Raw genomic sequence first — 57671 nt, forward strand, 5'->3', positions numbered from 1 at the left:
CTCAATCGTGATCTTCATCGGATTGCTGGTGGTGCTGAAGCGCACGCGCATCGGCCTGATCGTACAGGCGGCGTTGACTCATCCGCATATGGTCGGCCATCTCGGGCACAATGTCGGTCGCATCTTCATGCTGGTGTTCGGCGTCGGCACCGCGCTCGCCGCCGTCGCCGGCGTGATCGCAGGCCCGGCGCTGGTCACGCAATCCAACATGGCCGGGCTGCTCGGGCCGATCCTGTTCGTCGTCGTGGTCGTCGGCGGCCTCGGCTCGCTGCCTGGTGCCTTCATCGCATCATTGCTGATCGGCCTCGTGCAGACTTTTGCTGTGTCGATGAACGGCTCGCTGGCCGGCGCCTTCGGCCCGCTCAGCCCAGACTATGCCGCCACCTGGCTGTCCGACATCTGGAACGTCACCGTCGCCCAGATCGCACCGATCATGCCCTATCTGCTGCTGGTGCTGATCCTGATCTTCCGCCCGATGGGCCTGCTGGGAACACGTGACACATGAGCGACGCCACCGCCAAAATTCCGGCAACTATCGCGCCGCCCCGCCCCGCCGCCTCCGACCGGCTGAAATTCTACGGCATCTGGATCGCTGCCGCGTTGGCGCTGCTGGTGCTGCCGAAACTGTTTTCGTCGGGCGGATCGCTGACCACCTTCAGCCTGATCGGCATTTCGATCATCTTCTCGCTGTCCTACAATATCCTGCTCGGCCAGACCGGCATGCTGTCGTTCGGCCATGCGGTCTATTACGGCCTCGGCGGTTTTCTGGCGATCCACGCCATCAACATCATCGCCAGGAACAAGTTCGCGATCCCGCTGCCGCTGGTGCCTTTGGTCGGCGGCGCGGCTGGCCTCATCTTCGCCATGCTGCTCGGCTGGGTGTCGACGCGGCGCTCCGGTACGGCCTTTGCGATGATCTCGCTCGGCGTCGCAGAACTCGTGGCGTCGTCGGCGCTGATCCTGCGCACCTTCTTCGGCGGTGAAGCCGGCGTCTCCGCCAATCGCACCAAAGTCCTGCGCCTGTTCGACTGGAGCTTCGGCCCGCAGATCCAGATCTACTATCTCGTCGCGGCCTGGACGCTGATTGCCGTCATCGCGATGTATGCCCTCACCCGCACGCCGCTGGGGCGCATGTGCAACGCCGTGCGGGACAATCCCGAACGCGTGCAGTTCGTCGGCTACGATCCGCACATCATCCGCTATATCGCCTTCTGCTTCTCCGGCCTGTTCGCCGGCATAGCGGGGGCGCTAGCCGCGATCAATTTCGAGATCGCCAATTCGGCCTATCTCGGCGCCGTGCAATCGGGCACCGTGTTGTTCGCCACCTATATCGGCGGCGTCGGCTTCTTTATCGGCCCGATCGTCGGCGCGATCTTCGTCACGCTGCTGTCGCTCGGCCTCTCCGATCTCACGCAGGTCTGGCAGCTCTATTTCGGCCTGATCTTCATCGCCGTGGTGATGTTCGCGCCCGGCGGCATCACCGGACTGCTGATGATGCACCGACCGCTGCTGAAAGGCGGCACGCTCAGCCGCGTGCTGCCAAGCTATCTCGTCGCCTTCGTACCGACGCTGGCGATGATCACCGGCCTCATGCTTGGGATCGAGACGATCGTGCATTTCACCGTCAATCCCGGCGAGGATTCCCACATCAAGGCGTTCGGCATCCCGTTCGACGCGGCGAACCCGGCGATCTGGGCCGTTGCGGCTGTATTGCTAATCGGCGGCTTCCTGATTGCGCGCAAGACATGGGAGCGCGTCGCCAGCAGTTGGGACGACGCCCTCACCGCCGCGCGCGAGAAGGGAGTGGCCGCATGAGCACCGCCATCGAACTGCGCGGCGTCGAAAAGACCTTCGGCATTACGTCCGTGATCCGCAACGTCAACCTGACGGTCGCGCAAGGCGAACGCCACGCGCTGATCGGCCCCAACGGCGCCGGCAAGTCGACGCTGTTCAATCTGATATCAGGCTATATGAAGCCATCAGTCGGCAGCATCCTGCTGCGCGATCAGGTGATCTCCGGCCTGCCACCGTTTCAGATCAACCGCCGCGGGCTGTCGCGCAGCTTCCAGGTCACCAACGTCTTCGCCAAGATGAGCGTGTGGGAGAACCTGCGCTGCGCCGTGCTGTGGGCCACCGGCCACCGCTACGCATTCTGGAAGAATGTCGACAACCTGCCCGAGGTGCGCGACCGCACCGCGCAGATCCTGCAGGATATCAACCTCGTATCGCGCCGCGACGTCCCCGCGGGTCTCTTGACCTATGCCGAACAGCGCGCGCTCGAAATCGGCATCACCATTGCGGGCGGCGCCGATGTCATCCTGCTGGATGAGCCTACCGCCGGCATGAGTCACGCCGAGACCGAGCGTGCCGTGGCACTGATCCGACGGCTGACCGAGGGGCGCACGCTGCTGATCGTCGAGCACGACATGAGCGTAGTGTTCGGCCTCGCCGACCGCATCTCGGTTCTGGTCTACGGCCAGATCATCGCCTCGGGCACGCCGGAGGAAATCCGCGGCAATCCCAAGGTCAAGGAAGCCTATCTCGGCGAGGAAGTGGCGTGATGCTCCAAGTTCAGGACCTGCACGCCTATTACGGCAAGAGCCACATTCTGCAGGGCGTCGACCTACATATCGATGCCGGCGAAGTAGTCTCGCTGCTCGGCCGCAACGGCGTCGGGCGTTCGACCACCGTGAAGGCCATCATGGGCGAAGTGCCGCCACACGGCACAATCACCTTCAAGGGCACCAATATCGCCGGCCTGCCGAGCTTCAGGATCGCACATCTCGGCCTCGGTTATGTGCCGGAGCATCGCGACATCTTCCCGGGCCTCACGGTGCGGCAGAACCTGATGCTGGGCATCAAGGACCCGCGTCATCCCGGCAAGTGGAAGCTCGATGACATGCTCGGCATGTTCCCTAACCTTGCCGCCCGCGCGGACACCGCCGCCGGCGTGCTGTCCGGCGGCGAGAAGCAGATGCTGACGATCTGCCGGACGCTGATGGGCGATCCTGAACTCGTGATGATCGACGAGCCCACCGAGGGCCTTGCGCCGATCATCGTCCAGCAGGTCGGCGATCTCATCGCCGAGATCGCGCGCCGCGGCGTGGCGATCCTGCTGGTCGAGCAGAAGCTCTCGATCGCGCTGCGCATCTCGCACCGGGTCTATGTGATGGGCCACGGCCGTATCGTGTTCGAAGGCACCCCCGCCGAACTCAAGGCCAATGACGCCGTGCGCAGGGAATGGCTGGAGGTCTGAGCGCTCTTCCTTACCTCTCCCCGCTTGCGGGGAGAGGTCGATGTCCGCGTGCGAAGCATGCGGGCGTCGGGTGAGGGGGAATCTCCACATGCTTCGAGCCCGCTGAGAGTCCCCCTCACCCGACCGCGCTTCGCGCGGCCACCCTCTCCCCGCAAGCGGGGAGAGGAAACGCGCCACCGCTGCGTCCTAGCAACGGCCTAATCGCCGTAGCTGCCCAGTCTTTCAAGATCGACCACTGTCACGCCGCCATATTCGAGCCGCAGCAGACCCTCCTTCTCCAGCGTCTGCAGACACTGGTTGGCCTTCTGCCGCGAAATGCCGGTGATGGCGCCAAGCTCTTCCTGGGTGATGTCCAGATGCCTGGTCGCGTCGCGATAGAGGATCGGGTTGAACAGCGAGGCAATGCAGCGCGCGAGACGCCCGGTGGCATCGAGCCTGCGGCCATATTCCGTCAGTGCGATGAACTGACCGAGCCGTTCGTTCAACAGCGAGACCAGGAAGCGGTTGAAGCCGACACTGTTCTCGAACAGCCACATAAATGCCGGGCGCTCCATGAATGCCAGCTTGGAGTCGCGTAGCGGCACAATGTCGTATCGTCGCGGCTCGTTCTTCAGCACGCTGCCCTCGCCGAACCATGCGCCGGCCGTGAGGCCGGTGATGCTGACCTCCTTGCCACTGCGCGAGATCGTGCCGATCTTCGCCAGGCCGCTAACAACGCCGGTCCAGTATTCGAACTGGTCGCCGCGCATGCAGACGAATTCATTCGCCTTGAACGACTTCTCGACGATGCCCGCGCGCGCGACCTCGATCTCCTTCTCGTTCAGGTCCCGCGCCCAGGCCGCGATGCGCTTGAGATGATCTGCAGCAATCATAGGGTCCGCTTCACTTCGAATGTTGCAGCGCAAAAGAACGCTCGCGCGACAAATTGGCAGGCAGATTGTCCGCCGCGAGACATTTCAGGATACCGATTTGACGTAGGGAAGACCACCGCGAAAGGTCATTAGTAGAATGGCTTAGCGTAACCGGGCGATATAGGCTCGGGACCATCCGAGGAACGTGGATAAAGAGCGCGACAAGCGCCGTATCTGGGAGGATTTGAGTGGCGGTTGCTCTGGACGTGCGCGGGGTGTCACTGCGCTTTGGTGGCGTTCGCGCGCTCACCGATGTGAGCTTCGCTGTCAATGACGGCGAGCTGTTCTCGATCATCGGGCCGAACGGCGCCGGCAAGACCTCCATCGTCAACTGCATCTCTGGCCGCTATCGCCCAACCGAAGGCCAGCTGTTCTATCACGGCAAGGATATCACAAGCCTCAACCCGAATGCCCGTCCGGGTCTCGGCATCGGCCGCACCTTTCAGAACCTCGCGCTGTTTCATCATATGAGCGTGCTCGACAACATCATGGTCGGGCGCCATCACCTCCTGAAGAACAACTTCCTCACCGGCTCGCTGTACTGGCTGACCGGCGCGCGCAAGGAAGAGCTTGAGCATCGCCGCAAGGTCGAGGAGATCATTGACTTCCTCGATTTGCAGAGCGTGCGCAAGGCGACCGCCGGCACGCTGCCCTATGGTCTGCGCAAACGCGTCGAACTCGCCCGCGCGATGGCGCTGGAGCCGAATCTCATCCTCCTCGACGAGCCGATGGCCGGCATGAACTTCGAGGAGAAGGAGGACATGGCGCGTTATATCGTCGATCTCAACGAAGAATACGGGATGACGGTGATGATGATCGAACACGACATGGGCGTCGTGATGGACATCTCCCATCGCGTGATGGTGCTGGATTTTGGCCGCAAGATCGCCGAGGGCGATCCGGCTGCCGTGCTCGCCGACCCGCACGTCAAGCGCGCCTATCTCGGAGAAGAAGACGAAGCCCTCGTCGATCCCGACGACACGCCTGTCGCTGCGGAGAGCGCCGCATGATGGACTATGCCGGACGCGTCAAACAGGCAGATACCTATCCGAAGCTGCTGCGCCTCAATGCCAAAGAACATGGCAGCGAGATCGCGCTGCGCGAGAAGGATTTCGGCCTGTGGCGGGAGTTCACCTGGAACGATTACCATGCCCGGGTGAAGGATTTCACGCTCGGCATGGTCGAGCTCGGCATCGCCCGTGGTGATGTCATCGGCATTATCGGCGACAACCGGCCGGACTGGGTCGCTGCCGAGATCGCCGCGCATGCCGTCGGTGGCATGAGCCTCGGTCTCTATCGCGACGTGCTCGATGAGGAAGCCGCCTATCTCCTGAACTATGGCGAAGCGAAGATCGTATTCGCCGAGGATGAAGAACAAGTCGACAAGCTGCTCACCCTCGCCGACCGCGTCCCCGCCTTGAAGCACATCGTCTACAGCGACCCGCGCGGGATGCGGAAATATGACGACCCGCGCCTGTTGGAGGCCGACAGGCTCGCCCAGATGGGCCGCGACCGCGCCACACGCGAACCCAGGCTCTACGATCAACTGGTCGATGCGACGCAGGGCGAGGACGTCGCGATCCTCTGTACCACGTCGGGCACCACGTCGAATCCCAAGCTGGCGATGCTCGCGGCAGGCCGCGTGCTCGGCCACTGCGCAGTGTATCTGTCGTTCGATCCGAAGGGACCGGATGACGAATATGTTTCGGTGCTGCCGCTGCCCTGGATCATGGAACAGGTCTATGCGCTCGGCAAAGGCCTCCTGAGCCGGATGAAGGTCAACTTCGTCGAGCAGGCCGATACCATGATGAACGACTTCCGCGAGATCGCACCGACCTTCGTGCTGTTCGCGCCGCGGGTCTGGGAAGGCATCGCGGCCGATGTGCGTGCCCGGGTGATGGATTCGTCGCCATTGAAGCAGAGCCTGTATGAGATCGGCATGAAGTCGGGCCTTTCCGCACTCGCGCAAGGCAAGCGCTCGGCCGTTGCCGATACGCTGCTGTTCCGTGCCCTGCGTGATCGTCTCGGCTTCACACGGCTGCGCTCGGCCGCCACCGGCGGCGCGGCACTGGGCCCCGATACATTCAAATTCTTCCGCGCCATGGGTGTGCCGCTGCGCACGCTCTATGGCCAGACCGAAACACTCGGCGCCTTCACCCTGCATCCGCCGGACGCCGTCGATCCCGACACCACCGGCATTGCCATGGGCAGCGGCATCGAAATCGAAGTCCGCGATCCCGATGTGCAGGGCGTTGGCGAGATCGTGGTGAGGCACCCCAATATGTTCCTCGGCTATTACAAATCGCCCGAGGCCTCCGCCGCCGACCTGCGCGACGGCTGGATGCATTCCGGCGACGCCGGCTACTTCAACGGCAACAAGCAACTCGTCGTCATCGACCGCATCAAGGATCTGGCGCAGACCGCGCGCGGTGAACGCTTCTCGCCGCAATATATCGAGAACAAGTTGAAATTCTCGCCCTATATCGCCGAGACGGTGGTGCTCGGCGACAACCGCGATGCGCTCGCGGCGATGATCTGCATCCGCTTCTCGATCATCTCGAAATGGGCCGAGAAGAACCGCATCTCGTTTACGACCTATACGGACCTGTCGTCGCGCCCGGAGGTCTATGAGATGATCCGCAAGGAAGTCGAGACGGTCAATGCCACGCTGCCGCCCGCGCAGCGCATCGCCAAATTCCTGCTGCTCTACAAGGAGCTCGACGCCGACGACGGCGAGTTGACCCGCACCCGCAAAGTCCGCCGCAGCGTCATCAACGAGAAATACGCCGATATCATCGACGGCATCTATGGCGGCGCGCGGGATATCCCCGTCGACACAACGATCCGCTTCCAGGACGGCACGTCGCAACGCATCCGGACGCGATTGGTCGTGGTGGACATGGCGCGGGATGGCGCGCGCATGGAGGCGGCGGAATGAGACCGACAGCATGAACACGCAGTTCCTCCTCCAGCTTCTCGTCAACGGCCTCGTGGTGGGCACGCTGTATGGCGTGGTCGCGATGTCGTTCGTGCTGATCTACAAAGCCACCCAGGTCGTCAATTTCGCACAAGGCGAATTACTGCTGATCGGCGCCTGGGTGTGCTGGACACTGCTGACCAAATATCAGGTACCGTTCTGGCTCGGCATGCCGATGACACTGGTGTTCATGTTCGCCTTCGGCATCCTCGTGCAGGTCGTGATCCTGCGGCCGCTGATCGGCGAGCCGATCATCTCGGTGATCATGGTGACCATCGCGCTGTCCGCCGTGTTCCAGGCGGCGCTGAAGTGGATCTATGGCGTCAACCCGCAGCCGTTCCCGCGCGTCTTCACCAGCCAGTCGGTGACGATAGGTAGCCTACAGATCCAGACCGTCTATGTGATGAGCCTGGTTGTCTCCGTCGCGATGATGATCGGCATGGCGTGGTTCTTCAAAGTGTCGAAGTGGGGCCTCGCGATGCGCGCCACCGCGTTCAATCAGCAGGTGGCGCAATCGCTGGGCATTTCCGTCAAAACCGTATTCGCGATGGCCTGGGCAATCTCGGCCATGGTCTCCGCGGTCGCCGGCGTCGTCGTCGCCGTCGTCAACGGCGTGTCATCCGGCCTGTCGATCTACGGCATCAAGGTGTTTCCGGCGGTCATCCTCGGCGGCCTCGACTCCATTGGCGGCGCGGTGGTCGGCGGCATCATCATCGGGCTTCTGGAGAACTTCGCGCAGTTCATCGACAGCGAATATCTGCACTGGGGCAATCTCTATGAAGTGGCGCCGTTCTACGTCCTCATCATCATTCTCATGATCAAGCCTTACGGCCTGTTCGGCACCAAAGACATCGAGCGGGTGTAACCATCATGGCCAGTCCCTCCCTCATCCCGGCCGGCGACTTCCGCACCAGCTATGCGGTCGACACCACAATCTTTCCGACCACCACCAGCCGCAACGCGGCGATCCTCGGCGTGGTGCTGATCAGCTTCGCGCCGCAACTGCTCAGCGAATACTGGCTCAGCCAGCTGATCACGATCGGCATCTACGGCATCGCGGCGCTGGGGCTCAACATCCTGGTCGGCTTTACCGGCCAGATCTCCATCGGCCACGCCGCCTTCTTCCTGTTCGGCGCTTTCACCTCGGCCTATATCTCCAACTACTATCCAATCCCGGTGTTTTTCTCGATTCCCATCGCCGGCGCGGTAACGGCCATCGTGGGACTCATTTTCGGCCTGCCGGCAGCTCGGCTGAAAGGGCTTTACCTCGTTATCGCCACGCTGGCCGCGCAATACATTCTGCTCGACTTCTTCTCCCGCGCCGACTGGTTCAGCGGCGGCTCGGTGCCGGCGACGGCCAAAGCGTTCTCGATCTTCGACTATACGCTGCGCGGCGACCGGCAGTATTTCTATGTGGTGCTGGCCTATGTGGTGGCGAGCTATCTGCTGGTTACCAACCTGATGCGCTCGCGCGACGGCCGCGCGCTGGTGGCTGTGCGTGATCACTATCTCTCGGCCGAAATCATGGGCATCAATCTCACCAAATATCGCACGCTGTCCTTCGGTCTCGCGGCGTTCTTCGCCGGCATCGCCGGCGCGCTGTACGCGCATAACCAGCTCGTGGTCTCCAACGAGGGTTTCGGCATCGAGCGCTCGATCCTGTTCCTGGCAATGGTCATCATCGGCGGTACCGGCTCGATCATGGGAACGCTGATGGGCACAGCCTTCGTGGTGCTGGTGCCGGAAGCGATGGAATGGATCAGCATGGAGCTGAAGGGCGGCGTCATCGACAAGGCGCTGGCGCTCAACAACAACCTGACCTTCCTGCGCGAGATCGCCATCGGCGTCATCATCATCGCCTTCCTGGTTTTCGAACCCGATGGGCTCGCGCATCGCTGGCGACAGATCAAGACCTACTGGAAACTCTACCCGTTCTCGCATTGAGAACGGGACAGACTGGACGACACGACAAATTATAAAAACCAACGGGAGAATGCTCATGACGATGAAATCATTTCTAACGTCCGCATCCATTGCCCTGCTGATCGCGGGCGCCTCCGCCGCTGCGCAGGCGCAGATCGCCGTCGGCCACCTCGCCGATTATTCCGGCGGCACCTCCGACGTCGGCACGCCCTATGGCCAGGGCGTGGTCGACACCTATGCCTGGATCAACAAGAACGGCGGCATAGGCGGCAAGCAAGTCAATCTCGATAGCAATGACTATGGCTATCAGGTGCCGCGCGCGATCGCGCTGTACAAGAAGTGGTCCGGCGCCGACAAGGTCGCGGCGATCATGGGCTGGGGCACGGCAGATACCGAAGCACTCACCGGCTTCCTCGCGCAGGACAAGATCCCGGATATCTCGGGCTCCTACTCGGCGGCACTGACCGACCCGACCGGTGCCGGCGGCAAGGCCAAGCCCGCGCCCTATAATTTCTTCTATGGCCCGTCCTATTCGGATGCACTGCGTGCTGAGCTGACCTGGGCAGCGGAAGACTGGAAGTCCAAGGGCAAGTCGGGCAAGCCGAAATATGTCCATATGGGCGCCAACCATCCCTACCCCAACGCGCCGAAGGCCGCGGGTGAAGCGCTAGCCGCCGAACTCGGCTTTGAAGTGCTACCGCCGCTGGTCTTCGCACTCACGCCCGGCGACTACTCTGCACAGTGCCTCAGCCTGAAGAGCGCCGGCGCCAACTACGCTTATCTCGGCAACACCGCGGCTTCGAACATCTCGGTGATGAAAGCCTGCAAAGCAGCCGGCGTCGACGTGCAGTTCATGAGCAATGTATGGGGCATGGACGAGAACGCCGCAAAGGCTGCAGGCGACGCTGCCGACGGGGTGATCTTCCCGCTGCGCACGGCAGTGAGCTGGGGCGGCAACGCGCCGGGCATGAAGACGGTGCAGGAGATTTCCAAGATCTCCGACCCGTCGGGCAAGATCTATCGCCCGGTGCACTACATCGCTGCCGTCTGCACCTCGCTTTACATGAAGGAAGCGCTCGACTGGGCCGCGAAGAACGGCGGCGCCACCGGCGAGAACGTCGCCAAGGGCTTCTACCAGAAGAAGGACTGGGTGCCGGCCGGCATGGAAGGCGTCTGCAATCCCTCGACCTGGACCGACAAGGATCACCGCCCGACCACCAAGGTCGATCTGTATCGCTCGAAGGTTTCCGGCGCGACCGATGGTGATCTGAACGACCTGATGGCCAAGGGCACGATCAAGCTCGAGAAAGTGAAGACCGTTGAGCTGCCGCGCAAGCCGGAATGGCATGGCTGGTAGTCCTCCCTTCTCCCCGCCCGGCGAAGCGGAGCTTCGCTAGGCGGGGAGAAGGTGGCGCGGACGTAGTCCGCGTCGGATGAGGGGGAGCCTCCGCGGGCTCGGAGCAAGTGGAGAGTCCCCCTCACCCGCCCCGGCTTCGCTGCGCTACGCCGGGTCGACCTCTCCCCGCAGGCGGGGAGAGGTTAGCACCAGCCGATCTCAGGAGCGTCATTGATGCAGACAGCTATCGACACCAGCGCGCAAGTTTCAACAGCGCTCACCCCCGCCCCCCTGCTCGACATCCGCAACATCGAGGTCGTCTATGACGACGTGATCCTCGTGCTGCGCGGCTTGAGTATGGAGGTGCCGAAGGGCGCGATCGTCGCGCTGCTCGGTGCCAACGGTGCCGGCAAGTCGACCACATTGAAGGCGATCTCCGGTCTGTTGAAAACCGAAGACGGCGAAGTCACGCGCGGCGAGATCCTGTTCGATGGCGCGCGCATCGACGGCATCGATCCCGACAAGATCGTCCGCCGCGGCATCTTCCAGGTGATGGAAGGCCGCCGCATCGTGTCCGACATGACCTCGCTGGAAAACCTCCGCCTCGGCGCCTTCACCCGGCGCGACAACGAGGTCGCCTCCGATATCGACATGGTGTTCGATTATTTCCCGCGCCTGAAGGAGCGCACCGGCCTCGCCGGCTATCTCTCCGGCGGCGAGCAGCAGATGCTGGCGATCGGGCGAGCGCTGATGGCGCGGCCGAAGATGATCCTGATGGACGAACCCTCCATGGGCCTGTCGCCACTGCTTGTGAAAGAGGTGTTCGCCATCATCAAGAAGATCAACCGTGATCTCGGCGTCACCATTTTGCTGGTGGAGCAAAATGCCCGCGCGGCGCTATCGGTCGCGAGCCACGGCTACATCATGGAACAGGGCAAGGTGGTGCTCGACGGCACCGCTGACGAACTCCGCGATAATGAGGACGTGAAGGAGTTTTATCTCGGCGGCGCCGGCGACCAGCGCAAGAGTTTCAAGAACCTGAAGAGCTTCAAGCGACGCAAGCGATGGCTTTAGTTGCTCACGGTCCCGCAGGTCGCGATGCCGGTCTTGCGCGCAAGGATCGCACGAATGCGGCGCGACACCAGCAACAGGATGACGAGCACAATGACCAGGGGCATGGCAATCAGCACACGGTTGAGCGGCACTGGACCATCATCGAGCAACAACGCCCGTCCGGACGCACCGAGATACACGTAAAACACGATCTGCGGCAGCGTGAACAGGAAAGTGACCAGGGCGAACGGGAGCAGTCCGATATTTGTCAAACCGAACAGATAATTTTGCACCGAATTGGGCAATGGTCCGCCGAACCGCATCAGTGCGACGATCCGCCAGCCCTCGTCATCGACGGCCTGGGCAACGAGGCGCCAGGCCGCATGTTTCTCGGTCTGCCGCTCCACCCAGCCGCGCAGAACGGAGCGCGCCAGCATGAAGGCCAGAGCGGATGCAGCCGCGGCGACTGGAAGAATGACGACGAGAGAGCGCAAACCGAATGCAGCACCGGCGCCGAGCACGACGAATGTTCGCGGGACCGGCAAAAACGAAGAGGCAACCACCAATGCGGCGAGCACAACGGCAGCAGGAAGATCAAGTTGGCCGAAGCTTTCGAGCCATTGGACGATACGTTCTGACGACATGATTTCCCACTAGCACGGCGCCACAGGCTACCGGAATAACCGCGACGACACCAAACCACCAGGACACACCCAGATGCGCCACTTCGACACACTCGAAAATTGCGATCCGTCGCAGCGCCAGGCCAATCTGTTTTCGCGCCTACCGGATGTGCTGCGCCACGCGATGCAGGCGCCCGCCTATGCGGAGCATCTCAAGGGCATCGATCCCGCTGCGATCGTCAGCCGCGCCGCGCTGGCGCAATTGCCGGTGCTGCGCAAATCCGACCTGCCGGCCCTGCACAAGGCCAGCCCACCGTTCGGCGGCTTCGTGTCAGGCGCGACCGGCTCGTTCGGCCGGTTGTTCACCTCGCCGGGGCCCATTTTCGAGCCGGAGTCGAAACAGGCCGATCCCTGGCGCGGCGCGCGGGCGCTCTATGCCGCGGGTTTCCGCGCGGGCGACGTGGTGCTGAATACTTTCAGCTATCACCTGACCCCCGGCGGCTTCATCTTCGACGGCGCCGCGCGGGCGCTGGGCTGCGCCGTTATCCCCGCCGGTCCCGGCAATGTCGAGCAGCAGCTGGAATTGATCGAGGCCTATCGTCCATCAGCCTATAGCGGCACGCCGGATTTCCTGAAGATCCTGCTCGATGCCGGGAAAGCCGCCCAGCGCGACATGTCATCCATCAAGCGCGCCATGGTGTCCGGCGCGGCCTTCCCACCCTCGCTGCAGGCCGAGATCGCATCGCGCGGTGTCGAGGCCTATCAGGCCTTCGCCACGGCCGACCTGGGCTTCATCGCCTATGAGAGCACCGCCCGCGATGGCCTGATCGTCAATGAGGACCTGATCCTGGAAATCGTGACCCCCGGGACCGGCGCGCCTGTGGCCGAGGGCGATGTCGGCGAGATCGTGGTGACGTCGCTGGATCCACACCACCCGTGGATCCGGCTGGCGCTGGGCGACCTGACGGCCGCCCTGCCCGGCCCCAGCGCCTGCGGCCGGAGCAATATGCGCATCCGGGGCTGGATGGGCCGCGCCGACCAGGCCACCAAGGTCAAGGGCATGTTCGTGCGACCCGAACAGGTCGCCGAAATCGGCAAGCGGCACCCGGAACTCGGCCGGCTACGGCTGGTCGTGTCCCGAGACGGCGAGAATGACGCCATGGTGCTGAAAGCCGAAGTGGCGGCCCAGGACAAGCCCGGCCTGCAGGAAGCCGTTACAGCCACGCTCAGGGCCGTCAGCAAGCTCGGTGGGGCCGTGGAGCTGGTGGCGCCGGCCTCGCTGCCTAATGACGGCAAGATCATTGCGGACGAGCGCGGGAACTGACCGGGCGGGACTGCCGCGGCGCATCATAAAAAGCCGGACTTCCCCGGGCGATCCTGCTATGCAGCCGCCCAGATCGAGGATGCCTGCTGCCGTGAGACTGATTTTACCACAAATTGTCGAGACCTGGCTGTCGCGCCCCACGGTGTCGAAGATCATCAGCTTCGGCGTGATTGGCCTCGGCAACACCCTCATCGATCTCGCCATCTTCACCCTCGCCTATCAGGTGCTGAAGCTGCCGCTGGTGCCCGCCAATGTCATAGCGTGGCTGGTGGCCGTATCGTGCTCCTACGTGATGAACACCATGATCACGTTCCGCGCCGAATCCGGCCGCGTGCTGCGACGAAAGGATTATCTCAGCTTCGTCGCCTCGGGTGTATTAGGCGTGATCGCAACCACCACCACGCTGGTGGCGCTGTCGCACTTCATGCCGGTCTATGCCGCCAAGCTTCTGGCCATTTTGGTCAGCTTCATCGTGAACTTCACGATGTCGCATTTCGTGGTGTTCCGGACCAAGCCGACGGATCCGAACGAAGCCATCCGCTAGATCGCACAGGCAGTCAGGCGCCGAGCACCCGTTCGGCTTCGGCAACCGCGCATAGAATATGATAGAAGGATGACGCCGGGATCGCATCCACCAGCGAGCGTCCCTCACCGTCGAACTGATCGTACCAGCCGCCTTTGACGGGATGCTGCAGATAATATTTGTCGAGCCGCATCAGCGCCGCCCGTGCCTCGTCGGCTGCGCCCTCGACGCCTGATTCCGCCTGCGCGACGAAGGCCTTGATGATCTCGGTCTGCGGCCAGCAGCGCCGTGTTGCCTTGACGATATTGCCCTGGGCGTCGCCTTCGTCCACCAGACAGCCGGTGGCGTCACGATAGCGCAGCGCGGATTCGAGCAACGCGGCACGCTGCTTGCCGGTCGGGCAGCCGGTGATGCGCTCGAAGCCCTTGAGCAGCCAGACCCATTCGGCCTGATGGCCTGGCTCGACGCTGACCGGCTCGATCCGCGACCAGTCCTGTTCGAAATATTCGCCGAGCACACCCTTCTTTGCATCGAACAGATTCGACGAGAACAGACCGAACAGATCGCCGGCCCGCGCCTGGAATGCCTGATCATGGGTCGCGTCAAAGGCGGTGATGAAGGCCTCCAGCAGATGCATCTGCGGATTCTGCCGACGCGGCATCGAAGCCGGCACGCCCTCGAGATAACCGCCATCTGGCGAGCGCAGTTGCGTATCGATGAACTGCATCAATTCGTCGATCTCGGCGCGCACCTCTGCATCGCGATCCAGCTGATAAACCGTCGCCAGTGCCAGCAGGACGAAAGCGTGGTCATAGGTGTCACGCAGCGGGTTCAGCACCGAACCATCGGGCGCGAGAATATGCACGAAGCCCGGCTTGCCATCCGGCGCCTTCGCCTTGGCCAGCATGTAATCGAGACCCTTGCGGGCAATCTCGGCCCCCTGCGGATACCATCCGAGCTGCGCCGCCTTGGCGAAACAGTAGATCTGGCGAGCCTGAACGCGGACACGGCGAGGGGCGGATGTGTCGGGCGTGCCATCGGCAGCAAGACGTTCGATGAAGCCACCGGCTTGTGCATCCCAACCTTCCAACGACCAGAGCGGCAGTGCATCAGCGACCATCCGGGATTTGAGTACGCCGACAATATTGCCTGTGTTGGCGTTCGGATTCGTCATGCCTGCATGCTCGCTCATTTCAACCCTTGCGATTGTAAACTGCCATCGAAGGTACTCCTATCACCTTCATGAGGCTTTTGCTTGGCGGATGTTCCCATACTTGCCCGAACGAACCAAACCGTTGTAGCTGTCCAAGGCGGGGCGCACAGTATTTGCGTCCATCAGCAACCACCCGAATCCCGTTCTCTCTCTCTTCATGAGCTTGCGCGCTCAAAGGACATCTCACCAACGTGGCATTAGAGCGGACGATCAAAGTCGGAATTGAAATGAGGGTCATGGCCGGTCCGATGACCGGGATCGGCAATTATTCGTTTCATTTGATTCAAGCGTTGTTGAAAGATGAGCCGCGCCTGCACTTTTCGGGATTCGGCCTCACGTCATGGCTATCGCTCGACGCCGGTGAACTGGACCGCCTCAGCGCTTCGAAAGAAGCCGCGCGCGCAAGCAAGCCTGCCGCCAAAGGCATCGGCCGGTTGCGAAATCTTGCCGTCGAGAAACTTCGTCAATCGAAGCTGGCGCCGGCAATCTATCGCGCGCAATTCGTGCGAACCGTGAAGCGACAGTCGTTCGATCTCTTCCACGCCTTCAATTTTCTTCCATTCGCAGATCCAGGCGTCGTCACTCTTCCCGTCGTCTACGATCTCTCCTTCGTTCGCTATCCGCATACGCATCCACGGGAGCGCTTGCGGCGGCTTGAACGGCTGCCTCAGTTTCTCGAGGATGCACCACTCGTGCAGACGATCTCGGAATTCAGCAGGGACGAAATCACCAGCGTCTTCGGCTGTCCGAAGGACAAGATCATCGTCGCCCCCCCCGCCGCTAGCGATATCTTTCGACCGCTCGGTCCTGAGATCGTGCAGTCGCAGCTCGCGCAAATGGGAATCACCGGGGATTATTTCCTTGCCGTCGGCACACTTGAACCGCGCAAGAATTTGCGCACTCTGATCCAGGCTTTCGGCCGGCTTTCAAAGACGGAGCGCGCGGCGGCGCCCCTGCTGATCGTCGGTGGCGGTGGATGGGGCGCGCTGGAGCTTCCGCCAGAAACCGAGGCACTTCGATCAGAGGGAAGTCTCCGATTTCTGGGGACGGTGTCCAACGCCGAGCTCAGGACCCTGTACGAAGGCGCACTCGCACTGATGTTTCCATCGATCTATGAGGGCTTCGGCATGCCCGTGGTGGAAGCCATGGCCTGCGGAACCAGGGTTGTGCACAGCTCGGGAACGTCCATGGACGAGATTTCCGACGGATTGGCCATCAAGGTGGGAGCGCTCGACATCGACGCGTGGACTGCCGCATTCCGCGCCCTGACCGATTCGTCCGAAGCAACTTTGGATGGTTCCACGGCGTTGCGCGCGCGCGCAGCTCACTTTGACTGGCATCGCAGTGCCGCCCGGATCAAAGACGCCTATACGACACTCGTGAACACCTAGCGTATCGCCACGATCCGCGATTGGCCGCCCCGACGATCCATGCACAGGGCTAAACCATATGGACTCGGTAACAGAGATCATTATAACGGCCCGCGTGTCAGGGTCGTGCGGGCACCCCTTTGCCTTGATCCGGAAGCAGATTTCGCCGTAGCTCCATTACATTCATCTATCGGTCACAAGCCCGATTTGGATGTTTTTCCCATCGACGTCAACCCAATCGCCTCGCTCAACCGTTCCCTGCCTGCGAGGTGAGTTTTCATGAGATCAAAATGAACTCCGTGAACCAGCCTCCGCGCATTTCGATTATCGGTCTCGGCAAGCTCGGGTCGCCGATGGCAGCCGTGATGGCAGCCAAGGGCTTCGACGTCATCGGGCTCGATCTAAACGACAAGCTGGTCAACGCGGTCAATCAGGGCCAGGCAGCGGTCGATGAGCCGCAGCTTCAGGAGTACATGGACAAGGCGCGTTCACGGCTTCGGGCAACCCATTCGTGGGACGAAGTCGTCCAGGGCTCCGACGTCACATTCATCATCGTTCCGACTCCCAGCGGCAACGACAAGCTGTTCTCGAACAAGTTTGTGCTGTCGGCTGTGCGCTCGATCGGTGAAGCGCTTCGCAGCAAGAAAGAGCGCCACGTCGTGGTCGTGACGTCCACCGTGATGCCCGGCTCGACCGGCGGCGAAATCCAGAAGGAACTCGAAGACGCGTCCGGTCGTGTCGTCGGTCCGCAGCTCGGTCTCGCTTACAATCCCGAATTCATCGCCCTCGGCACCGTGGTGCGCGACATGCTGCGCCCGGACTTCATCCTGATCGGCGAATCCGACACCACCACCGGTGAAATGCTCGAACGCCTCTACAAGCAGTCCTGCGACAACGACCCGATCATCCGCCGCATGAGCTTTGTGAATGCCGAATTGACGAAGATTTCGGTCAACACCTATGTGACGACCAAGATCTCCTACGCCAACATGCTCGCAGAGATGTGCGACAAGCTTCCGGGCGCCGACGTCGATGTCGTCTCCACGGCTGTCGGCTCCGACACCCGCGTCGGATCGAAGTATATCAAGGGCGCCATCGGTTACGGCGGCCCCTGCTTCCCCCGCGACAACAAGGCGTTTGCGGCGCTCGGCCGCATGATCGGCGCCCGCTGCGATCTCGCCGAAGCAACCGACAAGATCAACGATCACCAGATCGAGCGCCTGATCGGTGCGGTTCAGGCCCACGCCGAACCGCCGAGCCGCGTCGCCGTGCTCGGTCTGTCGTACAAGCCCGATACGCCCGTGGTCGAGGAAAGCCAGGGTGTCGCGCTCGCAGCCCAGTTGAGCGCAGCCGGTTATGTGGTGACGGTCTACGATCCGCTGGCCATGCAGGCCGCCGAAGTCGTTCTTGTCGACCAGGTCCTGTTCGCGAATGATCTGGCCGACGCCGTCGCCGCCGACGTCATCGTGATCACGACCCCATGGCCGCAGTTCAAGGGCCGCAACCTGTTCGATCTGGGCGCCAAGCCAAAGGTGATCATCGATCCATGGCGCGTGGTGAGTGCCGAGGACGTGCCGGCTGGCACGACGCTGGCCCGCATGGGCTACGGCAGCCGCTAACAAAAAGGGCCGGCCCGGACATTGTCCCGGCCGGCCCGTTCATTTGATGAGCGAACGCTTCGTCGCGAGGTACCGCCTAACAGCTTGTCGCCTCGCTCGGCACATCGATCTACGAACTTTTCGGGCTCGCATCGCCTATACGGGAAACCTTGATCGATTGAACGACGCCGCCGGCACCGCCAAGCGCCTGCAGGCGGATTTCGACCGGCACGCTGGCGTCTGTCTCGTTCGGATGAAGTTCGAACGCCACGCGGCTGTTGCCCTGCGCTCCATTACCACCGATCTCGCCGGTGGCACGCACTGCGTCGTCGGAGACCACCTCGGCGCGCAGGAACGGCCGGTCGCCCTTGCCCTTGAACTGGATCACTGCCTCATAATGCCCTGGCTTCAGGGCACGCGATCCACTGTTGGCGATCGGCCCGCTCTCGCCTGAACCGACAGACAGCGCTCCGCTCGCAGTCCAACGACCGAAGAGACGGCGCATCTTAGTGCTCCCCTGCGGCGAAACACCGACAACCGAAGCGCCCAGCAGCCAGTCGACATCTGCGGCAGGATAATCCATCCAGGGTGAATCCTGTACGGAATCGCCCAGCCGCCGAATTCGCAGATACTTGATCCGGCCACGATGCCCCAACGCATGGATGAAGAATTCGACGGGGATCTCGCCATCGGGCGACTCGTCGACATGCACCTCGAATTCACGCCGGATTTCGCCGGCGCGCGCGTCTTGCCCGGTGATGAAATCGGCGCACCGGACGCGACCCTTCGAATGCACGCCGAAAAACAGCCAAGGCTGATCGGCCGGCGCTGCCGTCTCGAGACCAATCAACATCTCATAGCGTCCCGCCATGAGCAATGCCTGGGGACCGGTGGCAACCGACGACCGAGGGCCGGCAAGCAGCATGCGTGCGGTGCTGAGCAGGTTACGTGCGGCGTAAGCGACGTCCCGCTTGTCGGATTTGCGCGCACCAGCCGCGGCGATCAGGAAGCGGGCAGCGTCGGGCAGCAGATCCTTCGCTCCGCCGGCAACGGTAACGCTCAGATCCTTTCGCCAGCGGCCCACCGGACCGAGGCGGAAAGCGGACAGCCAGTCCGAACCGCCACCCAACGACCGAACATCCGAAAACGAGAAACTCTCGACGCGCTCGCAAGTCAAGGACAAGACGGTCAATCCAATGGCCCGCGACGCGACGACTCTGGTCTGCAGCAGGCTTGCCGACTGGCCAAGCAGCATCTTGTCGGCTTCCAGCTCGAAGGAGACCTTGCCTGCGGCAACATCCGCGAACCGAATGGGCACATAACCGAAGTTGTATTCGCTGCCGATGAGCTCGATCACACCTGCCGGCGCATGCGACGGCGCATAGGCAGGCAACTGCCCCGACAGCTTGAATTCAATCCGGTACACCCCCTTGGAGAGATGCTGGTATGGGCCAAAGCAGATCATGCCGGTTGCGTCTGGCCGCGCACGAATGACTGTTCCTTCCCGCTCCGCAGCGTCCGTCGGGCGAAGCAGCGCGGTCCAGTCCTGCGGTCCCACGATCGGAGGCAGCACGAAGCCGTGACGCATTCTGGTCGCGAATGGCGTCAGGCCGGCGGCCACGTTCGCCGCGACCAGAGATTCATAGGGCGTATGAATGGCGTTCAGCGATACCACGCGCCGGGGGGCTTTCCCGCTCGCCATGCTGGCGCGCTCTGCTTCCACCGTCTCAAGGAACAGATAGGTCAGCATGTTCTTTTGCGTCGACGTGAGCTGTGCGCCGATCTTCGGCGCACCGAAATCGATCACGAACGCACCGGCGCGCGCGAACAGATCCACCTGACTCACCGCAATAACGTTAGGAATGTCGTTCAGATTGCTGCCGCGGGCCAGTGTTTCATCGACCAGGATCGGCTGGACGAAGCCCTGCTTCGCCCAGACTTGGGCGAACATTTCGAGCGTCTCGCGCCGGATTCCCATCCATCCGATCACCATCGTCTGCACATTGGCGGTGATGAAGATATCTAGCAGGAATGAGAGGATATGCTTCGGATCGTAGTCGACGAAGCCATACGACTCCGATGAGTACTTGACGATCGGCGGCTTCTCCAACGGCGCTCCGATGGCGGAGCGCAGCGCTGCGACGTAACCGGACGAGAAACCGCCGGACAGCCTGACCTCTTCGATATCCTCACCATTGCAGCCCCAGATGTCGGACTGCTCGGGAACGCCCGGCTCCTCAACATTGTCGATGAAGCGCCGCCAGTCATTTTGCGTGCGCGAATGGCTGTGCATCGGCGTGATCTGCCGGGTGTGGTCGCAGTGATAGCCGTAGACAAGTTCCCCGAGATCGCCCACCGTGCCGTGCACGAGATAGAGACGCTTGGCGATGTTGGAGTCGACGTGCCAGCCGAGGAGCATCTCCTCATGGAAGCCGTCGTAGCGGAACAGATCGGAGCGCTCCATCAACTGAAAGTCGCCGGGACCATCGTAAAGGATTGTCTTTGCACCGAGGACGATTTCGTTGAGGTGCAGCGTCGTGCCCCAGTCCTTGATCATCTCGATCGCGCCATGAGAGTTCTGGCGGTCGAGCCCCTCCCACAGCGTCTCGGGAATCTCCAGGCGTGGCGCGTGATAGAAACCATAGGGTAGATCGCGCGATATGTCGGACAGCGACCACTGTCCGGTCTGCGGCACGAAAATCATGTCGGTATTGGTCGACAGGATCCAGCGGTTCGCCGGGTTTGAACGGCGGACGGCGACATTGCGTGAGATCGGCTCCAGCGCGACGAGACGCGTCTTGCTGCGAAACCGTTCATGGATGCCCGGCCGGACACGCAGGATGCGCAGCCGCTTGCGCGCCAATGGCGTTAGCGTGTCCTGAATGGCTTCGGGGAAAGTCGGGAAGTCGTCGGGCGTATTGTAGTCGACGAACAGGATCTCATCGTCATCATCCGTCAACAACTCGGCCATGCAATTGAAACTAAGCGCCGCGCGCTTGTGCAGGTTGTATCCGTAGCTGTCATTGCGGCCGTAAAGAACGATGGAAATCATGAAAGCACAACTTTCCTGAGACAGGTACGGTGCCGCCGAACTGGCGGCGAAAATATGTTGCTGTCGAATAATCCAGTTGTACTTCAGGAAGCAAGTCGTCTGACCGGCAATCCAAGGAACATCGTCTTATTCTGTCGATGACCACCGCATTTCCAGTGCCCCGCAGGACAGTCCGGCATACAAATCTTCCACCTCGGTAACGTGGACTATAATCTCCGCGAAATACACATGGAAATGCTGGTTTCCGCTGAAACCGGGAACTCAGGACGGTGCCAAATAAACAGGCCGTTCAATGAGATAGCTTTCCAACTCAACCTCCACCGCGCGCCGCGAACGACAGTGAACTGAGGCGCTTTTGTGGTTGGCAATCCAGCGCTGATCGACTAGCTTCCGCCGAAATTTCGTCCCTGACAGACACCCCAATTCATAGGTTCCCATGAGCAACTACAAGCTGGAAAAGAATGATCCCGTGCTGATCACGGGAGCCGGTGGTTTCATTGGTGGCCATCTCGTGTCGGACCTGCTTGGCCGTGGCTTCACGCGCATTCGCGCTGTGGATCGCAAGCCGCTGAAGGACTGGTACCAGCATTTCCCGGAGGTCGAGAGCCTCGTCCTCGACGTAAGCCTGCTCGACGATTGCCGGAAGGCGACCAAGGATATGGTCAACGTCTTCAATCTCGCTGCCGACATGGGCGGCATGGGCTTCATCGAGAACAACAAAGCGCTCTGCATGCTTTCGGTGCTGACGTCGACGCACATGCTGATGGCAGCACGCGATGCCGATGTGAAGCGCTTGTTCTATTCATCATCCGCTTGCGTCTACGCCGCCGGCAAACAAACCGATGCAAACGTCACCGCGCTCAAGGAAGCTGATGCCTATCCGGCCATGCCGGAAGACGGCTACGGCTGGGAGAAACTGTTCTCCGAGCGCATGGCGCACCATTTCATGGAAGACTTCGGCATCCAGAGCCGTGTCGCGCGCTACCACAACGTCTACGGCCCCTGGGGCACCTATGATGGCGGCCGCGAAAAGGCCCCGGCCGCGATCTGCCGTAAGGTCATTCAGGCCCAGTTGTCTGGCTCCAACGAAATCGAGATCTGGGGCGACGGCGAGCAGACCCGCAGCTTCATGTATATTGATGATTGCGTTCAGGGCACCAAAGCGATCCTCGAAAGCGAAATCCTGTATCCGATCAATCTCGGTTCCAGCGAGCTCGTCTCGATCAACCAGCTGGTCTCGACGGTCGAGACCATTTCCGGCGTCAAGCTGAAGCGGAAGTACAAGCTCGACGCGCCGAAGGGTGTCCGCGGGCGCAATAGCGACAACACGCTTATCGTGTCCGAGCTCAACTGGGAGCCATCGGTCAAGCTGATCGACGGCATGGCGAAGACCTATGCCTGGATTTACGACCAGATGGCAGGCAGCGCCAACTCCAAGCAGCGCAATCTGACCTTCGTCAGCTAAATCGCATCGGGCGAATGATCTTCTCGCCTTGCTTTGGCACCAACATGAGCGTCGACCGTGACATTCGGCCGGCGCTTTGTTTTGAATATGTATTTACATCGCCGCGCCGTCGAACTTTGCTGCGCGACGCACGGGATGAGCAATAGCGCCACCTGAATATCGCTTATCAATAATAAGGGGCCGTGGTAGGGGTCGATCATGGAAATGCTTGGTCACCGCGGCGCGTTCGCTGCATTCATCGCAAAGTCTCTCAAGGACGAAGATTTCGTACTGGTCGACGTCGGATGCGGCGGCGGCATCGACGGAACATGGCGCGTGTTTGGTGACCACCTCGCTGCCGTCGGCTTCGATCCGAACATCGACGAGGTTGAGCGCCTTCAGCGCGCCGAGACCTCGAAGAAGATCAACTACAAGGCTGCATTTGTGGGCGTGCCGGCAGAAAATCCGATCAGCATTCGCCGCGGCGGCCGACTGCCCAATTCGCGCAATCCATGGAACCGGTTTGCGGTGAACCGGACCATGAGCATCATGGCCGAGCAGATCAAGAACTTCTCCCCCACCGAAAAGGTCGAGATTAATGCCTGGCCACAGGCAAAACTGACGGAGCCGGACAGGCTATTCCTGCCGGACTATCTCGATCAGATCGGCTTCGGTTCAGTTGACTTCATCAAGATCGATATCGATAGCGACGACTACGACGTTCTGCAGTCGCTCGAGGAAAGCTTGAGCAACCGGCGTATTCTGGGACTTTGCGCAGAAGTGAATTTCTACGGATCGGATGATCCGACCGAGCACACATTCCACAATACCGATCGCTTCATGCGCAAGAACGGCTTCGATCTGTTCGGTCTCACGACGCGATCCTATTCGGCGGCTGCGCTTCCGCACCGCTATGAGCTCCGCATGCCCGCACAGAGCATCGCCGGCCGGCCCTATCAGGGCGACGCGCTCTATCTTCGCGACGTCGGCAGTGAGGAGTGGAGCAAGTCCGCGCCGTCTTTCGGACCGGAAAAACTGTTGAAGCTCGCAGCCCTGTTTTCACTGTTCGGCCTGCCCGATTGTGCGGCGCAGGTTCTAGTCACCTATCGCATCCGGCTGCAGCCCCTGATCAATGTCGATGCCGGCCTCGATCTTCTTGTGGCGGAAACCGATCTCGGCGCGTCCACCGGCATGAGTTACAAGGAGCTCATGGCGGCCTTCGAAGCCAATCGTGATATTTTCTACCCCGGGAACTCGTCGAACGCGCCTGCAGCCGGCATGGTGCAAAGCGTGGCGCCTGCACACCCCCCTGCTCCCGCCATGACAAGGCTGCATCCGCGCCGCATTGCACGCGCGCTATTGTCGCGTATCGCGCCCCGTAACTGACAGAGGCCGCGGGCCATCGGGTCGGGCACGGACGACAGAACCGGCTTCCGCGCCTCAGGCCCGCGCCCGCTTCAACCGACCGGCTCTGTGGCCGATCTGCGCTAACGTCCCAGGTTCTGCAAAAGGGTCGGCGACAAATAGAGTCGACCAAGACTACAAATCGGTCCCAGCGAGTTTAAAGAGGCGTATTGATCATGGACAAAGCAATTACACACGTGCCTGGCCATGAGCCGATCGAAATGGTGGCCTATTACGAGAGCTTCACCGATTACTATCCGTACTGCGAATTGCAGACCAAGCGCTGGTTCGTCGAAACGGCACAGCCGGATTGGACGATTTTCGATATCGGCGCCAATGTCGGGTACTATTCGATCCTGATGTCACGGCTCTGTCCGCAGGGACAGATCCACTCCTTCGAGCCGACCTCCACCATTGAGCTTCTGAAGAAGAACGTTGCCCATCACGGCCGCACCAATATCACGCCGCATCAGATTGCCCTCGGAGCACGCTCGGGACGACACGAAGACGGCATCTTCCGCATCTGGGGCAAGGATGCGGAGAAGCAGGAATACGACTTCCTGACCCTCGACGATGCCGTCAAGCGGCTGAACGTCAAGCGCCTCGACTGCATCAAGATCGACGTCGACAGCTTCGACTTCGAAGTGTTGCGCGGCGCCGAGAACACGCTGCGCAAATTCAATCCGTGGGTCGTTGTCGAGCTCAACCATGCGCTCGACAAGCGCGGCCAGAGTGCGAATGAGGCCCTGGAATGGCTGGTCTCGCAGGGCTTCCGCAATGCGCTCGTGCTCGACCACGAAAACTTCGTACTGCGCCGCGCCGATGCGCCCGCGCCCGCCACCGGCGGCCTGTCGCTCAGCTTCGAACAGCGACCGATTTTCATTGAGAGCCAGTTCAAGAAGGATCGGCCCCTTCCCGAATTCTTCAAGCCCGCGCCCCAGTCGCACAACGATGGTAAGGTCAGTGGCAAGCTCGGCACGGCCGAAGGCGTGACACTCGACCTGATCGCGCCGCGCTGGTCGTATGGGCTGTCATTCGTCCGCAGCACCGGCTATGCCGACCTGAAGGAGCCGATTGTCGTCGAAGTCGAACTGGAGGTGAAGACCGGTTCGCTCGGCATCGGCTGCGTTGGCGAGGACTACTCGACCTATGCCGGCGTTGAAGTAGCGGTCAAGGCCTCTGGCGGCACGCAGAAGATCTCGCTTGCTGTGCCCAAGCCTGAGCTCCTTCATGCCATCGTCTTCCGCAATGTCGATGAATTCGAGACGTCTGCAACGGCCCGCATCATTGATATCCGCGCTTTTACAGGAAACACCGTCGTGACGAGCTCGACCGCTTTCGCGCTGCGCAACGATATCAGCACGCTCACCCAGGGCGATCTCAAACGCATGGTTTCGATACCGGCCGAACCTGCGGCCGCCGATCTAACGATCGATATCGTACCCTCGGAGACGCTAGGCTCCTATCTGGGCTATGCAGAGAACTTCATCACGCCTTTCAAGACCTATTACCGTCCGCTGTCGTCGTTCAAGATGGAAATCGACGACGCGCCGATCCTGAAATATCTGTACAGAAACGCCCAGCCCAAGCGTCATCTGGAATTCGGAACGTGGCAGGGCTTCGGTGCTACGCTCTGCGCCGATGCCTGCGACGCCGAGATCTGGACCCTCAATCTTCCGGAAGGCGAACGCAGCCAGAGCGGAGAGATGGTCTATTCGTCTGGCCAGGATGCATCCGATTCCGGCGACATGATCGGCTGGATGTACCGCGCCGCCGGACATGGCGCGCGGGTGCATCAGATCCTCGCAGACAGTCAGCAGTGGGATACGTCAGGTTTCGAAGCCGGTTTCTTCGACAGCGTGCTGGTCGACGGCGGTCACACTCCCGACGTGGTCAAGAACGATACGGAGAAATCGCTCCCACTGCTCCGGTCCGGTGGCATGATGCTGTGGCACGATTTCTGTCCAGATCAGGACACCGTGGAGGCACTTTCGGCCAGCCGCGGGGTTGTGACGGGCGTCACCGAAAATCTGGCCGCCTGGGCACCTCATTTCAGCAAACTTTTCTGGATTCGCCCGAGCTTCCTGCTCATCGGCATCAAGGCTTGATGTGAGGCCCTCGTCCACGGCACGAGGGGTGATTGGTTGCACTAATTTAAATTCGTTGGGCCGGGGGGCTTGAATGTCTTTTTCGATTGCTATGCGGCGACCGAACCGCGCTGAACTGATCGAACATCTGCTCCCGCTCGCAATCTGCTTTGGATTCGCTCTCCTGATCGTGTCGACCGCTTCGACACTGATTCTGCAGGCCGGCTTCCTCGATCCCTATGTCTATGCCGGTTACGTCAACGACTACTTCGGAACCTATCACCGATACGGTCACACCTACTATTCGTCGCGTATCGCCTATATTCTTCTCGATCGTGCATTCCTGCTTGTGTTCGGCCAGACCAATGGGCTGTTTCTGTGCCGTCTGCTGGTGCTCACCTCGGCAGCCTATGCGGCCTTTCGGATAGCGCAGCGCTATTTCGGCTTCGCCACGGCGGTCCTCACAATATCCTGGCTCTGCTTCATTCCATGGCTGCTTCGCTCGATTTCGTGGACGCACTATGATGGATTCGCGACGGTCTACTTTCTGGTGGCACTCGCATTCATTCTCGTTCCTCAACGCCATCGCGTTCCGGCCTATGTCATCGCGGGCTTTTCGCTCGCTCTCGCCGTCAACTGCAACCTGCATCTCCTGATGATCGCTGGTCTCTTCGTCCCCAGTTGGTTCTGGATGAATCGAAAGATCGGCGTTCTTCCGGCAATCCGCCTGACGCTTGCGATCATCTTCGGCTTCATCGCCGGCTATGCCATGCTCCAGGTGCTGTTTTCGCTTGCGACCGGCACTTCGCGCGTCTTCATTGAAGCCGCCGCGTTCAATTCTGCACGCACCCTTCTCGGCGGGCAGATGTCGAACTGGTTCCATTCGCTGAGCAACATCATTGCGATCGGCAACCTGATCTTCCTGCTGCCGATTTTCTTCTGCGTCGCCGTCATCCTTGCCACGGCGCTGAATAGGTCTGCGCTCCAGCAGGAGCAGCGTGACTTCTGCATCGGCGCGGCGCTGTACATTACGCTTCTCACCACCGCCGTGTTCGGCCTGCATTTCATGGGCCATGGCTGGCTGTCGTTGTTCTATTACGTGGTCTACCTGCTTCCCGGCTGTCTCCTGGCTCTGATTGCCATCGCCGGAATAGCCTCAACCCGTACGCCGACCATTTTCCGGGTCATCTGCATCGGCACCGCCGTCGGGCTCGCGGGACTCTGGTTTGCGCGGCAGGCCATGCCCCCCACGATCCCCAACGACATACGGATCTGGATTGCCCTGGCTGCCATCACAGTGGTGCTCGCCCTGCTCCGTCCACGGATCACCTCGGCGCCAGCCCTGCTCGCGGGCCTGATCGTGTCCACCACCCTCATGTTCTATTGGCAGCCCCGGGTCATAATCCAGTACGCGTCCTGGCCCGGCCTCAAAGAGAACGCAGAGCTTGAAAAGGACGTCTATGCGGGCGCGGTATTTCTGCAGAAATTCGTGCGAACGCACGTGCCGACGCCTACGGCAATCGGATTCTGGTACAGCAACGCGCCAGAGAACGTCAATTTGAACTCGATGCAATCGATGTTTCTCTGGGGTTACAGCCGCGTTCAGGGCTTTACCGGTCCGGGCATGCCGGTGATCGACGACGCCGTCAGGCAATCCGTGCATCAGAAGCCGTTCATCGGCGTTATCGCGCGTAACGACAAGGAGCTCGACGAGGCCTTCGCAGCACTGAAGAGCATACCCGCGAACTTCACCGAGATCGCGCGCGCGTACTACACGGCGCCCGTCGAGTCCTACGTGATCGCCATCGTCGAGCTTGCTCCCGTCGCGTCGCCCATAGGCGCCCGGATCGGGGAACTCGCCCTCTATCCCATCATGCCTCAGAATGGCGGCGCGATCGGAATCGCTTCCAACGGCATCGCCTTGACAATGCCCGCATGCCAGTGGTGCTACGGAGCAACCGCTTTGTTGTCCCCGGAGCACATCGAAGGGCTGCAGCACATCATCATGCGGGTGACCCTGACGGTCAGCGAAGGCCAGATCGGAATTGCAACCGCAACCTCCGACAACATCAGCGCGCTGCAAAATCCTGTATCGGTCGGCGTCCGCGCGATCGATCAGACCGTCGATATCAGGCTTCCGATTCCGGCCAAAAATCCGACCCTTGTTTTCAGAAACGAGTCACCCAACGGCATCAGCCGGGCGACAGTTCGGTCGATCGAATACTACAAGGAAAACTAGGCCCAGAACGCCGGATCAGGGCCCGACCGCACCCTGTTCCTTGGATGGAAAGACAAAATACTTCAGCAGAAAGAAAATCGGAATCGCAATCACCACCCCTAGAACGGCCTGAACCAGAAAGTGACTGAATCCCAAATAGGTCGTCACCCACTCCAGCAGAACGAGATTCAGGGCCAACGCGAATATGTAGACGCCCATATAGCGCACGAACTGCCAGTTCAGGTGATCGCGATCCCGGAAGACAAATGCCTTGTTGAACCAGAACGCATAGACCATTCCGAAAACAAAGACGATCACCACAGCGGTCTTGGGCCCTACCCCAGCCAGCGCGAGCAGAACATAGAGCAAATAGTAAACTGCGTTGCTCTTCAGCCCGACGATCACGAACCGGACGGCTTGCAGGCGCGCCCCGTCGTCAGCAACAAACGCCTTGAAGGCGCGGGAGAGCGCACTCTCGCCGGGACCAAGGTCGCTCATTTGCTCTGCGGCTTGCGCGCGATTGCAATGAGGCTGGTGCCGGCAGGAAGCGAATATCCGCTGGAGATCGCGCCAATCTCGAAACCGGACAGCGAGCCGATCAGACGGGAGACGAGCCCCTCCTTGTGATGGGTGACCGCCTGATCAGCCGAAGTTACTTTCCTCCGGCCAAATCTGCTCGGCAGAGTGCGCAATAGTAATAGTGGCAAAACCAGCAGTAGAAAGAACCCGCTCACCTGAACAATCTGAAAGCCGGAAACTTCAAGCACTGAAGCCAGCCCCGACCGTGTATAACGCCTGTAGTGACCGGCATATTCGTCGTCAGCAGACCATAGCGCCGGTTGCGCTGGAACTGAAATATAAACAAACCCACCGGGCTCCAGAGCGCGTAGACAGGCAATCAGGAACTCCTTGTCATTGGGTACGTGCTCAATCACATCGAAGAGTCCAATTGCTGGCAAGCTATCAGCAGCAAAGAGATCATCAGAAAACGCACTATTGACGACCGTTAGCCCGCGTTCAGCGGCAATCGCGGCTCCATCCACGCCTGGCTCCACAACCACGGTGGAGACGCCGGCCTGCTGGAGCCCAAGCGACACAAAGCCATTGCCGCCACCAATTTCTAAAAGAGGTCCCGTCTTCGAGAAGCGCTTCACAACCGCCGAAATGATCCTGTTTCGGTGACTGAACCAAAAAGATGAGCTCTCGACATTGGCAAGCGCCGTATGAGCGCCGCCCGGATATGAAACTGGCGCCACATCCGATGCGCACCAGAAGTTTGGGCGCACCTCTGTCAGGCCTGATGCGGTCCTACGCAGAAATGCATTGAGGTCATTGTCCATCTTCATAAATTCCCAGCCGCGCCATTCTCGAGCTCAAGAACAATGTCGGCATCCGCGACACGAACGACATAACCGGCAGAATTTTCAGACAAGATCGTACCCGGCTCAACTAAGGATGGCTCCAGAATTTGCGTGAGCCGACGGACCCGACGCCCCCCCAGCAAAGCCAAAGGCCAATCTCGCAACGCGTTAACATGCCGTCGGATCTGATCAGCGCTTTCGTTGGTATCTATTTGGAATGCCGCCTCATCCAATCGAGGGTAAGATGTCGCAAACCGGGAATCCTGTTCTTTGAATACCAGCGTTTCACTTCGAAATTGATTCACGATGTCCACCGACATCTTTCCGGCCACGTGAGCTAACCTATGGCGTAAAAGGGTCTGGGTCTCGTTCGGACCGACATCAATCGATGCTTGCATGCAGATCGGCCCATCATCGACCCCTTCGGTTAATGCATGAGCAGATACTCCAGCCGATTTGTCGCCGTTTCGAAGTGACCAGAAGAACGGATTAGCCCCTCTGTTATGCGGAAGTAATGAAGGGTGAAGATTGATCGCCGTTTTGAAATTCTGCAACACATTGCGACGTATAATCCGATGATAGGTCGCAACTAATAGTAACCCATCGCTACACGAGGCGAACGACTGATCATCCGGTGAGCACGTATTCCAAGGCACGTCGCTTGAAGATGCAAGATCACCAATGAAGGGAATAGGCTCGTAGGGATACGCGCCTTTTTCTTCTCGGGTGATCAGCAGGTCCGGTCGAATTCCGCGATCCAACAGGGTCCGCAAAACAACATTTCCTAAGCCAGTCAATGCGAACAGAACGAATTTCACGCTTTCTCCGCCTCCAACTTTCTGCGGTCATCTAGACTTCAGAACTACCTTAGATTCCCCGCCGCAATTCAGGAGAAGATCAAGAGCTGAGAGATGAGAAATAAACTCTCCATGAAGCTGCGGATAGATGGGATGGGTATATCCGTGCCACCTCACCTCAATACCATGATCGGAGAACAGCCCTACATCAAGATAGTCACGTGCTGCATCGCCAGTTAGATATTTGGTCGCACCAACGAGCTCACACAATTTCAGCAGCCTTTCGTTCTTATCTCCGGCGATTCCAAGCTCGGACGAACGAAGCATGCGGGTCTCAATTCGGAACGCCTGTAACAACATGTCTGTCATCGCCAAATTGAGATCCACGAGGGATTCCCATTTTCGATCGATGACTTCCGTCAGTTTTGGCAGCCAGTCCTTGAGATACGGTGCCGATGCATACATTTGCTTGATCGTCGCCAAATGCTTGCGTTGCCAGTTCTGCTGGGGGTCAATTCTCACCTCGTTTATCAACTGGCCGAACTTTCCTGAGTGAAGAACCGGAACGGTAAGCCAAACGGGCCCATTGAGAGCCTTGACGCGATTCCTATTCCGCCAACCATGCTTATCGAACGGCACGTCATCATAGTGAACGAAATAGTCAGCTTGTGTGACCTGATCAAAATATCCGAGCCATGGCAAATATCCCGGTTGAAGAACTGCAAGGGTGGTCACAGCAGTGACCATGCTATGGAGCCATGGCACCAGAACATGCCATCAGTTTTCTTCATCATCGTCACCACCTCTGCGTTAGCGCGTTAACTCACTGATCACATAGAGCGGACGACGCTTCGTCTCCTCAAATATCCGCCCGATATAAATGCCGATAATTCCGAGTGCGATGTTGGTTATCCCCCCGATGAACAACACTGCCGTAAACACGCTGGGCCAACCCGGAAGAGGTTTTTCGGGATACATCACCTTCTCGAAGAGAATCGCCGAGCCCATGACGAGGCTTAAAAGCGCTAACAAAAAACCCAACGAAATCGACAAGTAGAGCAGTCTGGTCGAGAACCCGATGATGAGCTTGAGAGCCCAGAACACTCGCCTTTTGATGTTGTAGTTGGTTGATCCAGCTTGGCGGGTTCCGTGTTGCGCAAGAATGCTGGTCTCGGGAAAGCCAAGCCACGACAACATGCCACCATAGAATCGCGAAGATTCAGGCAGTGATCGAAAGGCGATGACTACCTTTCGGGAAATAATCGAAAAGTTTCCATATAGCCGGTTGTACTCTTGTCCCGACAAAAGATTCAGAACCTTGTAGAAAAAGAGAGCGCCTCCTCGATACAGCAGCGACTCTGGTCGCAACTGCCGTCTTACAAATACGACATCAAAACCTTCGAGCGCCTTTGCATATAGCTCGGGAATTACTTCCGGCCGATCCTGCAGATCGGAATCCATTACAATAACCCAATCGCCCTCAGCCTTATCAATTCCGGCGGAGATAGCCACGTGCTGGCCGAAATTGCGGGCGAACCGCAATCCGAGAACGCGAGGCTCATTCGAGCTTGCTGAGCGTATGGCCTCCCACGTCTCCCGTTTACTCCCATCATCGACGAGTATGATTTCGTAGTCGTCGGTGATATCGGCGACCGCTAGCGCAACTCTGCTGGTTAGCGCTGCAACGGTGCTCAGAGGCTCGTTATAGACCGGGGCTACAATAGATAGATGAGGCATTACCGCTCCAACACCTGCACAATTCGAGCCGATCGGCGTTTAAATCAAGGAAATTCCGCTCGCGAAGCGAGTTCGCTCACCTCAATGCATCATGATCTCGCCGGACGAGGTCTTGATCGGGATCTCACGCATCCACTTCTGCTTCTCCCACCAGGACACGTTGTTCCGGAACCAGTCGATGGTGCGGGCGAGGCCCGTGTCCCAGTCGACCGCGGGCTGCCAGCCAAACTGCTTGGCAATCTTGCTGCCATCGCCGGTGTGTCGAAGGACCTGGCCCGGCCGATCACCGATATTCACGATCAGCCCGGGATCGCCGCCCATGGTGCGAATGATCTCGGCCGCGATGTCGCCCATTCCGCGGTCGATACCACTCGCTACGTTGTACACTTCGCCCGAGATCTGCTCGACGGGTGCATGCATCAAAACATCAATGGCACTTGCAGTGTCGTCGACATACACGAAATCGCGGGCCGCCGATCCGTCCCCATGGATGGTGAGCGGAGACTTCGTCAGCGTATTGGTGATGAAGCGCGGGATTGCCTTTTCGAGATGCTGCCGCGGGCCGTAATTGTTGAACGGACGCACGATGACAGCGGGCAATTTGTATGTCGACCAATACGAATAGACCAGACGATCTGCCCCGCATTTGGCGCTGGCATAGGGGCTCGCGGGATTGAGCGGATGATCCTCATCGATCTGCGGCAAAACTGCTGTGCCATAGACTTCCGACGTCGAGATATGGATGACGCGCTCGATTCGCTTCGAATGCTTCAGCACGGCATTCATAATGGTCTGCGTGCCGATTACGTCGGTCTGGAAGAACAACAGATTGTCGTAGATCGACCGCGTGACGTGAGTCTCGGCCGCGAAATGCACGATGATATCGGACTGTCCAACCAGTGTGTCCATCAGCTCGGCGTTGCAGACATTGCCATACCAAAACGCGAAACGGTCGTTGTTCATCGCGTTGACATCCGGCGGCAAGTTATCAACCGAGCCGGCATAAGTGAGCGCGTCCACCACTATGATCCGGTAATCGGGGTAACGATCGTACAGATATCGCACGAATCCCGACCCGATAAATCCTGCGCCGCCTGTCACCAGCACGGTCTTGCGCGACTTCTGCAACTCAATACCCCCAGCCATTCTACTCTCCAAAAATCTCAGCGAACGTCAGCCGGCCGCCGCCTGAATACAGTATTGACGATCAGCGCGAGGCAGCCGACTGCTCTCGCTCGATCATCGGTACGATCTGATTGAGCACGGTCTCAACGACATGCGTCTGCTCATCCTTCGTCAGGGACGGAAACAGTGGCAGGCTGATCGCGCCAGCGCCCCATGCCTCACTGACAGGATAGGCGTTCGACGCAAAGCCGTATTTCTCGCGATAATAGGTCACTGTGGGAACCGCGCGATAGTTTACCGTCACGCCGATGCCGTGCTCGCCCAGAACCTGAATGGCATCGTCCCTGATGGATGGCGGCACGTGGATGACGAACAGATGGCGGGCATGCCGCGAATTACCGATGGTCGACGGCAGCCGGATCGGCGCGTCCGCGAAAGCGCGCTCGTAAACGGCAAACAGGTCGTCGCGCCGTGGCAGTCGTTGATCGATCGTATCGATCTGCGCCGGGAGCAGGCAGGCGAGCAAATCCGGAAGATTGGCCTTCATGCCCATCTGCTTCATGTCCCAGTGCCGGTAGCCACCGAGCTTGAAGCGGTCGATCGCGCCCGCCGACATGCCGTGCATCCGGGTCTGCAACAGCCGCTCGTACAGCGCCGTATCATTGGTCACCAGCGCACCGCCCTCGCCGCAGGTGACATTCTTGGTGGCATAGAACGAGAAGATCGCGCAACTCGAGCGCTTGCCAGGCTTCTCACCGTTCAATTCGCCTTCGAAGCAGTGCGCAGCATCTTCGATAATGGTGATATCGGGTCGGTCTTCCAGCGCGTCCTGCAGCGCGGCGATATCGACCATCTGTCCATACAGGTGCACCGGGATGATCGCGCGGGTACGCGGCGTGATCGCTGCGCGAACGCTGTCCGGATTCATCAGCAGTGTCGCGGGGTCGACATCGACGAACACGGCCTTCGCGCCGATCAGTTCGGCCACATTGGCGGTCGCAATGAACGTCTGGGCAGGCACGATGACTTCGTCGCCGGGACCGATATTGAGAGCCAGCAGGGTGGCAACGGCACCATTCGTCCAGCTATTGACGAGCAACGCATGCTTGGTGCCGAAATACTCGCAAAGCCGATCCTCGACGGCACGACCGACATTTCCCGAGGTCAGAAACGGGGTTTGCAGAACGCTCGCAACGGCGCCGGCGTCGGCGGCCGTCAGGTCATGCCGATAGAAAGGTACGTTCATCCAGAAGGGTCTCCCCGCCACCAGGTTTTCTGCCGCTCTCATACAGCAATTCCCGCAGGAGTCGAAGGCCGAGGCCACCGAAATCCGTTCCATTAACTGGAAATCCCTAGATTCATCATCCGCTTGTGGCCCCCGAGCTCATAAGCCGGTTTGATTGTCGGGCTGAACCGGATATGACATCCCCGGTCTCACAAATGCGTCCTAGCAGGACCGCTCGGGCCCGCTCCTTCGGGAACTCAGATTATGAAAGGGTTAGCTTTGCCGAACGATCACGCGACCTCCAAGCCGCGAACCGTGGAGCGCAGCAGGACCCCGATTTCGCCCTGGGTCAATCTCGAGGCGGTTTCGGCCATCATGCCCGGCGGCACCGAACCTGTGACCTATCACGCGATCGGTCAGGCCGATTACGTCCAGGTGCTGTGCCTGCATGAAAACGGCTCGGTTGTACTGGTCCGGCAATATCGCCCGATCGTCGATTGCTGGACCCTCGAATTCCCCGGCGGCCTGCGGGACGGCGACGAGTCGGCCTCCGAGACCGCCCGCCGCGAGGTTGAGGAAGAGACTGGCCTCACCGTTCTGCACACGGTGAGCCTGCTGGACTGCTTTGCCGACGTCGGCCGGATGACCAACCGCGTCTACGGCTTTGCGGCACTGGTCCGCGGCGACTTTCACCAGACCGAGCCCGGCGTAGAGGCGATGTTCGTGGCCGGCCCCGAATTACGTCGGCTGGCGAACGAGGGACAGCTCGCAATTCCGGGCAATCTGGGCCTGCTCTATCTGGCCGCGGGCAATCCCGAGCTACCCATCATATGCGAGCAGCATGGAATTAGCGAACCGCCCTGGATGATGATTTAGATACAAGCTGCGATGCCCCGTGGCACGACGCCTGCCCAGCATAAGGCCCACCGATGTTCGATAATATCTACAATCATGGCTTCGCACGCGTCGCGGTCTGCATTCCGCAGGTCAAGGTTGCCGAGCCTGCCGCCAATGCGGCCGAGACGATGCGGCTGGCCCGCGAAGCCCATACCATGTCATGCGCCCTCGCCCTATTCCCGGAACTTGGCATCTCCGCCTACACGAACGAGGATCTGTTTCATCAGGACGCCCTGCTTGAAGCGTCCGCGCGCGAGATCAACGGCATCATCGAGCAGAGCCGCGATCTGATGCCCGTGCTGATCGTCGGAGCGCCCTTTCCTCTTCAGGGTCGCCTGTTCAACTGCGCTTACATCATTCACCGCGGCAAGCTGCTGGGCATCGTCCCGAAATCCTATCTGCCGAACTATCGCGAATTTTACGAAAAACGTCACTTTGCCGCGGGATGGCTGCAAGGGTCGCGCGTCGTACAATTCGCGGGACAGGATACGCCGTTCGGCACTGACCTGATCTTCTCCGCGAAGGACATGCCCGACTTCGCTATCCATGTGGAAATCTGCGAGGACGTCTGGACCCCCGTCCCGCCGTCGACTTTCGGCGCGCTCGCCGGGGCGACCGTTCTAGCCAATCTCTCGGCGTCCAACATTACCGTCGGCAAAGCCGACAATCGCCGGATGCTGTGCCGTTCGCAGTCCGCGCGGTGCATTGCCGCCTATCTGTACTCCGCATCAGGCCCCGGCGAATCCACCACCGATCTAGCGTGGGATGGACAGGCAGCCGTGTTCGAGCTTGGCGAGCAGCTCGCGGAAGCCGAGCGCTTCCCGCAGGAGTCCCAACTCATCACCGCGGATATCGATCTTGAGCGGCTGCGTCAGGAACGCATGCGTGTCGGATCGTGGGGCGATTGTGCGGACTCACAGTCCGACAAGGTGACAGCCTTCCGGAAAATCGAATTCGCACTTGCGCCTCCCGTGGAGGACCGCGTCTGCCTAAACCGAGCCATCAACCGCTTCCCGTTCGTGCCGGACGACCCCAAGCTGCTGGATGAAAGCTGCTACGAGGCTTTCAACATCCAGGTCCACGGTCTGGTCACGCGCCTGCGAGCGACCGGAATGACCAAGGTCGTCCTCGGAATTTCCGGCGGACTGGACTCGACCCACGCTCTCATTGTCGCCGCCAGGGCGTTCGATCGTCTGAACCTGCCGCGTCAGAATATCCTCTGCTACACGTTACCGGGCTTCGCGACGTCCAAGCACACCAAAACCAACGCGCATGCCCTGATGAGCGCCATGGGTGTGAGCGCCGAGGAAATCGATATCACGCCGGCCTCGCGACAGATGCTGAGCGATCTCGCGCATCCCAATTCGAAGGGACTGCCCGACTACGACGTGACATTCGAGAACGTTCAGGCCGGTGCACGCACCTCCTTGCTGTTCCGCCTCGCCAATTTTCACAACGGCATCGTTGTCGGCACCGGCGACCTATCCGAACTGGCGCTCGGCTGGTGCACCTATGGCGTCGGCGATCACATGTCGCACTACAACGTCAACGCTTCGGTTCCCAAGACGCTAATCCAACACCTGATCCGCTGGGTGGCCGACCGCCGGGAATTCGGCGACAGCGCATCGACCATCCTGCGGTCGATCCTTGCCACCGAGATTTCGCCCGAGCTGGTTCCCGGTGACGGTGACCATCCTGCGCAAAGCACCGAACAGATTGTGGGCCCATATGCCCTGCAGGACTTCAACCTCTACTACATCACACGATTTGGCTTCCGGCCGAGCAAGGTCGCCTTCCTGTCCTGGAACGCTTGGCGCGATGCGAAGGCGGGCGAGTGGCCACCCGGCATGCTGGAGCAGGACAAGCACTCATTCGAATTGACGGTCGTCAAGAAGTGGCTGCGGACCTTCGTGTACCGGTTCTTTCAGATCAGCCAGTTCAAGCGCTCGGCCATTCCGAACGGCCCCAAGGTCGCATCAGGCGGCTCACTATCGCCGCGCGGCGACTGGCGCGCACCCAGCGATTCCTCGGCCAGGATCTGGACTGCGGAACTCGACGCAAATGTTCCGGATAAGGCCTGACAACGTCTAGTCAGGCCTGCTTGCATTGGCTTCGTCATTGCGGCAGTGGTATCAAATGGCTACCAAAACGGTGTCCGGCCGGCCGTTTCAAAAGACATTTTGACAAGGCTCTTTGAGAGATCTGCAGTTGTTCGGACGCGTCCCACCCATCTTTCAGAACCTTGCTCGGCGACGCTATGGCGCTGCACTGATCAGCGCCGGCATTCCGCTCGGCCTTGTCCAGCGACTTAACAAGGCATCAGGACGCGGCACTACAGCAGAGCGCAGCGCACGTCTTGCACGTTTCCTGACGGTCAAGGCGCTGGTTCGCGCCGGGCTGATGAAGCAGCCGGTGCCGGTCAATCCGCGGGTCAAATCCGCGGGCGCATTGCAGGCAGCCGTCCCGTATGTCGGCGGCCGCACGCAGATCCGCGCGGTGCATCAGTTTCATTCCGGATCCGCCGTAGGCGACGCGGTGACGAACTCGCTCTTTCTGGTTCAGCGTCTTCTGCGTGGTCTCGGCTATGAGAGCAAAATCTTCGTCGAGCACCGCGACCCGAGATTGTCCGACGTGCTTTTTTTGGCGGACGACCTGCCCAATCACGACGACTACGTTCTGATTGTCCATCACTCGATGGGTCATGGCATTCTCGACTTCATCCTGTCGCTCGATGCCCGCAAGATCCTGATGTATCACAACGTGACGCCGCCAGAGTTTCTCGGCGATGCGCCATGGATGATCCCCTATTCCGAACTAGGCCGACGGCAACTGGTCGATATGCGTCCACATATGCTGGCTGCGCTCGCAGACAGCGAGTTCAACATGCTGGAGCTACAGCGTTGCGGCTACGAGAGCCCCGCGGTCAGTTCGCTTCTGTTCGATCTCGACACGTTGCGGCCGCGTGACGCCGGGCAGCCTCCTGCCAAACCGAACGTGACGAACGCCGATCCGTTTACGGTGCTGTTCGTCGGGCGGGTGACGAAGTCAAAGGGACAGGCCGATCTCGTCGACGCCTTCGCGGAATTCGCACGACGATATGCTCGGCCATCGCGCCTTGTCATCGTCGGACGCTTCGACTCGATAGAGGACGCCTACCCCGCCGAAATTCGCCGCCGCGCCGCGCAACATCATCTGGATGAGCACGTTATCCTGACAGGCGCCGTCTCCGATGAGGAACTGCATCGCTGGTTCAATACGGCGCACGCCTATGTATCCCTGAGCTACCACGAGGGCTTCGGCGTTCCGCTGATCGAGGCCATGGCGCACAGCCTGCCGGTTATTGCATGGCCCTGTTCCGCGATCGCCTATACGATCGCGGATGCAGCCATCTCTTTGACCGAACGTTCTGCCAATGCGGTGGCGGACGCTTTGATGCAACTCGCAACAGATCAGAACTTTCGGGACCGGGTCGTCGCACGCCAGCTCGCCTTCATCAGTCGATATGAGCTCAACCGTCATGTCCCGGCGCTGCTGCGCGCACTGGCAGCGGCCGGCGCGAGACTACCGCTCGACCCCGATACGAGGCGTGGGATATTCCGCAATCTGCACACAACATTCGTCGGCCATGTACAAGGCGCCTACAGCCTCGCCGCCGTGAATCGGTCCATGGCGACGACGATGGAAGCTGAACGTCCGGGCCACCAGCGCGTCATACCCTGGGAGAACGGCCCCGTCCCGGACTTCGGCGATGAATCGGCGGCGCAGGCCAACATCATCGCATCGCTGGTGTCACGCGACGAGCCACCGACAGAACCGCAGATCGTCATCAGCCAGCATTATCCCATCTACGTGCCGGACGTGCCCGGGCACAAGTTTGCGATGCTGTTCTGGGAAGAGTCCCTGCTACCGCCGGCCATCGTGGAGGCGCTCAATGAGGACTTCGAGGCCATCCTGGCTCCAACCACATTCGTCACGAAGTCGCTGATCGACTCCGGCGTCTGGCGTCCGATCCTCGATGTCGGCTATGCGCCCGACCTGAGCGGCTATCGCAAGATCGGCCTCGAGCGATCCGCAACGCTTGCCGAACGGCCGTTCACCTTCTTGCACGTGTCGTCCTGCTTTCCCCGAAAGGGCGCAGATGTCCTCATCGCCGCCTATGCGAAAGCTTTTCGCCGGGAAGACACGGTGCGGCTGATCATCAAGACCTTCCCCAATCCTCATAGCGACATCGCCGAACAGGTCGCCAGACTGAGGCGTGAAGATCCGGAGATCGCGGATATCACCGTGATCGAACAGGACTTCGACGACGATCAGATGCTCGCGCTGTTTCGCGACGCCGACGCCATGGTGCTGCCGACCCGCGGCGAAGGCTTCAACCTTCCGGCCGCGGAAGCCATGGCGGCAGGCATGCCGTTGATCGTCACCGGCTATGGCGGCCACGCGGACTTCACGTCATCGGACTATTGCCGCTTCGTGGCATTCCATTTCGCACGCTCGGCAAGCCACGTCGCCGACAATTCATCCTTGTGGGTCGAGCCGGACCTCGACGACCTCACAGCCGCCTTCCGCGAAATTCACCGGGAGCGTCTCGACAGCAACAGCGCGTCAAGGCAGAAGGCCCGGCGCGCGGCCGCCGATATCGAACGCTCGCTGGCGCAGGCACCCTGGGTCGAACGTCTGGTGAACGGCGCCGTGGACGTCATCTCCACACGCGCCAAAACACTGCGCGTCGGCTGGATATCGACCTGGGACGTAAAATGCGGCGTGGCCGAGTATTCGCGCTTCCTGCTCGACAGAATGATTGAGAAGACCGCTCCGGACGCGATCAAGCTCACGATCCTGAGCGACGACCGGACACGGGTCAAAGACGGCGCCACCAGACCGCAGATCGTTCCCGCATGGACCATGCTCGAAGAGAGCGGCGTCATGGATCGTCTGGCGCGCAGCGTGTCAGTCAGTGATCCTGAGGTTCTTGTCATTCAGCACCAGCCCGGCCTGATATCATGGCAGGACCTCGCAAAGCTGCTCCGGGACACACGCCTCGCCACGCGGGTTACGGTCGTCGTGCTGCACTCCGTCCCGACCCTCGCAAAGCTCCCTGAAGACGAACGAAACTCGATCATCGCGGCGCTTCGCCGTTCGACGCGCGTTCTCGTTCACCAAATCGCCGACCTCAATCGCCTCAAGGATTGGGGCCTGATCGCCAACGTCACATACTTCCCGCATGGCGCACCGCAGCGTTTCAATGCTTCCGAAGCTCGCCAACTGATCGGAAGCAGCGCACCGGTCATCGGCTCTTATGGCTTCTTCCTGCCCGGCAAGGGGCTGTCGAAGCTCATACACGCTTTGGTCAGCCTCAGGCAGAAATGGCCGAACATTCGGCTGCGGCTCGTCAACGCCGAGTATGAATCGGCGACATCCACAGACGAAATCGCGCGCTGCAAGGCGCTGGCAAAAACGCTTGGCGTGTTTGAACTGATCGAGTGGAAGACGGATTTCCAGACCGACAACAACAGCCTTGCCCAGCTCGCAGAATGCGACCTGTTGATCCTCCCCTATGATGAGAGCCCGGAATCCGCCAGCGGCGCCGTTCGCATTGCGCTGGCCAGCGGCACTCCGGTCGCTGTCACGCCCGCGGCCATCTTCGACGAGTTGGGGACCGCAGTCGTGAGGTTCGATGGATTTGAGCAGGACGCCATCGACCGCGGCATCGCGCAATTGCTGGGCGATCACGACGCGAGGAAAAAAATGCAAACCAATGCGGCCACATGGCTAGCGCAGCGCAACTGGCAGGTTCTGGCGAGCCGCTTGAACGGCATGCTCCGCGGGCTCCATGCGAGCCGCGCCATAGACCGGTCCTAGCCGCCCTGCAGGATGCGGATCCGCTCATTCACCATCATGTCGACCAGCGCATCGAAACTGACTTTCGGTTTCCAACCAAGCCGCGCAGTCAGCTTTGACGCGTCCGCCTGGGTAAAGGGTGTGTCGACGTTGCGCTCCAGCGCCTGATCGACGACCACGTGGTCCTCCCAGTTAAGGCCGACATGGCGAAACGCCTGCTCGCAGAATTGCGCGATCGAGCGACTCTCGCCAGTGCCGATGATGTAGTCGTCCGGCTGGTTGCTGGTAACGATCAGATGCATCGCCACCACGACATCGCCAGCGAAACCGAAATCCCGGCGAACATGGATATTGCCGAGATGCAGCTTGCCTTCGGCAACGATCGGCCGCTCGCGTTCATCTAGCTCACGAGTCTCCCGCATTCCCAACGAGATAGCCGCCGCCGCATGGGCGATTTTCTGCGACACGAAACTGAGCCCGCGACGCGGGCTTTCGTGATTGAACAAAATGCCGCATGACGCGTGCAAACCTCGCTGTTTGCGAAATGCGCCGACGGTCCGATGCGCGAATGTCTTCGATATTCCATAGGGCGACTGCGGATTGAACGGCGTGGTTTCGCTCTGGGCCTGCCCATGTTCGCCATCGAACATTTCAGACGTCGAGGCTTGAAACAGCCGGCATGAAGAACCTGCCTGAGCCAGCAGGTCGCAAATGCGCTGCGGCACCAGAGCATTCAGAACTGCCGTCTGCTCCGGGTACTGCCACGACAATCCGGGGCGCGTGATCGCTGCAAGATTGTAGATCTCATCGGGCGAAGTGTCGCCGATCAATCGCTTCAGAAATTCGCTGTCAGCGATGTCGCCAGCGTGCCAGGTGACCGCCGGTCTGGTTTCGACAGCCCCGGCCGGATCGCGCGACTGCGCGTGCACGTGATAGCCACGCTCAAGCAACAGCTCGATCAGATAGCTACCGTCCTGTCCGGACGCACCGGTCACCAAAGCTGTCTTGCTCAACGGTCATTCCGATCGAAATCCGGGTTCAACATTTTCAGCGTTTCACAGTTTTTTATCGCAGGACCTGCGTTGTCTCGTCAGTCTAGCGGAATGATACCGATAGCGGAAACGCCCAACGTACCGTTACCCGCAAAGTGCGTCCGGGCCTCGAGATTGATCACGTCACTGGGAAGATCGACGTCGACCGTCACCTCCTGCCCGACCTTGTCGGTTGGGGCAAACGTGCCTTTCGCCAATGTACGCATGCCCTTGCCGGCATCCGGCACTACGACGTCCCATTCCTGCTGACCGGAGCTCGGACCGTATTTGAAGACAAACCTGTATTTTCCGCGCGACAGTGACGCATAGGGCCCGAAGGTGAGATAGCCCGTCTTCGATTTGCCGTCCGCCAGGCGGCCTTCACCGCGGATCGTATCTCCCTCGATCGTCGAAGAAAGCATCGATGCCGGGATCGCAGAACTCTGTTTCTGAAACTTTGCGAAAACGGCGGGAAAGCCGATCCGGTTCGTTACCTCGAACTGCGACACATAAAATGTACTGCTCGATGCGCCCAGACGGAACGACGCGATCGGCTCGATCTTGTCCACATTCGGCCCAAGCAATCGCGCGGCCTCATTGGGATCCTTGATGGTCGAGCTAAGCAAAAACACCTTGCTCTTGTACCACATCGCCTGCGGCGGAAGCTCCGGAAAATTCTGTCCGTGCATCCACCATGCCCGCTCGGTGAAGGTGCTGATCACACAGGCAAGAATAGACCCATAGAGCGGATCCTTGTCCGACGTAATGAACCGCGGAAGGTCATTTCCGGCCAGCAACCGAATGAGCGCATGGGCTTGATAGATCGTCTCGTTCTGTGCGAACGGCCACACAACGAAGAAACGCGCGACAATGACGACAACCAGCGCGGCTGCCATGATCGCCGCCCGCCGCACATAGAAACCCAGACTGAGGGCCAGCGCGATCACCGCCGCCAGAATGCGTCCATCGACGAGATGCTCATCGAGATGCAGGCGCAGATTGGCTGCTAGCGCGAGGACGCAGATCGCAACCACGGAACTGGTAGCCCAACGCGGTAGCGTCCCCCCGATGAGAAACGGCAGACAGAAATACGACGCTGTTAGGAAGAAGGTCATGCGCAAACCTTCACGCATGGTGAAGTTCGAAAAGCCTGCCGCATCGACCGCAAAGAGTGCCGCATAGAGGACGACGACAGACGACAGCCAGACGATGGCTGGACGTTCGAAGCGCACCCGGCCGAGCAGGTTGAGGATCAGCGCCGCTACGGATGCGAGCCAGATGCCAAAGTGGACGGTGACCCAGGGACCATTCCGCAGCAGCGCAAACGGGGATTCCCAGCTCGGATTCGTCTTCAACTCGATCTTGCCGACCGCCAGTTGCTCAAAGAGGAAGAAGAAGCGGCTGCCCCAGATCGCCTTGTTCAGAATGCCGAACAGCAACTGCGCAATGACGGCGCCGACCACGATCCCGGCAATGGTCCAGTTCATGCCCCGGCGTGTGCGTGCCTCCGGGATGCGATACCAGACATAGGCCAATGCAGGCGCAGCGAGGATGGTCGAGCCCAAGTGAATGAACAACATGCAGGCAAAGGCAAATCCCGCCAGCGCCAGTTTGACGAAACGTCCCGCCTGCTCCTTGCCCGCCCACGTCAGCGCGGCCATACCGATGGTGAAATAAGCGAGAACGCCGATATCGACATAGTTCCAACCATAGCCGCGAACGAAGAAAACATCCGTCGCGAACAGCGCAGTGACCAGCATCGCCTTCTGGCGGTCGAAATTCGCAGCGACGAGATAATAGAAACTGGCGGTCGTCACCGCATAGCTCAGGTAGGCCAGAATGAACTTGGCCCATGTCTCGGAGAACAGCGAGAAGATGATGTAGCCGGGAATGAGGTATGGCAACCGGGTCTGGTAGTAGTTGTTGCCGATGAAGGCATCGACATTGCGGTACTGCCCCAGCGACGTGAAGTGGCCGTAATAGAACCAAGTGTCGATATCCGCGACGCGATTGCCCAGCACCTCATAGTTCGCGAGAACCACGACAATCGGAAGAATGGCGAACAGAGCAAGGATGACGCGAGACCCGCCAGAGGACGGAAGCAAGGATGGCAAGAAGGAGGTCCGCGTCATAGTCACCTTGTCGTCTTCAGGTCCTGTTTCGGCGGTCGTTCAGCGCGAGAATCTCGATCGAAAAACCGCCGACATCACGCCACTGGCGTCGCCGAACTCAACTCGTTCCGTGTTTAGTCGCAACGATACTCAGAAATGTGTAGCTGATCCGCGACAGGTCTTCATCGACATACGCTGATAGTGACACGGCGGCGCCCGGGAAGAGCGCCTTGTAGCGCTCAGCAGTGCGGACATACTGGCCGCGATCCCAGTCTAGCAGCGTCTTCCGGAACAGCGTCTGTCCGGGAATATAGCATCCGTCCAGCGTGAAAATTCGGCCGCCCGGGCTCAGCGCGGAGACGGACGCCGCCAGAAGATTGCGTGCTTCGTCGTCGGTCAGGTGGTGCAACAACCCGTTCATCATGATGATATCGACAGGAGTAACTTCGGCCGCTGCAGCCTCGTCGAAGATCTGGCAACGATAGCGATCCTGCGGCTGCTGCGTTTTTCGCGCGCGCGCGATGTAGCGCTCGTCGGTGTCGAAGCCGAAATACTGAGAGGATCTCGGCAGAAAATCCCGCAAGTAGCCGGGACCGCAACCCACGTCGACGATCCGGGTATCCTCCGCGATGGGCAGATACCTCTGCATCGCGGTCAGGCGCGCGCCAAAGAAGCCACCGGCCCTCTGAAAGCCTTGATAGATTTGAGGAATCGCAAGAACGTCACGCAGATCAGCCACTTCATCGTCCTTAGAAAGCCGCGTCGGTTCTAGGTGGAAAGACCCAGTAATTCAACAGCGTGAACGTCAGGACCGGCGCCACGACGATCCCCGAGGCGATGACCGCATAGATCGGCCATTGCATGACATTGGCGGCAATGTAGGAGACCCCGGATACAACCGACATCACCCCGGCCTGGGCGACGCCGTATTTGACCATCTGGCGTTTCCAGGAACCGCCAACCAGAAACGTGAAATTCCTGTGCATTAGAAAGCCCGCCGCAAGGCCCGCGAGGTAGCCGACGCAAGACGCAGCAGAACTCGGCAAATTCAGAAACCGTAGTGCTGCGAGAAATCCGGCAGCATAGACCATGCCGTTGAACAGACCGGAAACCGAAAACCGCACGAGCAACAGACCAAGACGGCGACGATCAGCCGCACTCGGCATTAGCATCAAACGTGGCCCATCGAGAAATATTGAGCACCCAGCGGGAGCCTTCCGAACGACTGATCCAGCATGCGCGTTACCTTGTTGAATGACGGGATGGTCAGAATGAAGCGCGACCGGACATCCTTGAAGCCGCCATTCGCGAGCAACCCTTCGGCTTCAGCGCTCTTCAGAAGAATAGCGTCCTTGTCAAACACGCAACGATTGACCACGCGCATCGTCAGCGGGTTAATGGGATTGTGCTCGAAGATGACGAAGATGCCGCCATCGCGCAGCACGCGCCTGGCGTCTTTGATCAGCGCCGCCCGCGCCGCGACGGGAATATGATGAAACACGCAGACGGCGAACACAACGTCGAACGAGTTCTCCGCGAACGGAATATCCGAGCCATCGAACGCCTTGTAGTTCACATCGGCATTTCTGGTCGTGGCGATCTTGATGCTTTCGCTCGAGACGTCGATGCCCGCAAGCGACCGGAGCGAAGGCCGGAGCAGTGCGTGATAATTTCCAATCCCGCAGCCGAGGTCTAGCACGTCGACCTCTGTCTTGCCGAAGGTCTTGAGCAGAATGTCCTTCAGATACTCTGCCTTAACCCGCGTAAAGTAATCGACGTCCAGCCCCGAAAACGCCAACGATTCGTTGACGAGGGACTTGTAGTCGTTGCTATAGGGATCAAATTCTGGGGCGCTCATGGCGTTATCCTACGACCATTTCTTCCACGGAGGATTCTCGGACCAAAGCTGCTCGAGTTCCCGCTTGTCGCGCAGCGTATCCATGGGTTTCCAGAACCCGGAATGTCGGTACGCGACCAGTTGTCCGTCCTTGGCCAGCTTCTCGAGCGGCTTGCGCTCCCAGATCGTGGTCTCATCCTCAATATAATTGAGCGCTTCCGGCTGCAGAACGAAGAAGCCTCCGTTGATCCAGCCCATCTCCGCATGCGGCTTCTCCAGAAATTCATCAACGCCGCCACCTGCATTGATGTCGAGAATGCCGAAGCGACCCGGGCTCGGTACGGCAGTGATCGTAGCCAGCTTGCCGTGCTTCTTGTGCGCGTCGATCAGCGCTGCGATATCGATGTCCGAAACGCCGTCGCCATAGGTCACGCAGAAGGCTTCATCTTTCACTAGATGACGAACTTTCTGAAGGCGCCCACCGGTCATTGTTTCAAGACCGGTATCGATGACGGTAACCTTCCAGTGTTCTTGCACCGACGTCGACAGGTATCGAATGCTTCCCGTCAACGTGTCGACTTCGATGTCGTTTTCTTCGAGGCGATAGTTCGCGAAGTAGCGCTTGATCATCGAGGCCTTGTATCCGCCGCAGATGATGAAATCCCGGATACCGGCGGCATCATACATTTTCATGATGTGCCACAGAATGGGGCGGCCGCCGATCTCGACCAACGGCTTTGGCCGGAGATCGGTCTCCTCCGAGAGTCTGGTGCCCAATCCGCCGGCGAGAATAATGGCCTTCATTTGGATCGAATCTCCATGTTCTCTTCATGCTCGATAGCAAAGGAATCGATGCGGTCGGAGACAATTGCAACGGGACCGCCGCGTACGGTGCTGAATATTCGGCCGATATATTCACCGAGCAACCCGACGAAGGCTGCGTTCAGCCCGATGGAAGCCAAGGTCAGGAGAACTAGCGTCGTAAAGCCGCGCGGATCGGTTCCGCTGGTGAAGATATAGTCAATCAGATACGCGACCATCAGCAGGATTGAAATGCCGCAGACCGCGAAGCCGAACATCGTGATGTATTGCAGCGGCTTCGTCGACTGGCTGCACACGCCGTCGATCGATAGCGTCAGCAGCTTGAAGAAATTGAACTTGCTCTTGCCGACGGTTCGCTCTGCACGGTCATAGACGATGCCGGCCTGCGCATAGCCGATCGACGCGATGATTCCGCGAAGATATGGCGACCGATCCTCGAAGCTGCGTAGGTGCTCGATGACCGAACGATCGATCAGGCGGAAATCGCCCGCATCGACAGGGACTTCGACTTCGCTCAGCATTCGCAGCAGCCGGTAGTGTATCTTACGCGCCCACAGCAACGCGAGATTTTCCTTGCGCTTACGGCGGATGCCATAAACGACCTTGAAACCGCGCTCCCACTTCTCGAGAAACTGCGTGATCAGTTCGGGCGGATCCTGCAGGTCGGCATCGACCTGAACGGCGGCATCGCCTCGGGTATTCAGCAAATTGAACAGGATCGAGCGCTGGAAGCCGAAATTACGCGAGAACTTGAACACGCGAAGCCGAGCTTCTGCTACCGCATGTTCGGCGAGCTTCGCAAATGTTTCATCGGTGCTGGCATTGTCGGTGACGACGAACTCGAAATCATATGCGGGATTATCGCGGGCAACGCCCTGCAGACGCAGGATCAACTGGTCGATATTTCCCTCTTCGTTGAGAACGGGTACCGAGATAGAAATCAGCCGCCGTTTCGTTTGCTCAGCAGTACCGTTCATGTTCTCGCTCGAATTGTCATACCGTCGATCGCCGCACGTATTCCGCTCGCCAATGTGTGAGCGGGCTTCCAGCCCGTAAGCTCAAAAAGGCGCTGCGGGTCGCCTGCAAAACAGGCAACGTCGTCCGGCCTGGTGCCGATATCGCCGAAACCAAGCAAAGAGCGCGGCGCCCCCAACGTATCCGCAACCGTCTCGGCAAACGCGCGCACCGTCTGCGCATCCCCCGAACTGATATTGACGACGACCTGCGGCTCTCGTTTGACGCACAGCGCCAGTTCGATCAGGGCCGCAACTGCATCGTCGACATATAGCGCATCCCGGCGCTGCAGGCCCGCCGACAGCCGCACGCGCTCATTGTTCTGTAGACTATTCACCAGACTGGGCAGCAGCCGGTGCGGCGCTTCTCCGGGGCCAAATACGCCAAACAGCCGCCCCACGACAAGGGGCAAACCGAGATCTCGCGCCATGGCCAGCGCGCAGAGGCTCGCGGCGGCCTTGGAAGCCCCGTACAGCTTGAACGTTTCGAGAGGCTGCTGCTCCGTCACCGGACTGGTGACGCCCGCGAGGTCGTATTCGCCCCCGCTGCCGCTGATGACCGCAGCCTTCGCCCCGCAGAGTTTGGCCTGCTGCACCACACTCCGCGTCACATCGACATTGACCCGAAACATGGCCTCTGCGTCGCGCTCGGTAGGGTTGACGCCATAGCTAGCCAGATGGAACACGAGATCGAAGGACCGGCCGGACAAGGCATGCGCAATGGCCGACGGCTCGAATTCCGGCACTACGATAGTCGCGCTCACACCATCGACGGGAGTATCGGAGCGCTGCAGCGAGGTGACGGCATAGCCCAGCCCCGCAAGATGCCGGGCCAAGTGGCGACCGATGAAGCCGGTCGCTCCGGTTATCAAAACTGCGCCGGAATGGGTCAACGGTTCGGCGCCATCATGTTCTGGAACGACTTGATTTGCGCGAATGTCATATCGCGTGCGCGCGCAGGAGCTTCGTAGTAATCCCTGTACCAATCAACGGTCCACGTCAGCGTGTCTTTGACCGCGAGACGCGGTCGCCAGTTCAGGCGCTGGAGCGATTTCTCGATATTCAAGCGCAGCAATTGCGCCTCGTGCAGCGCCGCGCGCTCCACTTCCACCGGATGCTCGGGCAGCTTCCACAACGTCAAGGCCAGCTTGACGAGTTCGCTGACGGTCAGTGTGCTTTCAGCCATCGGGCCGATATTCCAGGCGTCGGCAATATCGCGCTCATCGGCAAACAGTCGCGCGCCCAGCTCCAAATAGCCCTCGCACAGTTCGAGAACATGCTGCCAGGGCCTGACGGCGGCAGGATTGCGCAGCTTCAGCGGTTGCCGCGCGGCCAGCGCGCGCACTATGTCCGGGATTATCCGGTCCGCGCACCAGTCCCCGCCCCCGACAACATTGCCGCCACGGGCTGTCGCAATCAGAGGCACGCCACCAGCGCGATGAAAATTGCGCTGGTACACATAAGCGACCAGCTCCGCGCAGGCCTTGCTGGCGCTGTAGGGGTCGAGCCCGCCCAGCCTGTCACCCTCGACATAAGGATGATTTTCTTCCTTATTCAGATAGACCTTATCGGTTGTCACGCAGACAACCGCTTTCACTGAGCTGCATTGTCGGCAGGCATCGAGCACAGCCGCAGTGCCAACGACATTCGTCGCAAATGTTTCAATTGGGTCGCTGTACGACTTGCGGACCAGCGGCTGCGCGGCGAGGTGAAAAACAATTTCCGGTGCACAGGCCTCGACGGCCTGCCTGACATCGGCGGCATTACGGATATCGATGATCTCCGAATGCATCAGATCGCCAAGACCTATCGCGTTGAACAGGTTGGGAGTTGTTTCCGGCTCGAGGCTCATGCCGTAGACATCGGCACCGAGCAGATGCAGCCAGCTGGACAGCCAGCCCCCCTTGAATCCGGTATGGCCGGTGACCAGTACCTTGCGGTTCCTGTACACAGTTTCAAATTGGGACGACATCGTCTCTCTCGGTATTCCGGATCGCGGACAGGCTCCGGCCCAACCGCCCTCAAATTCGCACAATCTACCGCGAAGGCTTACCTGCTTATGGGCTCCGCGGATATGCTCACAGGTAAAAAATCAGTGGGATTGCATGGGATTTGATCGCCATGCTAAGGCGTGCCGGTCCGATCAAAATAGTTGATTTGACTGGCAAATTGACTATTCACTGGGGTTGCAGTCGACAGCTCCCATCGCAACAATCTGAGACCCAATCTCCCTTAGCAGAGCGGCTTGCACCATGTCTTCTAAAACCGCATTGATTACCGGTATCACCGGCCAGGATGGCGCCTATCTGGCGGAACTCCTGCTGGCCAAGGGCTATGCGGTGCACGGCATCAAGCGGCGAGCCTCGCTCTTCAATACTGATCGGATCGACCATCTCTATCTCGACCCGCACGAGCAGAATTTCGACCTCACGTTGCATTATGGCGATCTGACGGATTCCTCTGCATTGGTCCGGATTGTTGCCGAGGTGCAGCCTGACGAGATTTACAATCTCGCGGCCCAGAGCCACGTGGCCGTGTCGTTCGAGGAGCCGGAATACACCGCCAATTCGGATGCGCTCGGCGCGCTCCGCATGCTCGAAGCTATCAGGATAGTGAAGCGTGAGAAGACCACTCGCTTCTACCAGGCATCGACATCGGAACTCTATGGCTTGGTACAGGAAATTCCTCAGAAGGAGACCACCCCCTTCTATCCGCGATCGCCCTATGCAATCGCAAAACTGTATGCCTACTGGACCACGGTCAATTACCGCGAGGCCTACGGGATCTATGCCTGCAACGGCATCCTGTTCAATCACGAGTCCCCTCTGCGCGGCGAAACGTTCGTCACGCGCAAGATCACGCGCGCACTCGCGCGCATCCACCTAGGTCACCAGGAGCGGCTGTATCTCGGCAATCTCGACGCCAAGCGCGACTGGGGACACGCCCGCGACTACGTCGAAATGCAGTGGCTGATGCTACAGCAGGAGACCGCGGAAGATTTCGTGATCGCGACCGGTGTCCAGCATTCGGTGCGTGATTTCGTCGACCTTGCGGCCGCCGCGATCGATCTCAAGATCCGGTGGGAAGGCACCGGCGTCGATGAAAAGGGCTACGATGCCGCATCCGGGAAATGCATCGTTGCCGTCGACCCACGGTACTTCCGTCCCACCGAAGTTGCGACCCTGCTAGGTGACGCCTCGAAGGCCAAGCAGAAGCTCGGTTGGCATCCGAAGACCACCTTCGAAGAACTCGTGACCGAGATGATGACGGAAGATCTCAAGCTCGCAAAGCGTGACGAGCTGATCAAGACCCACGGCTTCCGCTACTTCACGCGCCGGGAATGACGGCTGATCGCTTCGGCACATGGCTCGAAGCACTCTCGATCGTCATAGAGGCTCTAGACCCCGCGCGGTCCCTGCAACAGACGTCTCCCTTTTCGCTCCGCTCTGTCTGAAGCCATTCGTGGCGGACGTCCCTCGGATAGGATAGTCCGTCTCCGACTGAAACATCTCATCATGAAAGTCCTTCACAGCTACAAGATCTATCGACCCGACGTGGATGGCGGCATCCCATTCGTGATCGCCGAACTGTGCAAGTTTCCGCACGATAAGGTTGACAACGCTATCCTCGTCGCTCGCCGCAAGGGCTTGTCACGCGAATACGAGAATGATGGCGTGCCAGTGGAAGCCGTGACGTCTCTCGGAACGTTTTTTTCGACACCATTGGCTCCAACATTTCCACTTCGACTGCTGCAGCGCGGGAAGTCCTGCGACGTTGTCGTCCATCATGCTCCTTTCCCGCTCTCGGATCTGGCAGTTGCCCATCTGCCCGCAAGCACGGCGCTGATCGTCTACTGGCACGCGGACATCATCGGCTTTTCGCTGCTCAGCAAGCTGGTCACGCCGGCGATCATGGCGACGTTGCGCCGGGCCGATAAAATCGTCGTCAGCCATGAATCGACGGCGCAAAGCTCACCGATCTTGGCAAGCTTCCGCGAGAAATGGGTCGTCGTTCCCTACGGCGCCGACGTTGACGCCTGGAGCAGTTGCACGGCTGAAGAGCAGGCCCGCGCGCAGGAGCTGAGGCAACGGTATCCTCGGATGATCCTCGGAATCGGCCGCCTTGTCCCCTATAAGGGATTTAAGCATCTGATTGCAGCGCTTAGCGACCTTGATGCGCAGCTTGTACTCATCGGCGAAGGCGAACTGCGCAGCGAACTCGAACAGATGGCACTGAGACTGGGAATTGCGGATCGTGTGACATTCGCCGGCCGGATACCAACCAGCGAGGTTAAGGCCCATCTGTATGCCGCACGCGTCTTCGCGTTCCCCTCGGTGACACCCGCTGAAGCGTTTGGTATTGTCCAACTTGAAGCGATGGCGGCCGGATTGCCCATCGTGAATACTGCACTCCCCACCGCCGTTCCGCACGTCGCCAGGGATGGTCAGGAAGCCATCACCGTGCCGGTCGATGACGTTGCGGACCTGACGTCGGCGCTTGAACGTATCCTTGACGATCCCTCGCTGGCCAAGCGTCTTGGCGATGCCGGTCGCAAGCGGGCACACGAAGAATATGGCCGGGAGCGGTTTCTCTCCCGCATGAAAAACGTCTACGAAGATGCAGTTCGCCAGCGTCGCTCGGGGCGATGACGAAAGATCGGGTATCTCTACACATGTCACAAACGCTGCACGCACATAGCAGTTCAAACGCCCCCGTTGTCAGCCACAGCGGCGGCGACAACGCACTGTCGACCGCGACCGAAGACATCGTATCGGGACTCGGGATGTGGCGGCTTTGGGTGCGGCTCGGGTGGAACGATATCCTCCAGCGCTATCGCCGATCGCTGTTGGGACCGTTCTGGCTGACGGCCAGCATGGCCATCATGGTGGTCGCGCTCGGCGTCGTCTATGCCGAGCTCTTCAAATCGCCGATCGACGAATTTCTTCCGTTCCTCTGCGTGGGACTTCTGGTCTGGACGTTCCTGTCCAGCTTTCTGACCGAGGGCGGCACCCTGTTCACGGGCGCCGAGTCCTACATCAAGCAGATCCGGCTGCCCTACACGGTCTACGTCTATCGATCGACCTGGAGCAAGTTCGTCATCTTCGCTCACAACTTCGTCATCTACTTCGGCGTGCTACTGTACTTTCAGATCTGGCCCGGGCCCGTGATGTTGCTGGCGATCCCGGGACTGTTCTTCATCGTGCTCAACGGCGCGCTCGCCACCATGTTTATCGGAATGCTGTCGGCGCGCTTCCGTGACATTCCGCAGCTCATCAATTCGATGGTTCAGATTGTCTTTTTCATCACCCCGATTTTCTGGAAGCCGGAGCTACTGAAGAACAAGGCCTTCGTTGCCGACCTGAATCCGTTTTTCCATCTCATCGAGATCGTTCGCGCGCCGCTGCTTGGCACCGCACCATCCATGAAAAACTACGTCGCCGTTCTACTGATCACGGCGATCAATCTGACTGTTGCGGGTGCGTTCTTCACACGCTTCCGTTCACGTATTTCCTACTGGGTCTGACAGTCATGCGTATCGCCGGAAGCACATCCGCAAATGAGACGTTGCTCGCGCTCGACAACGTCAGTGTTTCATTTCCGATCTATCATGGCGGTTCTCGCTCATTGAAAAAAAGCCTACTGTTTCGCGGCTCTGGCGGACAGCTCGCCAGCGACGCCAATCAGCGGATCTCGGTCGAAGCGCTGCGGAATGTGACGCTCAACATCGAGGCCGGCGACCGCGTGGCACTAATTGGTTCCAACGGCGCAGGAAAGACAACTCTGCTGCGTGTGATGGCCGGCATCTATGAGCCTGTTGCGGGCATCGTACGGACCCAGGGACGCATCTCTCCGATGTTTGACATCAGCCTCGGAATCGACGGTGAGGTCAGCGGCTATGATAATATCAGGTTACGAGGACTCATCCTCGGCCTGACGGCTCAGCAGGTTGAAGAGCGGATCGCCGAGATCGTGGAGTTTACGGAACTCGGCGACTATCTGGATATTCCGGTCAGGACCTACTCATCGGGCATGATGACGCGTCTGACATTCGCCGTTGCCACCTGCTTCGCGCCCGAAATCCTGCTGATGGACGAATGGATCGTCGCCGGCGATGCGGGATTTCTCGCAAAGGCTCAACACCGTATCGAATCCTTTGTCGAAAGCGCCAACGTGCTCGTGCTGGCATCCCACAGCCCGGAGATTTGCAAACGCTGGTGCAACAAGGCGATCTGGATGGACAAAGGACAAGTTAGAGCGATCGGCCCGGTCGACGATATGATCGAGGCCTATACGTTCGACAAGGAAATTGTCTGAGCGCCTAGGCGCGCAAACATGACTTCGCTCACCCTCGCATGTTGTATCGCTACAGGTTATCGAAGCGCGGACGAAAACCGCGTGGATTCCAACCGAAATCCTCACGCGCGGGCCTAGCGTCAAAAGTCATGTCTTTCGACATCCGGGTTCCCATGGAGGCGTTCGCATTCGGGAGCCAGCGCTGCAGCAAGAAGAAAGCCACCCGCCAAAGCGCCACCGGCACCGGAACGATCCGTCGCGGCTTCCCAAGTCCGTCAAAGATCCGGCCCACCATTTCGCGGTAGCTGATCGTATCTCCCCCCGGCAGCGCATAGGTGTTGTTCCAAGCCGCCCGACTGGCTGCGGCTTGAAGCGCACCAACGGCCAGGTCCTGCGCGTGCACCGGTTGCCGTAGTCCTGCTCCCCACCCCGCCAAGGGCAGTACACCGAACTTCGCTATCAACCGGGCAAGTCGCGAAATATTCGCATCGCGTCCTTCATCGTAGATGATGGTCGGGCGTAAAACCGTCCATGCGATGCCTCGCTCTTCGCAAAACGCAATCGTCGCCGCCTCTCCTGCAGCCAGCCGTTGAAGTCCCTCACGCTCGTATGCCACATCGGAATTAAGCTTGGTAACGACGCTGGAGGATGTGAAAAGCACGAGGCGCTGAACGCTCGGACCTACCAGATGAGGGAGCCCGGCGGCGAGCGAGCCCGCATGGGCGGTACAGTATATTGTGGAAAAATCAGGGAGAGCCAGTGCCGAAAGGTCGGTTAGATCGCCGCGAAACCAGCACACGTTGCGGGCATCTTGCGCCGGCGGCGAACGCGACAATGCAAACGGCATTTCCCCGGCCTGCAGCAGTTGTTCGACAATGTGTCCCCCGACGACGCCGGTGGCGCCTAGCACAATGCTTCGCATAAGTGTCTAATACCTTTCGGGCCATCCTATTTGACACTATGGCCCCGGAATAAAAGTCTGATCACACCGTCCGCACCCAGTACATCGGATCGAGTACTTTATAAATGCAATCGAATGCGCCTGCAGCTCCATTGGACACCAACCGGAACAACCAGTTGGACGGCCTTAGAGGATACGCAGCTCTCGTCGTCGTCGTGTTCCATACCATTCTGGGCATCGACCCGACCCAGATTTCCCGCATTCTCTATGAGAGCATTCTAAAGATCGATGACACCTACGGGCGTGCGACAAAGATCGTACTCAAGCTATTCAACGGCGAGACAGCAGTCGTTATTTTCTTTGTTCTCAGCGGAGCCGTTCTCTTCAACAGCTTGCGGAACAATACTGAACGCTTCGCACCGATGTCGCTTAAGTTTTTGGTGCGCCGTTTCCTGCGTATTTATCCCGCGCTGTTCGTCTGCCTTGTCGCTTGTGCAGTCGTGTTTCCCCCCGCAGGCATTCCTGTCTCATTCGACAGGTTTCTCCTGAATGCTACGCTCTACGAAATAACGATCAACGGTGCGACCTGGACGTTGAACGTCGAGTTCATTGCAGCGATCTTTCTTCTGCTCGCTTATGCCGGGTTCCGGCTGGGCGGCGAATGGGGCCTGTTTGCCATATCGCTCGCCCTTGTTGTGATCTTCAAGGCCGCCTGGCTGAAACCCTACATGATGTACTTCAAGCAATTCTGGGTCTGCTTCGCACTCGGCGCGCTGATCCCAACACGAGCTGGCGCCTGGATCGCGCGTTGCCTGCCGTCGTGGGGCTGGCTCGTGGCTCTTCTGATTGTGATCATCTTCAGATCGACCCTTCAGCACGTCGCTGCGGCAGCGCTGGTGACCGCACTCTATTACGGCAAGGGCGGCTCATTTGGCGTTTTCCTTGAAAGACCCGTATCCGTCTTTCTCGGACGAATCAGCTACAGTTTCTATCTCTTCAACGTCGTCTTTCTCGAAGTCATCTGCCACTATCTGCGCAGCCAGCCATGGGCAGTAGCTCGCCCGATTGAGGTCGGACTAGCGACTTCTCTTGTTATCATCCTGCTGACGATCCCGGTCGCCTGGCTGTCGGTCAAGCTGATTGAGGAACCCTCGATCCGCCTTGGCCGCCGCCTGACGTCTACCCGACCGGATCGCCACGCCCCCCCTGCATTGACCCAGCCGATAGAGTCACCGGAGAGACTGGTAACGCCGCTGCACTCAGTCCCCGATCGCTCACCGCAGGCTTCCTGAGCGGGCTTCCGTTCCATTGACGAGGGCATGGCCGGTCGTTGATATGCGACGACTTTGCCGGATGAAGGTTTCCGACGACGGCATGGCGATAAAGGCCCGGTAACTGATGAACAAGCGCATTATTCCCCTGATCATGTGTGGCGGAGCCGGAACCCGGTTGTGGCCGTCATCGCGCGAAGGACGTCCGAAGCAGTTTTTGCCTCTGTTCGGAGCCCGCTCGACCTTTCAGGATACGATACTGCGTGTCTCGGACCCCATTTTATTCGAGCGTCCCATCGTAATCACCAGCGCCTCCTATCGCTTCATGGTACGTGAGCAGCTCGATGAGATCGGGCTCGACGCCGATGTGCTGCTCGAGCCCACGCGCCGCGATTCCGGACCGGCGATCGCAGCTGGCGCCGCCTTCGCGCAGACACGCGACGAAGATGCTGTGGTACTGGCGCTTGCCGCCGACCATGTCGTTACGGACACGCCCGCCTTCGTTGCTGCCTGCCGTCAGGGACTGGTCGCCGCCGATAGCGGTCATATTGTGACGTTCGGCGTCAAGCCGGAACGGCCGGCCACGGAATACGGCTACATCTCGCCGGGACGGCCGATCGCTGGCGATGTGAAGAGTGTATCCAAATTCGTCGAGAAGCCCGACCTCGCAACAGCAACCGGCTATATCGAGGCCGGCTATCTCTGGAACAGCGGCAACTTCATGTTCCGCGCGGCGATGCTGCTGGACGAATATCGCAACGTTGATGCGGATAGCGTTGAAACCATCGCTGAGGCTATCGAGAAGGCCGGGCGTGACCTCGGCTTCTTCACCCTCGATGCCCGCGCCTTCGGCAAGGCGAAGTCGATCTCAATCGACTATGCGGTGATGGAAAAGACCACACGGGCCTCCGTCGTGCCGGTGTCCTGCGGTTGGTCGGATGTTGGTTCATGGCTTGCGGTCTGGGAGCTCTCTGCAAAAGACGCGCAGGGCAATGCTGCACAGGGCGTCGCAGTGTTCGAGGACTCGCGCAACTGTCACGTCGCGAGCGATGGCCCGGTGGTCGCACTGGAAGGCGTCGACGATCTTGTGGTGGTG

At 59.8% G+C, this 57671-nt stretch carries 48 protein-coding genes (2 of these 48 only partly in view); 27 read left to right on the forward strand and 21 right to left on the reverse strand.

The genetic code is table 11. The annotated features are described in order from the left end of the window. The 4 genes in view from AB8A38_RS09090 to AB8A38_RS09105 are tightly spaced (each overlapping or abutting the next) and all read left to right on the forward strand, a layout consistent with a single transcriptional unit that may run on beyond the window. Positions 1-505 carry the 3' portion of a branched-chain amino acid ABC transporter permease gene (locus AB8A38_RS09090; RefSeq protein ID WP_068738207.1) on the forward strand. 443 nt of this gene lie to the left of the window's left edge, so only the last 505 of its 948 coding nucleotides appear in the window; the start codon falls outside the window, past its left edge; the stop codon is at positions 503-505. Next, complete coding sequence (locus AB8A38_RS09095; RefSeq protein WP_439085757.1) at positions 502-1815, forward strand: branched-chain amino acid ABC transporter permease; 1314 nt, start codon at positions 502-504, stop codon at positions 1813-1815. The genes AB8A38_RS09090 and AB8A38_RS09095 overlap by 4 nt, the downstream gene beginning before the upstream one ends. Then, positions 1812-2561 (forward strand): ABC transporter ATP-binding protein, encoded by a 750-nt coding sequence (locus AB8A38_RS09100; protein WP_231077459.1) that lies wholly within the window; start codon positions 1812-1814, stop codon positions 2559-2561. Before AB8A38_RS09095 ends, AB8A38_RS09100 begins: the two co-directional genes overlap by 4 nt. Continuing rightward, complete coding sequence (locus AB8A38_RS09105) at positions 2561-3256, forward strand: ABC transporter ATP-binding protein (RefSeq protein ID WP_093760119.1); 696 nt, start codon at positions 2561-2563, stop codon at positions 3254-3256. Before AB8A38_RS09100 ends, AB8A38_RS09105 begins: the two co-directional genes overlap by 1 nt. 197 nt (positions 3257-3453) lie before the next feature. Here AB8A38_RS09105 and AB8A38_RS09110 read toward each other — a convergent pair whose 3' ends face one another. Further along, on the reverse strand, positions 3454-4128 hold the full coding sequence (locus tag AB8A38_RS09110; RefSeq protein ID WP_315841451.1) for a Crp/Fnr family transcriptional regulator: 675 nt from the start codon (positions 4126-4128) through the stop codon (positions 3454-3456). Between the two features lie 227 nt (positions 4129-4355). Between AB8A38_RS09110 and AB8A38_RS09115 the strand changes: the two genes are divergently transcribed. The 6 genes from AB8A38_RS09115 (at position 4356) to AB8A38_RS09140 (ending at position 11477) form a co-directional block, all read left to right on the forward strand. Then, a complete protein-coding gene (locus tag AB8A38_RS09115; protein WP_315841450.1) occupies positions 4356-5177 on the forward strand; it encodes an ABC transporter ATP-binding protein in 822 nt (273 codons plus the stop codon). Then, positions 5174-7105: a long-chain fatty acid--CoA ligase gene (locus AB8A38_RS09120; RefSeq protein WP_439085758.1), complete on the forward strand. Its 1932-nt coding sequence runs from the start codon at positions 5174-5176 to the stop codon at positions 7103-7105. Before AB8A38_RS09115 ends, AB8A38_RS09120 begins: the two co-directional genes overlap by 4 nt. A gap of 10 nt (positions 7106-7115) precedes the next feature. Then, the gene (locus AB8A38_RS09125) at positions 7116-8009 is read left to right on the forward strand and encodes a branched-chain amino acid ABC transporter permease (protein ID WP_092148213.1); all 894 of its coding nucleotides are present in this window, start codon (positions 7116-7118) and stop codon (positions 8007-8009) included. 5 nt (positions 8010-8014) lie between these two features. Then, positions 8015-9088 (forward strand): branched-chain amino acid ABC transporter permease, encoded by a 1074-nt coding sequence (locus tag AB8A38_RS09130; protein ID WP_439085759.1) that lies wholly within the window; start codon positions 8015-8017, stop codon positions 9086-9088. A gap of 55 nt (positions 9089-9143) precedes the next feature. Continuing rightward, complete coding sequence (locus AB8A38_RS09135; protein ID WP_315841446.1) at positions 9144-10424, forward strand: ABC transporter substrate-binding protein; 1281 nt, start codon at positions 9144-9146, stop codon at positions 10422-10424. 213 nt (positions 10425-10637) lie between these two features. After that, a complete protein-coding gene (locus AB8A38_RS09140; RefSeq protein WP_315841445.1) occupies positions 10638-11477 on the forward strand; it encodes an ABC transporter ATP-binding protein in 840 nt (279 codons plus the stop codon). On the opposite strand, the gene AB8A38_RS09145 is transcribed toward AB8A38_RS09140, so the two are convergent. Beyond that, positions 11474-12100, reverse strand: coding sequence for a VTT domain-containing protein (locus AB8A38_RS09145; RefSeq protein ID WP_439085760.1), 627 nt, complete (start codon positions 12098-12100; stop codon positions 11474-11476). The two genes, AB8A38_RS09140 and AB8A38_RS09145, sit on opposite strands and share 4 nt — an antisense overlap. Positions 12101-12173: 73 nt before the next feature. Between AB8A38_RS09145 and AB8A38_RS09150 the strand changes: the two genes are divergently transcribed. Together AB8A38_RS09150 and AB8A38_RS09155 are read left to right on the forward strand one after the other, a co-directional pair. Then, entirely contained in the window at positions 12174-13403 is a 1230-nt protein-coding gene (locus AB8A38_RS09150) for a phenylacetate--CoA ligase family protein (protein WP_315841442.1), read from the forward strand. A gap of 91 nt (positions 13404-13494) precedes the next feature. Beyond that, positions 13495-13947, forward strand: coding sequence for a GtrA family protein (locus tag AB8A38_RS09155; RefSeq protein WP_315841441.1), 453 nt, complete (start codon positions 13495-13497; stop codon positions 13945-13947). A gap of 13 nt (positions 13948-13960) precedes the next feature. Here AB8A38_RS09155 and AB8A38_RS09160 read toward each other — a convergent pair whose 3' ends face one another. After that, positions 13961-15100: an AGE family epimerase/isomerase gene (locus AB8A38_RS09160; RefSeq protein ID WP_410001787.1), complete on the reverse strand. Its 1140-nt coding sequence runs from the start codon at positions 15098-15100 to the stop codon at positions 13961-13963. Between the two features lie 230 nt (positions 15101-15330). Between AB8A38_RS09160 and AB8A38_RS09165 the strand changes: the two genes are divergently transcribed. Beyond that, positions 15331-16530: a glycosyltransferase family 4 protein gene (locus tag AB8A38_RS09165; protein ID WP_439085761.1), complete on the forward strand. Its 1200-nt coding sequence runs from the start codon at positions 15331-15333 to the stop codon at positions 16528-16530. A 269-nt stretch (positions 16531-16799) separates the two neighbouring features. Continuing rightward, positions 16800-18128 carry a UDP-glucose dehydrogenase family protein gene (locus AB8A38_RS09170; RefSeq protein ID WP_315841438.1) on the forward strand — a complete coding sequence of 443 codons (1329 nt, stop codon included), beginning with the start codon at positions 16800-16802 and terminating at the stop codon, positions 18126-18128. A gap of 109 nt (positions 18129-18237) precedes the next feature. Here AB8A38_RS09170 and AB8A38_RS09175 read toward each other — a convergent pair whose 3' ends face one another. Next, complete coding sequence (locus AB8A38_RS09175; RefSeq protein WP_439085762.1) at positions 18238-21159, reverse strand: hypothetical protein; 2922 nt, start codon at positions 21157-21159, stop codon at positions 18238-18240. 436 nt (positions 21160-21595) lie between these two features. Here AB8A38_RS09175 and AB8A38_RS09180 point away from each other — a divergent pair, with 436 nt between their 5' ends. From AB8A38_RS09180 to AB8A38_RS09195, 4 genes are all read left to right on the forward strand, one after another. Next, a complete protein-coding gene (locus AB8A38_RS09180; protein WP_315841435.1) occupies positions 21596-22624 on the forward strand; it encodes an NAD-dependent epimerase/dehydratase family protein in 1029 nt (342 codons plus the stop codon). 198 nt (positions 22625-22822) lie between these two features. Next, positions 22823-23989 (forward strand): FkbM family methyltransferase, encoded by a 1167-nt coding sequence (locus tag AB8A38_RS09185; protein WP_439085763.1) that lies wholly within the window; start codon positions 22823-22825, stop codon positions 23987-23989. 194 nt (positions 23990-24183) lie between these two features. Next, a complete protein-coding gene (locus AB8A38_RS09190; RefSeq protein ID WP_439085764.1) occupies positions 24184-26115 on the forward strand; it encodes a class I SAM-dependent methyltransferase in 1932 nt (643 codons plus the stop codon). 328 nt (positions 26116-26443) lie between these two features. Then, on the forward strand, positions 26444-28333 hold the full coding sequence (locus tag AB8A38_RS09195; protein WP_439085765.1) for a hypothetical protein: 1890 nt from the start codon (positions 26444-26446) through the stop codon (positions 28331-28333). A gap of 15 nt (positions 28334-28348) precedes the next feature. Here AB8A38_RS09195 and AB8A38_RS09200 read toward each other — a convergent pair whose 3' ends face one another. The 7 genes from AB8A38_RS09200 to AB8A38_RS09230 all read right to left on the reverse strand — a co-directional run bounded on the left by AB8A38_RS09200 (position 28349) and on the right by AB8A38_RS09230 (position 34578). Further along, positions 28349-28810 carry a GtrA family protein gene (locus AB8A38_RS09200; RefSeq protein ID WP_439085766.1) on the reverse strand — a complete coding sequence of 154 codons (462 nt, stop codon included), beginning with the start codon at positions 28808-28810 and terminating at the stop codon, positions 28349-28351. Further along, complete coding sequence (locus tag AB8A38_RS09205) at positions 28807-29652, reverse strand: class I SAM-dependent methyltransferase (protein ID WP_315841430.1); 846 nt, start codon at positions 29650-29652, stop codon at positions 28807-28809. Before AB8A38_RS09205 ends, AB8A38_RS09200 begins: the two co-directional genes overlap by 4 nt. A 2-nt stretch (positions 29653-29654) precedes the next feature. After that, entirely contained in the window at positions 29655-30491 is an 837-nt protein-coding gene (locus AB8A38_RS09210) for a methionyl-tRNA formyltransferase (RefSeq protein WP_439085767.1), read from the reverse strand. Positions 30492-30518: 27 nt separating this feature from the next. Beyond that, the gene (locus AB8A38_RS09215) at positions 30519-31205 is read right to left on the reverse strand and encodes a WbqC family protein (RefSeq protein ID WP_439085768.1); all 687 of its coding nucleotides are present in this window, start codon (positions 31203-31205) and stop codon (positions 30519-30521) included. Between the two features lie 75 nt (positions 31206-31280). Further along, positions 31281-32207: a glycosyltransferase family 2 protein gene (locus AB8A38_RS09220; protein ID WP_439085769.1), complete on the reverse strand. Its 927-nt coding sequence runs from the start codon at positions 32205-32207 to the stop codon at positions 31281-31283. Positions 32208-32288: 81 nt separating this feature from the next. Then, entirely contained in the window at positions 32289-33353 is a 1065-nt protein-coding gene (locus tag AB8A38_RS09225; protein ID WP_439085770.1) for a dTDP-glucose 4,6-dehydratase, read from the reverse strand. 61 nt (positions 33354-33414) lie between these two features. Next, entirely contained in the window at positions 33415-34578 is a 1164-nt protein-coding gene (locus AB8A38_RS09230) for a DegT/DnrJ/EryC1/StrS family aminotransferase (protein ID WP_439085771.1), read from the reverse strand. A gap of 243 nt (positions 34579-34821) precedes the next feature. On the opposite strand from AB8A38_RS09230, the gene AB8A38_RS09235 reads away from it, so the two are divergent. The 3 genes from AB8A38_RS09235 (at position 34822) to AB8A38_RS09245 (ending at position 41316) form a co-directional block, all read left to right on the forward strand. Next, the gene (locus AB8A38_RS09235; protein ID WP_439085772.1) at positions 34822-35433 is read left to right on the forward strand and encodes an NUDIX hydrolase; all 612 of its coding nucleotides are present in this window, start codon (positions 34822-34824) and stop codon (positions 35431-35433) included. 53 nt (positions 35434-35486) lie between these two features. Further along, positions 35487-37535: an NAD(+) synthase gene (locus tag AB8A38_RS09240; protein WP_439085773.1), complete on the forward strand. Its 2049-nt coding sequence runs from the start codon at positions 35487-35489 to the stop codon at positions 37533-37535. Between the two features lie 127 nt (positions 37536-37662). Next, the gene (locus AB8A38_RS09245; protein ID WP_439085774.1) at positions 37663-41316 is read left to right on the forward strand and encodes a glycosyltransferase; all 3654 of its coding nucleotides are present in this window, start codon (positions 37663-37665) and stop codon (positions 41314-41316) included. Here the strand turns inward: AB8A38_RS09245 and AB8A38_RS09250 are convergent. From AB8A38_RS09250 to rfbG, 9 genes are all read right to left on the reverse strand, one after another. Then, positions 41313-42308 (reverse strand): GDP-mannose 4,6-dehydratase, encoded by a 996-nt coding sequence (locus AB8A38_RS09250; protein WP_315841421.1) that lies wholly within the window; start codon positions 42306-42308, stop codon positions 41313-41315. The two genes, AB8A38_RS09245 and AB8A38_RS09250, sit on opposite strands and share 4 nt — an antisense overlap. A 77-nt stretch (positions 42309-42385) precedes the next feature. Further along, a complete protein-coding gene (locus AB8A38_RS09255; RefSeq protein WP_439085775.1) occupies positions 42386-44440 on the reverse strand; it encodes a hypothetical protein in 2055 nt (684 codons plus the stop codon). A 115-nt stretch (positions 44441-44555) separates the two neighbouring features. Further along, a complete protein-coding gene (locus tag AB8A38_RS09260) occupies positions 44556-45176 on the reverse strand; it encodes a class I SAM-dependent methyltransferase (RefSeq protein WP_315841419.1) in 621 nt (206 codons plus the stop codon). 10 nt (positions 45177-45186) lie between these two features. Continuing rightward, entirely contained in the window at positions 45187-45609 is a 423-nt protein-coding gene (locus AB8A38_RS09265) for a GtrA family protein (RefSeq protein ID WP_439085776.1), read from the reverse strand. Next, positions 45609-46295 (reverse strand): class I SAM-dependent methyltransferase, encoded by a 687-nt coding sequence (locus AB8A38_RS09270; protein WP_439085777.1) that lies wholly within the window; start codon positions 46293-46295, stop codon positions 45609-45611. Before AB8A38_RS09270 ends, AB8A38_RS09265 begins: the two co-directional genes overlap by 1 nt. 9 nt (positions 46296-46304) lie before the next feature. After that, positions 46305-47078, reverse strand: a complete 774-nt coding sequence (gene rfbF / locus AB8A38_RS09275) for a glucose-1-phosphate cytidylyltransferase (RefSeq protein ID WP_315841416.1) — start codon at positions 47076-47078, stop codon at positions 46305-46307. Continuing rightward, a complete protein-coding gene (locus tag AB8A38_RS09280) occupies positions 47075-48073 on the reverse strand; it encodes a glycosyltransferase family 2 protein (RefSeq protein ID WP_439085778.1) in 999 nt (332 codons plus the stop codon). Before AB8A38_RS09280 ends, rfbF begins: the two co-directional genes overlap by 4 nt. Next, entirely contained in the window at positions 48070-49002 is a 933-nt protein-coding gene (locus tag AB8A38_RS09285) for an NAD-dependent epimerase/dehydratase family protein (RefSeq protein ID WP_439085779.1), read from the reverse strand. Before AB8A38_RS09285 ends, AB8A38_RS09280 begins: the two co-directional genes overlap by 4 nt. Further along, positions 48999-50081 (reverse strand): CDP-glucose 4,6-dehydratase, encoded by a 1083-nt coding sequence (gene rfbG / locus AB8A38_RS09290; RefSeq protein WP_439085780.1) that lies wholly within the window; start codon positions 50079-50081, stop codon positions 48999-49001. Before rfbG ends, AB8A38_RS09285 begins: the two co-directional genes overlap by 4 nt. A 280-nt stretch (positions 50082-50361) precedes the next feature. On the opposite strand from rfbG, the gene gmd reads away from it, so the two are divergent. The 4 genes from gmd to AB8A38_RS09310 all read left to right on the forward strand — a co-directional run bounded on the left by gmd (position 50362) and on the right by AB8A38_RS09310 (position 54424). Beyond that, positions 50362-51453: a GDP-mannose 4,6-dehydratase gene (gmd, locus tag AB8A38_RS09295; protein ID WP_315841413.1), complete on the forward strand. Its 1092-nt coding sequence runs from the start codon at positions 50362-50364 to the stop codon at positions 51451-51453. Between the two features lie 171 nt (positions 51454-51624). After that, complete coding sequence (locus AB8A38_RS09300) at positions 51625-52758, forward strand: glycosyltransferase (protein ID WP_439085781.1); 1134 nt, start codon at positions 51625-51627, stop codon at positions 52756-52758. A gap of 134 nt (positions 52759-52892) precedes the next feature. Then, on the forward strand, positions 52893-53633 hold the full coding sequence (locus tag AB8A38_RS09305; RefSeq protein ID WP_315844377.1) for an ABC transporter permease: 741 nt from the start codon (positions 52893-52895) through the stop codon (positions 53631-53633). 5 nt (positions 53634-53638) lie between these two features. Next, positions 53639-54424, forward strand: coding sequence for an ABC transporter ATP-binding protein (locus tag AB8A38_RS09310; RefSeq protein ID WP_315841411.1), 786 nt, complete (start codon positions 53639-53641; stop codon positions 54422-54424). A gap of 49 nt (positions 54425-54473) precedes the next feature. Here the strand turns inward: AB8A38_RS09310 and AB8A38_RS09315 are convergent, their stop codons facing one another. After that, positions 54474-55325: an NAD-dependent epimerase/dehydratase family protein gene (locus tag AB8A38_RS09315; RefSeq protein WP_439085782.1), complete on the reverse strand. Its 852-nt coding sequence runs from the start codon at positions 55323-55325 to the stop codon at positions 54474-54476. A gap of 104 nt (positions 55326-55429) precedes the next feature. Between AB8A38_RS09315 and AB8A38_RS09320 the strand changes: the two genes are divergently transcribed. Next, positions 55430-56596, forward strand: coding sequence for an acyltransferase family protein (locus AB8A38_RS09320; protein ID WP_439085783.1), 1167 nt, complete (start codon positions 55430-55432; stop codon positions 56594-56596). 106 nt (positions 56597-56702) lie between these two features. Beyond that, positions 56703-57671: the 5' portion of a mannose-1-phosphate guanylyltransferase/mannose-6-phosphate isomerase gene (locus tag AB8A38_RS09325; RefSeq protein ID WP_439085784.1), read on the forward strand. 444 nt of this gene lie beyond the right edge of the window; only the first 969 of its 1413 coding nucleotides appear in the window; it begins with the start codon at positions 56703-56705; its stop codon lies beyond the right edge, outside the window.

Source organism: Tardiphaga sp. 839_C3_N1_4 (assembly GCF_051811045.1).
Taxonomy (GTDB): Bacteria; Pseudomonadota; Alphaproteobacteria; order Rhizobiales; family Xanthobacteraceae; genus Tardiphaga.

What these genes read in the sequence shown, in the direction of transcription:
- AB8A38_RS09095 (WP_439085757.1), top strand. Translation starts at nt 502, where the DNA reads ATGAGCGACGCCACCGCCAAAATTCCGGCAACTATCGCGCCGCCCCGC.
- AB8A38_RS09100 (WP_231077459.1), top strand. Translation starts at nt 1,812, where the DNA reads ATGAGCACCGCCATCGAACTGCGCGGCGTCGAAAAGACCTTCGGCATT.
- AB8A38_RS09105 (WP_093760119.1), top strand. Translation starts at nt 2,561, where the DNA reads ATGCTCCAAGTTCAGGACCTGCACGCCTATTACGGCAAGAGCCACATT.
- AB8A38_RS09110 (WP_315841451.1), bottom strand. Translation starts at nt 4,128, where the DNA reads ATGATTGCTGCAGATCATCTCAAGCGCATCGCGGCCTGGGCGCGGGAC.
- AB8A38_RS09120 (WP_439085758.1), top strand. Translation starts at nt 5,174, where the DNA reads ATGATGGACTATGCCGGACGCGTCAAACAGGCAGATACCTATCCGAAG.
- AB8A38_RS09125 (WP_092148213.1), top strand. Translation starts at nt 7,116, where the DNA reads ATGAACACGCAGTTCCTCCTCCAGCTTCTCGTCAACGGCCTCGTGGTG.
- AB8A38_RS09130 (WP_439085759.1), top strand. Translation starts at nt 8,015, where the DNA reads ATGGCCAGTCCCTCCCTCATCCCGGCCGGCGACTTCCGCACCAGCTAT.
- AB8A38_RS09135 (WP_315841446.1), top strand. Translation starts at nt 9,144, where the DNA reads ATGACGATGAAATCATTTCTAACGTCCGCATCCATTGCCCTGCTGATC.
- AB8A38_RS09140 (WP_315841445.1), top strand. Translation starts at nt 10,638, where the DNA reads ATGCAGACAGCTATCGACACCAGCGCGCAAGTTTCAACAGCGCTCACC.
- AB8A38_RS09145 (WP_439085760.1), bottom strand. Translation starts at nt 12,100, where the DNA reads ATGTCGTCAGAACGTATCGTCCAATGGCTCGAAAGCTTCGGCCAACTT.
- AB8A38_RS09150 (WP_315841442.1), top strand. Translation starts at nt 12,174, where the DNA reads ATGCGCCACTTCGACACACTCGAAAATTGCGATCCGTCGCAGCGCCAG.
- AB8A38_RS09160 (WP_410001787.1), bottom strand. Translation starts at nt 15,100, where the DNA reads ATGACGAATCCGAACGCCAACACAGGCAATATTGTCGGCGTACTCAAA.
- AB8A38_RS09170 (WP_315841438.1), top strand. Translation starts at nt 16,800, where the DNA reads ATGAACTCCGTGAACCAGCCTCCGCGCATTTCGATTATCGGTCTCGGC.
- AB8A38_RS09175 (WP_439085762.1), bottom strand. Translation starts at nt 21,159, where the DNA reads ATGATTTCCATCGTTCTTTACGGCCGCAATGACAGCTACGGATACAAC.
- AB8A38_RS09180 (WP_315841435.1), top strand. Translation starts at nt 21,596, where the DNA reads ATGAGCAACTACAAGCTGGAAAAGAATGATCCCGTGCTGATCACGGGA.
- AB8A38_RS09185 (WP_439085763.1), top strand. Translation starts at nt 22,823, where the DNA reads ATGGAAATGCTTGGTCACCGCGGCGCGTTCGCTGCATTCATCGCAAAG.
- AB8A38_RS09190 (WP_439085764.1), top strand. Translation starts at nt 24,184, where the DNA reads ATGGACAAAGCAATTACACACGTGCCTGGCCATGAGCCGATCGAAATG.
- AB8A38_RS09200 (WP_439085766.1), bottom strand. Translation starts at nt 28,810, where the DNA reads ATGAGCGACCTTGGTCCCGGCGAGAGTGCGCTCTCCCGCGCCTTCAAG.
- AB8A38_RS09205 (WP_315841430.1), bottom strand. Translation starts at nt 29,652, where the DNA reads ATGGACAATGACCTCAATGCATTTCTGCGTAGGACCGCATCAGGCCTG.
- AB8A38_RS09220 (WP_439085769.1), bottom strand. Translation starts at nt 32,207, where the DNA reads ATGCCTCATCTATCTATTGTAGCCCCGGTCTATAACGAGCCTCTGAGC.
- AB8A38_RS09225 (WP_439085770.1), bottom strand. Translation starts at nt 33,353, where the DNA reads ATGGCTGGGGGTATTGAGTTGCAGAAGTCGCGCAAGACCGTGCTGGTG.
- AB8A38_RS09230 (WP_439085771.1), bottom strand. Translation starts at nt 34,578, where the DNA reads ATGAACGTACCTTTCTATCGGCATGACCTGACGGCCGCCGACGCCGGC.
- AB8A38_RS09235 (WP_439085772.1), top strand. Translation starts at nt 34,822, where the DNA reads ATGAAAGGGTTAGCTTTGCCGAACGATCACGCGACCTCCAAGCCGCGA.
- AB8A38_RS09240 (WP_439085773.1), top strand. Translation starts at nt 35,487, where the DNA reads ATGTTCGATAATATCTACAATCATGGCTTCGCACGCGTCGCGGTCTGC.
- AB8A38_RS09265 (WP_439085776.1), bottom strand. Translation starts at nt 45,609, where the DNA reads ATGCTAATGCCGAGTGCGGCTGATCGTCGCCGTCTTGGTCTGTTGCTC.
- AB8A38_RS09270 (WP_439085777.1), bottom strand. Translation starts at nt 46,295, where the DNA reads ATGAGCGCCCCAGAATTTGATCCCTATAGCAACGACTACAAGTCCCTC.
- rfbF (WP_315841416.1), bottom strand. Translation starts at nt 47,078, where the DNA reads ATGAAGGCCATTATTCTCGCCGGCGGATTGGGCACCAGACTCTCGGAG.
- AB8A38_RS09280 (WP_439085778.1), bottom strand. Translation starts at nt 48,073, where the DNA reads ATGAACGGTACTGCTGAGCAAACGAAACGGCGGCTGATTTCTATCTCG.
- rfbG (WP_439085780.1), bottom strand. Translation starts at nt 50,081, where the DNA reads ATGTCGTCCCAATTTGAAACTGTGTACAGGAACCGCAAGGTACTGGTC.
- gmd (WP_315841413.1), top strand. Translation starts at nt 50,362, where the DNA reads ATGTCTTCTAAAACCGCATTGATTACCGGTATCACCGGCCAGGATGGC.
- AB8A38_RS09300 (WP_439085781.1), top strand. Translation starts at nt 51,625, where the DNA reads ATGAAAGTCCTTCACAGCTACAAGATCTATCGACCCGACGTGGATGGC.
- AB8A38_RS09305 (WP_315844377.1), top strand. Translation starts at nt 52,893, where the DNA reads ATGTGGCGGCTTTGGGTGCGGCTCGGGTGGAACGATATCCTCCAGCGC.
- AB8A38_RS09310 (WP_315841411.1), top strand. Translation starts at nt 53,639, where the DNA reads ATGCGTATCGCCGGAAGCACATCCGCAAATGAGACGTTGCTCGCGCTC.
- AB8A38_RS09315 (WP_439085782.1), bottom strand. Translation starts at nt 55,325, where the DNA reads ATGCGAAGCATTGTGCTAGGCGCCACCGGCGTCGTCGGGGGACACATT.
- AB8A38_RS09320 (WP_439085783.1), top strand. Translation starts at nt 55,430, where the DNA reads ATGCAATCGAATGCGCCTGCAGCTCCATTGGACACCAACCGGAACAAC.